The following is a 56719-nucleotide window of genomic DNA, read 5'->3' on the forward strand; positions in this document are numbered from 1 at the left end:
CAGCAGTCACCGGACTGCGGTCATGTCTACACGACGTCGTCCGCCGGCGAGCCAGGGGACAGGTTCACCGTCACGGCGACCTCGGACTGGGTCATCACCTGGGAAGGCGCAGGGCAAAGCGGAACTATCCGGATGGACGGGCTCTCTCAGTCGGTGCAGGTCGCGGTCGGGGAAGCGCAGGTGCTCGTGACCTCGTAAGCGAGCACCGCGACGAAAGTGGGGGAAATGACTAGCACAACGACACGGCCCGACGAGACGACGGGCGAGCGGACCTCACCGCCGGGCGCACCGCCACGGCTGCGACGCCGGCCCGCGATCGCCGCGGTCGGTGCGGTGGTGGCCCTCGCCAGCGCCGGTGGCATTGGGTGGTTGTTCTCCCGGACCGACGACGCGGTTGAGATCATCGTCGCCGCACAGGACGTCGGACGCGGCGAGGTGCTCGAGGCCGGTGACCTGACTACCGCTCGCATCACGCTCGACCCGGCCTTGTCGCCGATCGCGGCGTCGAGGGCTGCTGAGATCGTCGGTCAACGGGTCTCCATTCCGCTCACGGCGGGAGGGCTGGTCACTGAGGCCATGCTCGCGCCCGAGGCCCTGCCGCCCGACGGCATGTCGCTGCTGCCTGTGACGCTTCCGGCCGAGCGCGCCGACGGCCTGGATCTCCAGCCCGGTGACCGGGTCAAGATCGTCGTGACTCCTGAACCCGGTCAGGAGCCCACAGGCATCCCGCCCTTCTCCACGGCCGAGGTCGCGACGGTAGCCCTCAGTGCGGACACCGTCTCGACGGTGGTGACACTCCTGGTGCCCGAGGTCGACGGGCCTGTGCTTGCCGCCCGGCTCGCCGCCGGGAACTTCTACCTCGTTCTGGACTCGCGGGAGCGGTGAATGAGCCATGGCAGTGATCACGCTGTGCTCGGCGTCGGGGTCTCCGGGTGTCACCACGACAGCGGTCGGGCTCGCGATGTGTTGGCCTCGCCCGGTGCTGGTGGTGGAAGCCGACCCGTCCGGGTCCAACGGGCTCCTGGCTGGGATCTTCCGCGGTGCCCGGGAGTATGACGGCGGCCTGCTCGAGCTCGCGTCCTCCCCGCTGGCGGTCTCCGACGCGCTGCGTGATGTCGTGCGGCCGATCGAGACGACGGGAGTGTCCTTCGTGGTGGGCACTCAGACGCACTCGCAAGCGGCCGCGCTGAGCGGGTTGTGGGCGCCGCTGGCCGAGGCGCTGGCTGACCTGGAACGCAGCGGGCAGGACGTCATCGTCGATGCGGGACGGCTGGGTCTGGTCGGCTCCCCCGAGCCGCTGCTGTCGTGGGCGGACCTGACGCTCCTGGTCACCCGGACCACCCTTCCCGCCCTCGCGGGCGCCCGGACATGGGCCGAAGACCTGCGATCGCCGTCGTCCAGCACTTGGCGCGAGTCTGGCCTCCTGCTCGTTGGTGACGGGCCGTACACGAAGCGGGAGGTCGGCAGGGCGCTCACCCTGCCGGTGGTCGCCACGGTCGCCGAGGATGCCGTCGCAGCAGCCGTCTACCACCGGGGCGCGCCTCCCCCGCGGCGCTTCGAGTCCGGCCCGTACGCGCGGTCGCTTCACGCTGCTACGCAGGCCATCACCTCGACCGTGACTCGCTTGCGCGAGCAACGGACCGCTGATCTGACCGGGGACGCGACCTTATGACCACCACCGACTCCACACGCCACACCGCATCCGGCATCGCGGCCCAGGACATCGACTGGCCGCTCGTCGCCCAGCTCCGGGCCCGCGCCTCGAGCCAGCTCTCCGACGCGGTCGGACAGCACGGCACGCTGTCGAAGCGAGCGCAGGAGGAGCTCGGCCGGTCGATCATCCTTGCCCTGCTCGAAGCTGAAGTCGCTGACCGCATCGACTCCGGTCTACCAACATGGAACCTGCTTCAGCAGCAGGCGATCGCACGCGCGGTATTCGACGCCCTGTTCCGCCTCGGCCGGCTCCAGCCGCTCGTCGACCATGACGACGTCGAAAACATCATGATCGACGGGTTCGACAACGTGATCCTGGAGATGTCCGACGGCCGTCGAGTCCAAGGTCCACCGGTAGCGGACTCCAACGGCGAACTGATCGAGTTCCTCTCGTTCCTCGCCTCCCGGTCGGAGGCCAACGCACGAGAGTTCTCCGAGGCGAACCCGACCCTGGACATGCGCCTGGACGGCGGATCCCGGTTGGCGGCGTCGGCCTGGGTGTGCCCGCGCCCTCAGGTCAACATTCGCCGTCACCGATTGGTGGAGGTCTCTCTCGAAGACCTGGTGCTCCTGGGAATGCTGACTCCGTTGGCGTCCTCGTTCCTGATCGCCGCCGTCCGGGCACGCAAATCGATCGTCGTCTCCGGCGCCCAGGGCGCGGGCAAGACGACGCTCGTACGAGCGCTGTGCGCCGAGATCGACGAGTGGGAGCCCATCGGGACGTTCGAGACCGAGCTCGAGCTCTTCCTGCACGAACTGCGTCACCGGCACCACATGGTCCGCTCATGGGAGCACCGCCCCGGCACCGGGGAGATCGGACCGAACGGACGCCGACCGGGTGAGTTCACGCTCGACCAGGCGTTGTCAGCCTCGCACCGCTACAACCTGTCACGGCAAATCGTCGGTGAGGTCCGTGGCTCCGAGGTCTGGCCGATGATCAAGGCGATGGAGTCCGGCACCGGCTCGATCTCCACCACGCACGCCTCGGACGCCGTGGCGGCGATCCGCAAGCTCGTGACCTGCGCGATGGAGGCCGGTCCGCACGTCACCGCCGAGCTGGCCACCACAAAGCTCGCAGCGACAATCGACCTGATCGTCCACGTCGACATGTCCACCACGAGGACCGACGGCCAGACGACCCGCACCCGACGGGTGGCCGAGATCGTCGCCGTCGCCCCCGGCGAGCAGGCCACCGGGTATGCAACCACGCACGTCTTCGCCGCAGGGCCCGACGGCGTCGCCGTGCCCGGCGTCCTGCCCGACGAATACCGAAGGCTGGCCCGGTTCGGGTTCGACCTCACCGGTTACCTCGCAGACCGGCCAGAGGTGACGTGATGCTCCTCGTCATCATTTCCGGCGCCGCCCTGGGCATGGGTCTGGTCGCGGTCGTCGTCGGCCTCACTCCCACGCCGCCAGCGCCACCTCGGCCGTCGGGCAGCGGCACCCGGTTCGCCATGTCGAAGCGGTCGCGCCTGACGCTCTTGGCCGGCCTGGGCGGCGGCCTGCTCGCCTGGCAGATCACCGGCTGGGTGCTCGCCATCGTCGTCGTCCCGGTTGCCGTACTCGGCCTACCCGCCCTGCTGTCGGGGTCGGATGCGAAGACCCAGATCCTCAAATTGGAGGCGATGGCCGAGTGGACCCGCGCCCTGGCCAGCGTGCTCACCGTGGGGATTGGGCTCGAGCAGGCACTGCTCATCTCCGTGCGGTCGGCGCCGGCGGCGATCGAGCCAGAGGTGCGCCGCCTGACCTCCCGGCTTCGCGCCCGGTGGCGCACCGAGGACGCGTTGCGCGCCTTCGCCAACGAGCTGGACGACGCCACCGGCGACCTCATCGCGATGAACCTCGTTCTGGCCGCCCGCAAGCGTGGTACCGGCCTGGCTTCGGTGCTCGAAGCTCTCGCGGAGTCCGTCGCCGAGGACGTACGGGCGCGTCGCCAGATCGAGGCCGACCGAGCCAAGCCCCGGGCGACGGCCCGCTGGGTCACGGCCATCTCCGTCGCCGTGTTCGCGGTGCTCTCACTGACCAGCTCCTACAGCACCGCCTACCGGTCCCCAGTCGGTCAGGTGGTGCTCGTCGTGCTGCTCTCGGCCTACGTCGCAGCGTTGGTCTGGCTCAAGCGCATGGCGGCCGGGGAACCGTGGCCCCGCCTACTCACCCAAGACGGGATCCGCCCATGAGCCCACCGCTGCTCCTCGTCATGGTGCTCGGCGCTCTCGCCGGCGCGAGCCTCGTCCTGCTGTGCACCCAACTCCCACCCGCGCACGTCGAGCTGCACGACGCGTTCGACCGCATGACTCCCGCTCGTCACCGCAAGCTCGCCGACCTGCAGACCCCGGCAGACGCGGGACGCAAGGAGCGGCTCGGAGTGTGGGCGATGCGGGCACTGCCACCGGCGGTGTGGGTGCGCACCCCGGCCCGCGAGCTCGCCCTGCTGCGCATCCCACTGGCGCGGTTCTACGGCGAGAAGCTCCAGTTCGCCGCCCTCGGGCTGCTCATCCCACCCCTGATGAGCACGTTCTTCGCCCTCCTCGGACTGGATCTGCCGTTCGCGATGCCCGCTGTCGCCGCCCCCGCACTGGCAGCGGTCATGTTCTTCATCCCGAACTACAACGCACTCGATGGCGCCAAGAAGGCGCGCGGGGAGTTCCGGCGCGCCATGGCCGCCTACATCGACCTCGTCGCCACCGAACGGCACAACGGCGCGGCCACACGCCAGGCGATGGAGTCCGCAGCCGAGGTCTCGCACAACTGGGTCTTCAGGCGCATCGCCGAAGAGCTGCGCCGGTCGGGGTTCTCCGGCGTCCCGCCGTGGGACGCGCTGCACGCCCTCGCCGATGAGCTCACCCTGCCCGAACTGGCGGACTTCGCCGACATCATGCGCCTGTCCGGTGCGGAGGGTGCCGCAGTCTACGCCAACCTGCGAGCCCGCTCCGCCGCGCTGCGGACGGCGATGCTCAGCGACGAGCTCGCCGTCGCCAACGCGCTCGGGGAGCGCATGACAATCCCCGGCTCACTCGTGGGCGTCATCTTCATGGCCCTCCTCCTCGCCCCTGCCCTGCTGGGCATGTTCACCGGCACCTGACATGCCGCGCACACCTGGAAAACCGTCGGCCGCCGCGCACCTCACATCCAAACCCTGGAAGGACGAAACCATGTCGCACCTCCTCACCGCCCTGACGCTGCTCAAGGCGCACCTGACCATCCCCGACCGTCACCCGGAGCGTGGGTCGGTCACCATCGAGCACGTGCTGTGGGCGGTCGCCGTCATCGCGATCGTCGCCATTGTCGTCGCGGCAATCACGAACTACGTCACGACACAGTCCGGGCGGATCTCAGGGCCATGACTCCTCTACGGCTGGCCACGCATCGGCGCCGTCGGCGGTGGGAGCGGGGCTCGGTGTCGGTCGAGTTGGTGGTCTTGCTGCCGGCGATGTTCGCGATCGTGCTGCTCGGCGTCCAAGGCGCGTTGTACTACCACGCGCACACCGTGGCCATCGCCGCGGCCCAGGAAGGCGCCCGCGCAGCTGGGGCGAAGGACTCCTCCGTTGGCGCTGGCATCGCTGCCGCCACGGACTTCGTCACCGACGTCGGGCAGCACGCGATCACCGAGGTGTCGGTCGGTGGGGAGCGCGGAGACCAAGTCGCTCGCATCACCGTGACCGGCACCGCGGCTTCTATCCTGCCCGGCTTCGCCCCGCAGATCACCGCGCGGGCCGAGGCGCCGGTAGAGACGGTGACGGCACCATGAACCGGTTGCGCAGGGTCATGCACGCGGGCGAGCGGGGGTCAGTCTCGCTCGAGGCGGCGATCGTCGTTCCGGCGTTCATCCTCTTCGTCGGTCTGCTCATCTACGCCGGCCGCACCGCGGTCGCTCTCCAGGGCGTGGAGGCCGTCGCCTACGACGCCGCCCGGTCCGCGTCCATCGCCCGCACCCACCTCGAAGCACAGGAACGGGCCGCGACGGCGGTCGACTACGCGTTGGCGGCACGAGGGCTGCGGTGCGCGAGCTACGACATCGACCTCGACACCTCCGGCCTGGACAAGCCCGTCGGTGTACCGGGCACGGTCACCGCGACCGTCTCCTGCACGATCGACCTGGCAGATCTCGCCGTGCCCGGTGTGCCGGGCCATCGCACGGTCTCGGCGACCATGTCCGCCGTCGTCGACGCCTATCGGGCGGCGCCATGATCCGGCGTCGCGCCGTGTGTGGGTGGCTGGCAGGAGCCGGGCGGGAGGAGCGCGGCTCGATCTCGGTGTGGGCGGCGACATCGGCGATCATCATGATGATCTGCGTCGGGATCGCCCTGGACCTCGGCGCCCAGATCCACGCCCAGCAGCACGCACGCGGCGTCGCCGCGCAAGCCGCCCGCGTCGGTGGCCAACAGCTGGACGCCGCCGCCGTCACCGGCGCCTACCCCTCCCTCGCCGTCGGCCACGCGCGCGTCGCCGCGCAGGCCTACCTCGACGCCTCCGGCGTGGAGGGGACCGTGACTGTCACCGGCGGGGACACCGTGCACGTGTCAGTCACCGACACCTACGACCCGCGCTTTCTCGGGATTATCGGGATCTCAGACCTCACCGTCACCGGAGACGCCACCGCCCAAGTGATTCGCACGTTGGGAGATCGGGAACAATGACGTCGCTTCAGGAACGACTTCTCGGGCTGCTCGCCACTCTCTCCCTGGGCGCATTCGCCGTCGGGTTCCCCGCGCTGCTGACGCTCATCGGTCTGAGCCCCGCCGGCATCGCCGTCCACCCCGTGTGGACGCAGCTGCTCGATGCCGCGGACTGGAACATCGTCTGGGTCGGATTGGGCATCATGGGCTGGGGCGTGTGGGCGGTCCTGGTGTACTGCCTGCTCGTCGAGCTGACCGCTGCGATCCGTAACGTCCACGCGCCCGAGCTGCGCGGGCTGTCCCTGCCCCAGCACATGGCTCGCACCCTGATCGCGTGGGCCGCGCTGCTCTTCGTCACCGCGTCCGCGCCCGCGCCCTTCGCCGCCGCGGCCGCCGGCTCGGAAGTACCGGCCATCGCCGCCGCGGCGCCGCTGCGTTCCGACACGGTCACCCCGCCGGCCGCCCCGGTGGCCGCGACCGTGACCCATACCGGTTTCGCCGGCATTCCCGTTCATGCCCCGGCCGCGCAGCCCGCCGCTCGGACGGGCACGGTCCCGTACACCGTGGTCCGAGGTGACACGCTGTGGAAGATCGCCGAGACGATGCTCGGCGACCCGCTGCGCTACCCGGAGATCGCGGCACTCAACAGGGACGTCCTGGGTGATGAGCCCGACTTCATCACCCCGGGCATGCAGCTCTTCTTGCCCAGTGACGCACGCACGGAGGCCCCGGTCGAGACGACGGGCACCGTCGTCGTTGAGCCCGGCGACACGCTCGCTCAGATCGCGCTCGAGGAGCTCGGCGACGCCGGCCGTTACCCGGAGATCTTCGAAGCGTCCAACGACATCGTGCAGCCCGACGGCGCTCGTCTGACGGACCCCGACCTCATCCGACCCGGTTGGGAACTGACCCTGCCCGGCAGCACGAACGTTGGCGAGGCCGATGCCGCTGCCGTGACCGGGCGACCGCCCTCGGCGGAGCCTCAACCACCTGGGCCCGCGGCCGCCGCGCCGGCGCACATCGCTCCGCCGCCGGCGCCAAAGGCCCAGCCGTCCACACCTGCTCCCAGCGCATCACCACTCATCCCGGCACCGGCGGCGCCGAGTCAGCCGCTCCCCCAGGCACCGCCGCCGGCTCAAGGCGTGGCACCAGAGTCCATGGACGGATTGCTGTGGCCCGCCCTGACCGGGGCGGGCGCCGTGCTCGCGGGCGTCCTACATCTTGTCCTGCGCGGTAACCGTCGCTCACAGCTGCGGTTCCGCACCCCGGGCATGCTCATCGCGCCCGAGCCCGGCGAAGTTGCCCCGGTCGACCGGACGACCCGGGTCGTGGGCGGTCCGGCCGCGCCGCGGCTCCAGGCACTCGACCGGCTGCTGCGGTCCTTGGCCTCCGCCTACGTCGCCCCCTCCCGATACCCGCCGCTGCTCGCCGTCGAGCTCACCGCCGACACCGCGACACTGCACCTGGCCGAGGACGCCACGCCACCCGAACCATGGACCGGTGGCGGCACGCGCTGGACCGTCCAGATCGATGCGGACGTCCCGGACCCGGACACGCTCGCGCCCTACCCCATGCTGGTCTCCGTCGGAGCCGACGACGCGGGCACCATTTGGCTGCTCAACCTCGAACGGTTCGGTGTCCTCAACGTCGTTGGCACGCCCGCGGACGCCCAGCGGTTCGGTCGGCACGTCGCCGCCGAACTCGCCCTGTCACCCTGGTCGACGCTCGTCCAGGTCCACACACTCGGATTCGGTGAGGAGCTGGCCGACCTCGACGAGTTCCGCCTCAGCCCCTACCCCGCCGGCGACACCAGGGCACCGGAAGCCATCACGCGATCAGCGCGCAACTCGCACTCCTACGACCCTGAGGAGCTGCACGTCGTCGTCATCGCCGCCGGTGCCGACGCCGCGCAGGACACGGCCCAGCTCACCGCAGCGATACACGCGCACGAGGCGCGGCCAGGGGTCGCCGTTGTCACCCTCGCCGGCGCCCCCTCACACTCCGTCGCCGTGCTCGAGGTCGACGGCTCCCACCTGCGAGTACCGGCCCTCGGGATCAACCTCCGCGCGCCCGGGCTCACGCAGGCCGAGGCAACGGCCATCGCCGAGATCGTGCGCGTCACCCGCCGGCACACGAACGTGCCCGCACCCGTCGATGAGCAGCTCACCGAGGGGTATGGGGCACTCATCACCGCGACCGGCGCGCTACGCGAGCCGCTGGTCGACGACCGGCCAGCTCCCGACCAACCGGGTGGACCGACATCGCTGCTCCCCGAGCCGGCCACGGCATACACCGAGGTCGCCGCAACAACCGAGGACGACGTCGCCGCCCTCGCCCCACCCGTCCCGAAATCGACGACCGACGCCGTGCTCGCGGCCGACCCGACTCTGGATGAGGACCTCACGCTGTGGCGAATGGGTGACAAGTGCCCGGTGCCGCGGGTCATGCTCCTGGGAAAGCTCCGCGCGACCGCGCACGGCGTCAGCCAGGAGGTCTCCGAGCGCAAGCACCACTACATCGAACTCCTGACCTACCTGTGGTCACACCCGCACGGTGTCACCGCAGCGACCTTGGCCGACGAGTTCGGGTACAAGCGCGAGCGCGCCCGCGTCGAGATCAGCCACCTGCGCAAGTACCTCGGCACCGACCCGCGCACAGGAGAGAGCTACCTGCCCACCGCCCCAGGCACTCGGGAGCGCACCGAGAACGGCTGGAGGGGGTACACGTTGCGCGGCGTGCTGTTCGACGTCGACCTTTTCCGCCGCCTGCGCGTGCGCGGCCAGGCACGCGGTGCGGAGGGGCTGCCTGACCTCGTCACCGCTTTGCACCTGGTGCGCGGTGAGCCGTTCGCGGACCTGCGCGCCGACTCGTGGACGTGGATGTTCGAGGGCGAACGCCTCGACCAGGAGTTCGCCGCGGCAATTATCGACGTCGCCCACCTCGTCGCCACCCGCTCCATGAACGACGGCGACCTGCCAACCGCGCGCCGCGCCGCCGAGATCGCGCTCAGTGCCTCCCCATACGACGAGATCTCCCGCCTCGACCTTGCCAGGGTCGCCGAACTCGAAGGCAACCACGCCGAAGCCGCACAGATCAGGGGCGAAGGCATCTTCAAACGCACCGACGACTATCGCGCCCCGCTCGACCCCGCGGAGCGAACCGAGAAGATCACCGCGGCACCAAGACGCCCGGGCAAACGGTAGGAGGCAGCACAGTGGATCGGACTCGGCAGCTTCGGTGTCACAGCCTCGAATCGGCTGGGCTGGTGATGGCGCGAACCAACCGAAAGGACGATGCGCGGGAACGTCCACGGCGCGCACAGTTGCGAACGGCGCCGGAAGCGACACACGGGACATGCAGATCGAGGACGCCCGATGCTTCATGGCGCACGACGACCACGGTGAGCCCCTCCACCACCTCGAGGCGGTCAAGAGCCCCCTTGCCGGCGGCCGTCTGCGAGCTGCTTGACCTGGGCGAATCCGAGTCCGCACCCGTCGATATCCGCAACGATGCGGCACTATCCGGTGCCGGTGGGGATGGGCGGGCGTGAGCGGTATGAACGCGTTCCAGACCCGGCCCCAGAGTGAGCAGATGTCCACCGCGCGTCGGTTGCTCAAGCGCCGCGCCAGTCACGGTGACGAGCTCGACCTCCGCGACGGCCTCAGAGCCAACGCGGCCTTTTGGACCGTCGAGGGGCTCCACCCGCCCTATCCCCCGATCGGCGACGTCAGCGACCTGCCACTGCCGACCTTGCACGAGATCCGAGCCGCGCTGATTGCCGCCGCCCAGGCGACGAGCAACGTTCACGAGGCCAGCCTGATCGGTCAGGCGGCGGCCGAGCTCAACGGGGACGGGCTGGCATGACCTACCGCGAGCACAGCACCGCCCTCGCCTGGCACCTGGCCACGCTCGTCACCACCAGCTCCTCGCGTCAGCTCGACGCCACCGCGCTCGGCGTCGCGCTCCTGGCCCGGCACGAAACCCTCCGGCTCGTGCAAGAGGCGACAACCGTGGCCACCGGACGAACTCCACCCGCGCCGCACCTGCTCGCCTCGACAGCCGCCCGCACGTTGCTGGAGGACGTGGTCCTAGACCCCGTGCGTGCGTTCGAGCGCGCCATCCTCACCTACCCAGACATCAAGCCCAGCGTCGTCTACACGGCCATCGATCCCGACCATCTCGATGAGGGCGGGCAGACCTGGCGCCTCGCCGCCCGCGCTGCCATCCTCGCGCGCCACGATCTCACAGCCGAGGCCAGCACCTACGCCGGTGACCACCGGTGGGGCCTGGTGGCGGACGCCGCGGCGCTCACGCCACTACTGCAGCGGCTCGACCACCAGCTGATGGACTCCGCTCGCCGGCTCGATCCTGACGCCGGTCCCACTGTCAAGGCTCTGTCCGCGGCCCGGTACAGCCCGGCCGCGCTTGTCGCGAGCGAGGTTGACGCACTCGCCCACGGAGGTCGGCTGCCGAACCTGTCCGTCCTGGCGCTGCCGCCTACCTCGACCCAGCCCGTCCGGGTCGACTCCCCCACCACCCTGCTCGAGGCCCAGCGACGTCTACCCGCCCAACTGCGTGCAACCGACATCTCACCCGCCGTTATCGCGCACACCGCCATCGGCCAGGCCTACCTGCTCGACGTCGCCGCCGGCACCCTCGACGCACACCACTTCGCTCCCGACGCTGCACGCACCGCCCGGCAGCTCGGCGCTGAGCTCGCCGCGCGGATCCGCCCTGAGCCGCGCGACGTCGTCGCGCTTGTGCCCGGTGATACCAGCGCCGTGATGCAGACGCGGGCGATGACCATCTACCTCAGCACCGACCGAAGCGTTGGCAGCGCCGACCTGGTGGCGATGCGTGGCCTGGTCCAGCACGCCCCCACGGTGGTCGACGCGCTCTGCCGCGCCGCCGACCGGCAGCTGACCTCCGGACGCTGGCTGACCTCTGCCGACGACCCCGACCTCCGCTGGGCGCCCTACCGGATCGTGGACGACCCGCCCCGACTCGTCACCGCACTCCGAGCTGTGCGCGAACAGTTCCCCGCTGAACAAGCCACCGCCCGACCCCGTCTCGACTCTGCCCACGCGGTTCTCGCGTCCATGCGGGCCCGCACCCACGACACCCGCCCGAACTCTCCTGCCATTGCGGCCCGTCGGTCACGGCGCGAGGGCCCCACCATCGCCTAAAGGGAGATTTCTACGGAGCCGGCTGTCGGGTCGGCGTTGGTCACGAGGTCCCAGGGGAGGCGGAAGACGCGGCCGGGGGACGCGGGCCAGGGGATCGTGCGGCGGGCGATGACCCGGCCGTCCTGTCGCACGGTCACCCGCGGGACGCGGACGTGCTCGCTCACCCAGGTCTCCAGCCGGCCGCGGGATGGAGCCGGTAGACCCGGCTGGTACAGCCCCGGCGCCACCCAGATGAACGGTGCGGCGCCGACGATCGGCACCGCTCCCCCTTCGGGGAACGCCACCCCGTCGAGGTGCTTCTCGACGGCGCGGGCCACGTGGGCGCCCCCTAGCGCGGCGACGTCGGCGGTGTCGACGGGGTGGACGAGGTTGCCGGCGGCGAAGACGCCGGGGCGGTCGGTCCGGCCGATGGAGTCAACCAGCGGCCCGAGGGTACCCCGGTCGAGCGTGATGCCGCCGCTGCGTGCGAGCTCGTGGTCGGGGATCCAGTCGCCGGTGAAGACCACCGTGTCGCACTCGACCACGCGCCGCACACCGGTACGCAGATCCTCGATCTCCACGCCCGTCACCCGTGTCCGCCCGAGCACCTGCGTCACGCGGCTGCGGGTCGCCACGCTGGCGCGGAACATCGCCCGACCGCCCAGGTTGAAGGCGGCGTAGGACTCGGGTCGGTCGTGCCGGGTGACAAGCAGCTCGGTGCGGCAGCCGGCCTCCTTGAGCGTCATGACGGCGGACCACGAGACGAGCTCGGCACCGACCACCACGGCCCGGGTCCCCACCTCCTGGTGGTGCAGGTGGATCTTGTTCTGCAGCTCGCCGGTGGTGAACACCCCGGCGGGCCGCCCGCCGGGGATCATCCGGGCCGGCCGCGGACGCTCGCGAGCGCCGGTGGCCAGCACGACCACCGAAGCCGAGACGCACTCGCGCCCGCGGGGGCTGGTGATCTCCAGTGAACCGTCCTCACCCCAGGACGTCACCATCGTCCCCGTGAGGAGTGACGCCCCGGCGTCGAGAGCCTCCCTGACCAGCCGCCGGGCGTACCGCGGCCCCGTGGTGAAGGTGCGCTTGTCCCGGATGCCGTACCCCGGGTGGTCGGAGTGGCGCGGGATGCCACCGGCCTCCTGCTCCCGCTCCAGCACGAGCACCCGAGCGGACGTCCGCGAGGCCAGCGTCGCAGCAGCCGTCAGCCCGGCAGGGCCGCCGCCGATGATGGCGACGTCGGTGGTAATGGTCATCGCGATGCCCCCTGGAGGTGCTTGGTGATGCAGGCGTCAACGTTCGCTCCGCAGTAAAAGCCCTGGCAGCGCCCGTTGGTGGCGCGGGTGCGCTTGCTGACGCCGGCGCGGTCGACGGCCGGCACGGTCGAGGTGAGCGCGTCGCGGATCTCCCCGGCGGTCACCCGCTCGCAGAAGCAGACGACCTCGCCGTAGGCCGGGTCCGCGGCGATGAGGTCGCCGCGCTCGAACGGCCGGTGCCCGCACTCGCCGATGTTCGGCATCCGCGGCGGATCCGCCACCACGGCCTTCTCCTCGAGCGCCAGACCCGCCCCGTGCAGCAGACCCGCTACCTCCTCGGCGATCGCCATCGACGACGTCAGCCCGGTGGACCGGATCCCCCCGACCAGCACGTACCGCTGGGCAGACTCCGGGACGATGAGGTAGTCGCCGTGGTCGATGGAGGCCCGCAACCCGGCGTAGGCGGTGGTGACCTCCTCCTCGAAGAGCACCGGCATGAGCTTCTCGCCCTTGGTGCGCAGGAAGTCGAAGCCCTTCTCGGAGGTGCCGGTCGCGGTCTTGTCCTCGAGGTCCTCGGCGGTGGGGCCGAGCATGACGTTGCCGTAGACGGTGGGGCTGACGAGCACGCCCTTGCCGAGCTTGCTCGGCACCGGCAGCACGATCTTGTCCACCAGCGGCCGGGCGAGCTTGTCGAACACCAGCAGCTCACCGCGGCGCGGGGTGACGGTGAAGCGGTCGTGCCCCATGACGCGGTCGAGGACGTCCGCCCCCAGGCCGGCGGCGTTGATCATCCACCGGGTGCGGACCGGCCCCCGAGACGTCTGGAGCGTGGTGGTTCCGTCGTCGTGCACGACGACGTCGCGCACCTCGTGCTCGAGCAGCAGCGTGGCCCCATTCTCGACAGCCTCGGTCGCGTAGGCGATCGACGGCGTCCACGGGCAGATGATCGACTCGTCGGGAACCGACAGCCCGCCGAGCACCCCCGGCCCGAGGTCCGGCACCGCGGCGTAGACCTCCTCCGCGGTCAGCCGCTCGCACCGCTCGTACCCGTTGGCCACCGCCTTCTCCTGCAGCGCGGGAAGGTTGGCGAGCTCCTCCTCAGTCCACGCGACGAGAACGGCGCCGGTGCGCTCCAGCGGGATGCCGGTCTGCGCGGCGTAGTCGGCCAGCAGCTCGTACCCGCGCCGCACCAGCCGGGACTCGGTCGTCCCTGGCTTGGCGTCGAAGCCGGTGTGCAGGATCGCGGTGTTGGCCTTGCTCGTGCCCTGGCCCACGTCGTTGGCGGCGTCGAGCAGGGCGACGTCGAGTTCGTACCGGCTCAGGGCGCGGGCGATGGCGGTGCCGACCACGCCGGCTCCGACGACGGTGACGTCGTAGGTCATCGTCTTCCTCTCAGTCATGCTGACACCACGTCAGCGCGCGACGGCGGGGCTGAAGGCCACCGGGAAGGTGACGTCCTCGGCGTCCGTCCAGGGGTAGAGCGTCCGGGGCAGGCGTTGGAAGTCGAGCCGGTCCAGCGACGCAGCGGCGGAGCCGGGGGTGTCGGTCTCGCAGATCTCCCCGGCGAAGGCGGTGTACCCGGCACGGAAGGAGGTGTTCGCTTTGACGCCCACGAGGTCGTACAGCGTCGGCTCGACGCCGTGCGCGCGAAAGAGCTGCGGGTCGCCGTTGCCGGCCATCCACTCGCACACGACGATGTCCAGCGTGCCCACCCGCAGGACGGCGGTGCGCCCGATCCGGTTGACCATCCCCCGCCCGGCGGGCCCCTCCTGGGTGAAGACGCCGTCGTGGAGGGACCTCACGTAGGCCTCGACCTCCACGCGCACCACCTTGGGGTCGCGCGTGCCGCCGATGGTGAACCGGGCACGGTTGCCGACGCCGACCTCGTGGGCCTGGCGGGCCGCCGTGGAGTCGTTGACGACGACGGCGGCGCGCACCGTGGTCCCCCGCTCCAGGATCCGGGCGGCCACGGCCATGCTGTCGCCCGGCGCACCGGCGTTGCAGGAGTCGGCGGAGTCCACGAGGATCACCGGCTTCGCGGCGTCGGCGCTCTCTGCGCGGTCGATGACGTCGTCGATGCTCATGAGGTTGGTGGTGAACTCGTGGCGCGCGGCGTAGAGCCGGCCGGCGAGCTCACGGGCGTAACTCGCGGCCGTCTCCCGGTCCGTGGCAATCGCGAGCGCCGTGGAGTTGCCCACCGGGATGTCCAGCCACGGCTGCATCTGGTAGAGGGAGAAGTCGAGCAGGGTCCCCTCGGCGACGAGGGATTCCCCGTACTCCATGAGCTCGCGGAACGGCCCGCGGTGGGTGTTGTAGGTGGAGGCCGAGACGATCATCGGGATCGGGGCCCACGCCATGACGGGCTTGACCTCCGCCGTCGCCGCCGCCAGGCCGAGCGTGGCCGTACGGTGCCCGGTCTCGAAGTAGTCCACGTGCGGGTAGGTGTGGTAAGCGCACAGGATGTTCAGGGTCGTGATGAGGTCCTGGGAGATGTACCCGTGCAGGTCGGTGGAGGCGGCGATGACACACCCCTCCCCCACGAGCTCGCGCACCCGGCGGGCGATGAGCGCCTCGGGGTCGTCCACCTCGGTGGTCTGCAGCGCGCCATGGAAGGAGAGGAAGACACCGTCGAGCGGCAGGCTCTCGATGATCTCCCGCTCGAGGTTTTCGAGAAAGTAGTCGAGCACCTCCTGCTCGGCCTTCCCGCCGCTCTGGCAAGACATGGTGGTGCCGTAGACGATCTCCGGCTGCAGCTCGGACTCCTCCAGGGCGGCGATCATGCCGCCGACGGCGCTGGGCGTGCCGCCGAGGGTCTCACGCACCTGCGAGCCCCGCAGGATCCCGTTCTGCTGCCAGAACTCCATCGGTGAGGTCACCGGGGTGAAGGAGTTGCTCTCCTGCCGGAACTCGGCCACAAGGACGCGCATGTGTCTGTCTTTCCTTCGTCGAGAGAGTGTCGGGTGAGGCGGCGGACCGGCCCTAGTAGTCGCCGTTGAGCTCGGTGAAGACCTCCCGCAGCGCGGGGTAGAGCTTGGTGTAGACGGAGAACAGCCGGTCGTAGGAGGCGCAGGCGGCCGGGTCGGGATGGAAGCGGCGCTCGATGCGGACCGCGTCGGCGACGGCGGCGTAGTCCCGCAGCCGCCCGAGGCCCACCATGCCGCAGTAGTACGCCCCCATGGCACCGGTGTGCGTCGGCCCCTCGGGGATCTCGACCGGCACCTGGAGGACGTCGGCCAGCATCTGCATCCACACGTCGCTGGTGGCCCCGCCACCGACCACGCGGATGCTGGGCAGCTCCGGCCCGCCGGCCGCCCGGTACTGCTCGTAGCTCATCCGGTGCGTGTAGCAGATGCTCTCCATGACGGCGCGCACCATGTGGCGGCGGTCGTGGCGGCCGGTGAGGTTGAGGAACAGACCCTTGGCGTTCTTGCCCAGCGGGGGCAGCTCCCCACTGAGCCAGTGCGTGGCCAGCAGGTTCTCCGCGCCGGGCTCGATCTGGGCGACCTCGCGGTTGACCAGATCGTTCACGGCCGGCCCCAGCGACTCCTTCTCCGCGCGGTAGAGCTGCTCCACCGCCCAGTCGTAGGCCAGGCAGCCGGTCTGCAGCGGGTAGGTCTCGCCGTGGAAGTCAGCGCCCATGGTGAAGCGCAGCGGAGCGGACCCAGCAGACCCGCCCGACTCCACGGTGCGCACCAGCCAGGAGGAGCTGCCAAGGTAGATGTGCACGCCGCCGGCCCGGGCGGTGCCGGTCCCGACGGTGATCGCCGGCAGGTCACCGAAGCCGTTGAACACCCGGGTCGCGCTGGTCAGTCCCAGCTCGGCGGCCGCCGCCTCGGTGAGCGTGCCCACCCCGGCGGTCGAGGGCCGTGACGGCGGGAACTTCCCGACGTCGTCGGCAAGCCCCGCGGCCGCGACGGTCCGCTCGTAGCGCTCCTGGGTGACGGCGTCGGGAGCATGGAAGAAGTCGTCGGAGGGCTCGGTGACCAGAGTCCCGGTGGCCCGGTACTTGAAGTAGGTGTTGAGGCCGACGACGTGCCGGGCGCGGTCCCACACCTCCGGCTCGTTCTCCTTGAGCCACATGAGCCGGGGCCAGTACTCCTGCCCGGTGCCCACGAACGTGCCCATCGCCTCGTTGAGGCGCTGGGCCTGCTCGGTAGCCCGGGAGTCCAACCAGATCATCGCCTCGGTGAGCGGGGCGCCGTCAGCGTCGAGCGGGACGATGGCTTTCCAGGTGGCGGCAATGACGAGGCCGGCGACGTCGGCCGGGTCCGCGCCGGCCTGGCCCACGACCGTCCGGGCGGCGCGGGTGATCGCCGCCCAGATCTCGGTGGGAGACTGCTCCGCCCATCCGGCCGCGGGTTGGGACAGCGAGTAGGACTCGCCGACCTCCGCGAGGATGGCGCCGTTCTCGTCGGCGAGGATCGCCTTGAGGGACGTGGTGCCGCAATCGCAGGCCAGGACCAGCTTGCTCATCGTTGCCTTTCTCCTTCTCCCGGTGCCGTCAGCGGCCCGGGGTGGCGGCGCCCTCGGTGGCGGACTCGGCGTGCCCGTGGGCGACGGCGAAGAACTTCTCCACCGCCTCGTCGTCGGAGGTGTCCGGCTTGACGAGGGTGACGATGACGCCGACGACAACGCTGATCGCCACGCCCACCGGGCTGATCAAGTGGTACGGGAAGTCGGCGATCAGTGCCACCGTGACGTAGACGATGCTCGCGGCGAGGCTGAGCAGCGCCGCCAGGGTGGTGAACCGCTTCCAGAAGAGCCCGGCGAGGATCGGGAAGGCGAGCAGCGCGGTGAACACCGAGACGTAGGTGAGCACGAGCAGGATGTTGCCGACGATCGTCAGCGCGAATACCAGGGTGGAGATGCCGAGGACGACGAAGACGCCGCGGCTGAGCCGGACGTAGAACTTGTCGTCGCGCGCCTTGAAGACGTACCGGCCGAGCAGGTCATTGACGACGATGGAGACGGCGGAGTTCCAGATGGCCACCATGGTGCTGATGCCCACGAGCAGCAGGGTGACGAGCAGCAGGCCCTGCAGGACGGGCGGTGCGTAGTCGAGCACCATGCGCGGGAGGGCCTCCTCCGGGGCGTCGAGGTTGGGCATGAGCACGCGGCTGAACATCGTGGCGAGCGCGACCAGCAGGTAGAGTCCGGTGATGAGGAGCGTGTTGATGAGCATGCCCTTGTAGGCGGTGGACTCGTTGCGGGCGGAGAAGACCCGCTGGCCGTACCAGGGGGCGGCGATGTACAGCATGATGTTCTGGAAGCCCCAGGTGAGGATGGCGGCGAAGCCGTAGTTCTCCAAGTCCCAGATCGGCTCGAGGGAGAGGTACTCGGCCTCGAACACCGTGCTCAGCGACTCGAAGCCGCCGGAGTTGCTGTACCCGATGTAGAAGATGATCGGGATGAACACGAGGATCATCGCGTAGGCGACGACGTCGAAGGACAGCGCCGTGATGAACCCCGCCGCGAGAGCGAGGACGAGGGTGAAGATCGTGATGGCGACGACGGTCGTCAGCGGGTCGATGCCCAGCAGCACCGAGACGACGACGGACAAGCCGGCGAGGTAGGTGGCCGGGGCGATCCAAGTGAAGGTCAGGGTGACCACGCTGGCCAGGGCACGCGTCGGCTCGCTGAGCCGACCGGTGAAGCGGCGCTCAAAGAACTCCGCGATCGTCGTGATGTGCAGGCGCCGGTAGGGCTTGGCGACCGTGAAGGCGTAGATGCCGAACACGAAGATGAATATGAGGGACGTGTACCAGATGCCGACGGTGCCGTAGAGATAGGCCACCGAGGCGCCACCGATGAGGGTGGCAGTGTTGAACTCCGCGGCGCCCAGGGTCGCGACGAGCGCGGGCAGACCGGTGCGCCGGCCGTTGAGGTTGTAGTCCTCGTAAGCGTTGACCTTGCGCGCGGCACGCACAGCCACCGCTGTGAGGATCCCCGCGAATAGCAGCAGGATCACGATCTTTTCGGTCATGTCTACCTCTCTGAACACAGCGCCGTCGCAACGTTCGGCGGCAAGGAAGGGAGCTTGCGCGGATCGGGCTCGACCACGCCTGCACGCCTCCTTCTCGACTACGAACGCGGCGGCGGTGGCGCAATGCTCTGCCCGAGCCCGACAGACTATGCCCGTGTTTGCCCGCATCTGCAAGAACATGCCCGCATATCGGAACGCGGGATCTGACGGCGACTTTCATCTTCCGATCAGTAACGTAGGGTGAACGCCCGACAGGACCGGGCAATCTCGGGCACAGGGAGACGGAGATGTTAGCTGCAGTTCGCCGGGCGGAGATCCTGGAGATGCTCCGCCACCGCAGGGCCATCCGCAGCGAGGAGGTCGCCGCGACGCTGGGCGTCTCGGTGGAGACCGTGCGCCGGGACCTCGAGCACCTCGACCACGCCGGTGAGCTCGTGCGCGTCCACGGCGGCGCCGTCCCGGTCCAGGTGGCGGCGGCCTCCGAGCCGCCGTTCGAGGCGCGCACGTCTCTGGCGGCGGCGTCCAAGCAGGCCATTGGGCGGTTAGCGGCCGGCCTCGTCCAGGCTGCACGGACCGTCTTCCTTGACGTCGGCACCACGGCCATGCAGGTCGCCCACTCGATCTCGGGCGACGCCCACGCCACCGTCATCACGCCGTCGTTCCGGGTGGCCGAGATCCTCGTCCAGCACCCGACGATCACCGTCATGGTGCCCGGCGGCATAGTGCGGAACGGCGACCTCGCCATCTCCGGCGCCACCGCCGTGGACTTCCTGCAGGACATCTCCCCCGACGTCGCCCTGCTGGGCTCCGGCGGACTCACCGCCGAACGCGGGCTCACCGACTTCGAGCTCGCTGAGATGCCGCTCAAGCGGGTGGCGCTGCACAACAGCGCCCGCGCCTACGTGCTGGCCGACTCCACCAAGATCGGGGTCGTCGCGCCGTACCGGGTGTGCGGGCTAGCGGAGCTCACCGGCGTCGTCACCGATGCCGAGATCTCCCCGGCGTACCAGGAGAACCTCACCGCGGCCGGCTTGGAGGTCCTCACAGCCGACTAGTCCACACATGAAGCGTGGCATTCCCCTGGCAGGCACTCATTGACAGGCTGGCTACCGTGAAACTCGTGCCCTACCCGTCGCGCCCGATCCTCGATTCGATGGCGCCGTTCAAGCACGACCTCAAGAACGGGTACAACCAGTTCCAGCGAGACCGCTTCGACGCGTTCGTGGCCCAGCAGTACACCGCCGGGCTGTCCCTGCGCCAAGTGGCCGAGCTCACCGGTCGAACGCAGACCGCAGTACGCCGTAGCCTCGACCGATCCGGCGTCCCTCGTCGAGACCGAGGCGCACCGCGCCTCTCAGAAACGCCGAAGCGCCAGTAGTTGCTCGCGCAGCCGGCAACTTCCAGCTGGCTGCTGCCGGCCAGGCGACTCGCCCTTGCGGCTCTAGTGGCTCAGCCCACGTGTGCCGTGGGGGCCGCGCGTCCATTGCATGAGCGGTAACGGGCCCGTGACCAACACTCTCGCCGGCGTGCGCTCCGCGACGCCTTCAGGATCCCTGCTCGCCGGTGGTGCCGTCCGCCAAAACTGCACCGTCGACGCCGAGCACCCGGTTGAATGTCGAGCTTTTCCCCGTACGCACCCTGACCTGCGCTGATACCCGCGCTCAAGGTGCGTACGGGGTGCGTACGGGGTGCGTACGGGGTGGGTGCCCCGTACGTTCCCGGCAACCCACCGGGGTCAACGTGGGTCGCATGGACCCCGCTACCGCTTCGGTGCGTTGGACGCCGGCGACGATCGCGATGGCGTCATCGGCGCCATCGCTCGAGCTCGCCGCGCTGGCGTACGCGCAGGCGGGTGTGCCGGTATTCCCGTGCCTGCCCGAGGGGAAAGCACCGTTGACGCAGCGCGGCTTCCACGACGCGTCGCGCGATTCGCGGCAGGTGGGGGTGTGGTGGCGGCGGTGGCCGGAGGCGAATATCGGGCTGTCGACGGGTGCGGCCTCCGGGGTCGACGTCGTGGATATCGACATGCACGACGGCGAGGGCGGGTTCGCCGGCTTCGAGCGAGCCCGGCACGCGGGCCTGGGTGCGTCATGGGCATGGCTCGTGCGAACGCCGTCGGGCGGGGTCCACGCCTACTACCCACACGGGCCCCAGCAGCGGTCCTGGGCGTTGGCGACGGCGCACCTCGACTTCCGTGGCGACGGCGGGTACGTCATCGCCCCACCGTCGCGGGTGTGCACCGCGTCGGGTGTAGTGCGCGAGTACGAGCTGATGGTCGTCGCCCACCGCGTCCCTGCCCCGGTTGATGCGACCGCCCTCCGGAAGTTGCTCGCTCCACCGCAGCGCGAGCACCCGCTCACGGCCGTACCGGTCGCGGGCAGCGCGCCCGAGCGGCTGGCCCAGTGGGTGGCAACCCGGCCGGAGGGCGGGCGCAACGGCGGACTGTTCTGGGCGGCGTGCCGGATGGTCGAGGACGGCTTCGATCACGCCTCGGTGCTCGGTCTACTCGGTGAGGCGGCCAGGTGTGCCGGCCTGGGCGAGCGGGAGGTCGCCGCCACGATCCGTTCCGCCTTTCGCCGGACCAATCGAGGAGAACCGAAGGGCTCGCGCCGCCTGAGTCACGCCCATGCAGTGTCCCGATCAAGCAGAGAGGCGATGTCCCGGTGAACGCGCACGACGACATGCAGCTCGACGAACCCCATCCCCCGCGCCCCCTTCCGGACGTGCACCCGCAGCACTCGCAGTTCGCACTTCACGGCGACCCATCACGCGCTGGCGTCCGCGGCCAGGGAGTGGCGCCGACGCCCAATGCGGAGACCGCGCCCGGTCCGGCTAAGCGAGAGGTGGCATGGGTGCTGCCGTCGGACCTGCCGATGGTCTTCCTCGTCCCCGCGCTGGGCAACGTCGTCGACCGCACGCTGAGCGCACAGTCGAACGTCACACGGCCCGTGGTCCGTGCCCCGGCCGCCGCAGTGCGGACGACGTCGCGGCGAATGCGTGCGCGCCGGGCGGCATCCCGCGTGAAGGGCCTAGGCCAATGAGCACGCCGCCGCGTTTCACTCATGCAAGCGGGCTGCGGCGCCTGCTCATTGAGCTGCACCGCTGCCCGGACGGGTGGAGCGGGCCGGAGGCGCAGGCACTACTCGCCTACTGCACGGAGCGATACCGCACCCTGGCGCGCAAGTACGGACAGAGCGGCGAGGACGCGGCTACGGCCGCGTACGAGGCACTGACCGCGACCGCGACCCGTTGGGCCCGCGACCCGTGGGGCGTGGTGACTACGGCCGTGCAGCGAACGTTGCAGGCCGAGCAGCGCGCGCACGGCCTGCTGTGCGGAGCCGAGCGGGCACGGCACCTCATGCACGCCCCGGTCCACGACGTGACGCGGTTCGCCGACAACGAACTGGTTGAGCGGGACCCCGCCTTCCAGGTCACCGGCGTCGCCGACGAGGACGCCACAGCGACCAGCGGCGTGACGGCGCGGTTCGTGCCGACGGACGAGGCGCTGGCCGAGGCGGCGAGAATCTTCGTCGCGTGCGGGTGGCCTGCGGACGTCGCACGCGGTGCCCTGGAACTCGTCTGTTCGCGTCTCATCGAGGCCGGGCACCGCCGTCGGGCCTTCGAGTACCTGCGCCGGCACCCGGAGGCATGGGCGCACCTGGACCTGAGCCAGGAGCAATGGACGCGCGTGCTGACCGTTGTCCTCGGCACACAGCATCCCGACCTCGCCGCCACCGATCTTGGCCGCGGGCTGCTGTGGCGGCTGTTCGTCGGGCAGCGCCGCGAGGAGATCTCCTGCGACCCGGCCGTGACCAGGGCACTGGCCACCGCCGCGCCACTGTCCTTGGAGGCGCGTCATGCCTGAGTCCAGGGAGTACCTCGGTGCGGAGCGGCTGGTCGAGTCGATCACGGTCGGCATCCGCCACCGGTCCGAGCTGGGTGACCTGGGCCCGCTCATGGCGTCCATTGAGAAGGTTGGGCTGTTGCAGCCGATCACCGTCACCCCCGACGGAGTGCTCGTGTGCGGTCGCCGCCGGCTGGAAGCCATCACGAGGCTCGGCTGGCGAAGCGTGAAGGTGTGGGTCCGGGCCGGGATCTCCGACAACCTCTCCGGACTCCTGGCTCAGCAGGACGAGAACGTGCTGCACAAGCCGCTGACCCCAACCGAGGCCGCCGGGCTGTACCGCGAGCTGAAGGCCGTGCTCGCCGAGGACGCCCGCCGCCGTCAGGAGGCGACGCGATTCGGCAGTAACGGCGACCGTGGGGAAGACAGCGGTGGTGATGACTCATCACCACCGCGCGGTGACGCCTCACGCACCCGCTTCCGAGCAGCCCAGATGGTGACCGGTACCCCGTCGTTCCAACGCATGGAACGCATCGGGAAGATCCAGGAGGTCGTCGACGACGAGTCCTACCCGCTGGAGGTCCGCCGCCTCGCCGAGGCCGAGCTGGACAAGATCAACGCCGGCGCCCCAGTGGCCCCCTCCTACGAGGCCGTCCTGGAGGCGCTCGCGTCCCGGTCGGGTCCGCGCACACCGTCCAGCGAGCCCGAGGTCGACGTGGAGCCGACACCGGAGGACACGACGGAGCTGGGCACCGAGGCGGTAGCCCGCGCCAGGGCCGGGCGCAGCCGCCGCATCGCGCTCCTCTCGGCGCACCGCACCCCGACCGAACCGGTCAAGCGCTCCGTCCGGGCCCTGGTCATGACCTGGGCCGACCTGGACGGCTGGACGGGGCACTACGACCCGGCCGACGTCGCGGCAAAGCTCACCGACGCCGAGTGGACGATGCTCGAGCGGGTGCTGGTCGAGTCCACCGGCTTCTTCGACGCGGTGCGCGCCAGCCGCACAGGCGCGGCGTAAGGAGGCCGGTCATGCTCACCTTTCCGTGGCCCACCGCCCACCCCCACCGCAGGGCGCGCATCGCGCTCGGCACCCTGCTGCTCCTGGCCGTGGCCGCGGTCACCGGCTACGGACTGCTCGCCACCCGCAACGCCGAACCCGCCGGACAGGCGCACCTCACCGCGGCGTCGAACCCGCCGGACCCGGCGACCGCGGCCATGTCCCCGGCGTTAGCGCCGACCGGGTCGGCGCCGATCCTCGCGACCGCCGACCCGGTCGCCTTTGCCACCACCGTGGCCCGCGCACTGTTCGACTGGGACACGACCGGCCAGCACACCCTTGCCGAGCACGAGGGCCGGCTCCTCGCTGTCGCCGACCCGAGCGGCGTCGAGTCGCCGGGACTGGTCGCCGACCTGGAGGCCTACCTGCCCTCCGTGCAGACGTGGGACTTCCTGACCCAGTACGAGACCCGGCAGTGGATCGAGGTCACCGACGCCCGGGTGCCGGGTCAGTGGCGCGAGACAGTCACCGCCGCTGAGGGTGCCCTCGCGCCGGGAACGACGGCGGTGACGGTGACCGGGGTGCGGCACCGGGCCGGGACATGGGAAGGGCGTGAGGTCGCCGAAGAGTTCGACGTCGCATTCACCGCGATCGTCGTGTGCGGACCGACCTACCCCCAGTGCTACCTGCTGCGCCTGTCCCGGCTCGATGAGCCGCTGCGATGAGGAAGGGCGGATCGATGAAGCGTCTACTCGTCTTCGGTGCGGTGATCGCGGTCCTCGCCGTCGCGATCGGCGTGCTGCCACTGCTCGCCCTCACCATGCCCCCCGGTGCCCCGTCCTCGTGCCTGAAGGCCGGCCGCGTCGTGCATGTTCCCGAGGAGCTCGCCGCGACCACCGGCGACGGAACGGGCGTGGCGCTGGACCACGCGCAGCTCACGCACGCCGCGACGATCATCACCATCGGCGCCCGGATCGACGGCGTCGGACGGAAGGGCCTGCTCGTCGCGCTCATGGCCGGGCTGACCGAGTCGAGACTGCGCATGTACGCGAACACCGGCGCCTACCCGGACTCGGCACGCTACCCGCACGACGCGGACGGCTCCGACCACGACTCCCTGGGCATCTTCCAGATGCGCCCAGCCGCCGGGTGGGGCACTGTCGCCGAACTTATGGACCCCGCCTACCAGGCGCGAGCGTTCTTCGGTGGCCCCACCGGACCCAACGCCGGCTCCCCGCGCGGGCTGCTCGACATCGTCGGCTGGGCCTCACTCCCCAAGGGCGCCGCCGCCCAGGCCGTGGAAGTCTCCGCCCACCCCGACCGGTATGCCACGTGGGAACCGGTCGCCGAGACGATCCTCACCGCCCTCACCGCCCCCGCCAGCCCCGCACCTGGGACGTCCTCGCCAACCGTCGGCAGCACGCTCCCGACGGCGACCACGACCGTCTTCCCGCTGCCCGCCGGGACGTGGACACGCACCAGCAGCTACGGGATGCGCCTGAACCCAGTGCTGCAGATCTGGCAGGTACACACCGGCGTCGACCTGGCCGCACCAACCGGCACACCGGTGCTCGCCACGGCCGCCGGTCGGGTCGAGTTCGCCGGCTACCGCACCGGCCGGGGCAACCAGGTGGTCGTGGAGCACTTGGTCGGCGGGCAGGTGGTGGCGTCGTCCTACGGGCACCTGCGCGACGGTGGAATCCACGTCGCCACCGGTGACCTCGTCTCCGCCGGGCAGCAGATCGGCGGGGTCGGCTCGACCGGCAACTCCACCGGACCGCACCTGCATTTCGAGATCCGCCCCGGCGGCGCCGGCAACACCGGGGTCGACCCGCACGGCTGGCTGAGCTCGGCCGCCGAGGTCACCGCGGCGGACGTCGACCCGCTAGGACCGTGCCCGGTGGTGACCCCGTGACCGCCGTCGCGCCGAACTTCGGCGCCGTAACCGCTTCGGGCGAGCTCGCCAGGGTCATCGGCGCGCTCCTGACGATCACGCTCGTCATCGCGGTCGGTGCGCTCGTGGTCTGCGCGGTCACGTGGGCGCTGACCGCCTCCACGGGGCACTGGCACACCGCGATGCGAGCCCGCACCGGCGTGTGGGTTGCCCTGGGCGCCGCAGCCCTCGCCGGGGCCGCGCTCGCCTGCACGAACTACTTCCTCGGCGTCGGCGCCAACTTGTGAAACCCGGTGCCTCGATCAGGCCACCAAAGAGACGGAGAACTGCCATGGACCTCAACGACGTCGGCGCCATCCTGGCGCAGATCAACATCGACCCGAACACCGACGGACTACCCGGCATCGCACAGCTGCGCACCGTCGTCGGTGCCGTCATGACCGTGGGTCTGATCCTCGCCGTCCTCGCGCTGATCGTCTCAGCGATCGTGTGGGCGATGGGCGCCAACTCCGCCAACCCGCACCTCGCCGGCCGCGGAAAGAGTGGCGTACTCATCGCCCTCGGCGCCGCCATCCTGTGCGGCGGTGCGGTCACCCTCGTGAACTTCTTCTGGAACGTCGGACAGGCGGTGTGACATGGGCGTGTGCGACCTGCCGGTCCTGGGCACCGTCTGCGACACGGTCGGCGAGGGGGCCGCCGCCGCGATCATCAGCCCGTTCCAGATGCTCGCCGACGCCACCGTCGCCGCCGCCGCATGGACCATCGACATCATGTGGGCGGCGTTCGAGACCACGACGTTCGTCGACATCACCAGCGGCCACTTCACCGCGATCTACAACATCATCTTCGGCATCTCGGTCTTCGTGATGCTGATCTTCTTCCTCTTCCAGCTCATCGGCGCCACGATCCGCCGCGAACCGGCCGCCCTGTCCCGCGCCATCGTCGGGTCCGGCAAGGGCATCCTCGGCTCATTCATCGCGCTCGGTCTGCTGGCTACGGCGTTGGAGATCACCGACCGCCTGTGCCTGGGGCTGATGAACGCCGCCGGGACCAACGTCGAGGAGATGGGCGGGCGCATCTCTGCGCTCACCGCCGGTCTAGCGCTCTCGGGTGCGGGCGGGCCGGCCATGCCGGTCCTGGTCGTCATCGCCCTGGCGGGCTTGCTGATCGCGGCGTCGTTCATCGTGTGGATCTCACTCCTGGTGCGCAAGTCCTTGCTGCTGGTCGCGGTCGTGCTCGCGCCCATCGCGTTCGCCGGTGCGACCTGGGACGCCACCCGCGGGTGGGCCACTCGGTGGGGCGCGTTCGTGCTGGCACTGATCGCCTCCAAGCTCGTCGTCGTGGTGGTGTTCCTCCTTGCCACTGCTCAGGTCGCAGCCCCGATCTCAGCCGACCTCCAGTCCTTCGCCGACCCAATGGCGGGGATCGTGCTGATGATGGTTGCGGGGTTCGCGCCCTACCTGACGTACAAGTTCATCTCTTTTATGGGCTTTGACATGCACCACGCCATGTCCGCCGAACAGGAGACCAAGCACGCCCTGAACCGCCCCACCCCCGTGCCGCATCGCGCCGCGCCCCGGCGGTCCCCGGCCAAAGTCCTTGATAGTCAGCCATCCCCGAGCGGGCGCGGAGCCGGCACGTCGGCCTCCCCTGGCGGCAGCGGATCTCCAGGCGCTCACATGTCGGGCCCCACGGCCGCCGCCCGAGGCGGCTCGGGAGCCTCGAGCGGCGCCACCGACGCCGGGGCAGGCGCTTCTGGTGGCGCGAGCGCTACCGGTGGCGCTGCCGGCAGTGCCGGTGCCGGTGCGGCGGGCGGTGCCGGTGCCAGTTCGGCGGGCGGTGCCGGTGCCAGTGCGACGGGCGGCGCCGGTGCCGGTGCGGCGACCGGTGGCGTGGCGGCTGGCGCCGTCATCGTCGCGGAGGCGGCCAAGGCCGGCCCGAGGGCCGGACGATCCGTTGCGGGCCATGTGGCCGATTACGACGCCGGCGCTCGAGGAGAACGCTCATGACCGCCCCTCGCGATGATGCCGGGCTCGAGCCGGTCACGTTCTCCCGGCTGTCCACGCGTGGGGTGCTGCTCGGCATGTCCATCGGGCAGCTGGCAGTGGTGGCCGTGGCGGCAGCGACGTTCGTTGCCACGCTCTACCTCGGCGGGGATGCGGTGCTCTACGCGGTTCCCGTCGTCGGTGTGTGCGCGGGCCTCGTCTGGGTCAAGGTCGCCGGCCGCCCACTCGTGCAGTGGTTGCCGCTCCTCGCCCGGTGGCAGCAGCGTGCCACGACCGGCCAGCTCGACTACCGGGCACGCATCGGCAAACCGCGCCCTGCCGGGACACTCGCTCTCCCGGGCGACGCTGCCCGGATGCGGCAGTGGATCGACGCCGAGACCGGCAGCGTCTACGTCCACGACCCGCACGCCAACACCCTCGCCGCCGTCCTGGAGGTCTCACACTCCGCGTTCGTCCTGCTCGACCCCGCCGAGCAGAACCGGCGCACCACCGGCTGGTCCCGTGTGCTCGCCACAGCGTGCCGATCCGGGCGCATCGGGTACCTGCAGGTCCTCGAACGCACACTGCCCGACTCCGGCAAAGGGCTCGGTGACTGGTGGACCACCCACGGCCACGACGACGGCTCCTTCGCCGCGACCACCTACGCCGACCTCATCGCTCGCGCCGGCCCTGCCGGCGAACGGCACGCCACCACGATCTCCATCGCCCTCGACCTCACCGCCGCCGCCCGCGCGATCCGAGCCGCCGGAGGTGGCACGCGTGGGGCCATCGCCGTTCTGCATCAAGAGGTCGACACGCTCACCACAGCACTGCGCGCCGCCGACCTCGCACCCTCCGTTCCGCTCGGCCCCGGCGAGCTGGCGCTGGTGCTGCGCTCGGCCTACGACCCCGTCGTCGCCGCGGCCCTCGAACGCCACGGGGCTCTCGGTCGAGAGCTCGCCACCGCCGGCCCCGTCTCCGTGACCGAGACCTGGGGGCACCTGCGCTCGGACTCCGCCCACCACGCCGTGCTGTGGATCTCCGAATGGCCCCGCTCCCTGGTCTACCCCGACTTCCTGCACCCCCTGTTGCTCGCCTCGGGCGTGCGGCGCACCTTCTCCATCCTGTTCACGCCCGTACGCGCCGACGTCGCCGCACGTGACATCCGTAAGAAGAAGACCGAGCACATCTCCGACGCGGCCCAACGCGCCCGCATGGGCCAGATCGAAGACGCGACACAGTCGGCCGAATACGCCGACGTCCTCCAGCAGGAGAACGACCTCACCGCCGGGCACGGCATCCTGCGCGCCGTCGGCCTCGTCTCCGTCAGCGCCCTCGACCGGGACGAGCTCGAACGCGCCGTCGCCGCCATCGAACAAGCTGCGATCCAGGCTTCATGCGAAACCCGGCGACTGTGGGGCCAGCAGGCCCAAGCGTTCACCGCTGCTGCGCTCCCGCTATGCCGCACGGTCTAGCAGGGCCCACGGGGTAGCGGAAACGCGCTCGAGCTCGCGGTTGCTGGGTTATCGCCGGGTCACTGCTGAGGCCCATACCCAAGCGAAGCCTTCGCGGCCGTGGTCGTCGATGTAGCGAATCCACACCGCCTTCTGCGTCCATGCCAGAGCGATGGCATCGACGCGCGAGTGGCCACGGCGGGTGTGGATCCAGGCCGAAACCTCCAGAGGTTCGTCCGTCCGACGTACTGGTTCTCCATACTGTGCCGGCTCCAAGGTGGCGGCCTGTTCGCTCAGTGGCACCTGCTCGATCGCCATGCGGCCAGGTTACGCCGATATCGAACATCTGTTCCACTCTGCCGGTTTTTCGGATGAGTTCAGCGGGTCGTGGGCCGCCCAGCCGCACGGCCTGACTTGTCGCCAGTGTCGTTGGTCGACGTCTCGTCGGAGATTCTGCGCGCGCAGCCACGGGTCCTGCCGCTGGACATGCGCCTTGAAGTCGGTGCGTTCAGCGCGCCACGTGCCGTGACGCCGCCTTGGATGGCGGGACTGTTGGGTGGACCAAGCGCGATCGCGAGCTGCTCGAGAGATCGCGCGCTCCTCGAAGAGGCCATCGAAGACTGATGCAACGGGACGCCTCCCGTCGCGGGTCCCTGAGACGGTCGCGCGCACCGGCCAGCAGCCGCCGTCCCGGTGGAGGCCCCGCACCTGCCCGGTAAACGCACCGCTCCCAGGAGGTCCATCATGGCGGACTACGATCGCCCCGTGCCCTCGGCCGACGAGGCCGCCGAGCACCTGCGCGCATTGGCGCACGCCACGAGCCACTTCCAAGATCCTGGTGAGACGTACTGGGTCCTCGGTGACCTGGGCGCGATCGCCAGCCGCCTCCGGGAGGCACTGGTCAACGTCGCCTCCGCGCACATGAACCACCGCGACCTCGCGCACACGGACGATGGCAGCCAGCTCGAGGGCCGACAGCACGCGTACGAGGCAGCGATGGCTCTGCGGCGGGCGTCGGTCCTACTGGAGGACGTAGGCCGTCACGTCGACGACGCGCAGTCCCACTCCGGGCGGATCGCCTGGCACGAGGCCACCACGGCCGGTGAGCGCGAGGGCCCCGAGCGAGAACCTCGGGCCACGGTCACGCACCGTGGCACCAAGCGCGCTGGTCGTTCCCGGCCAGGCCCGACCTTGTGAGTGGGAGATCGTCATGTCCCGTGTTCGAGCACCCAAGGTCGGGGCAATCGGCGTGAACGGCGAGCGTCTGCACACCGCGGTCCTCATCGCACCGAACGGGGAACGGCGCCGTCTGCGCAAAGCCCGCCGCCGCGCCGCGGCCAAGATCGCAGCCGGCGACCGCGCCGCCCGCAAGTCCGCCGGCCAGGCCCGCCGCATAGCTGAGGCGGCCGAGCGCCGGGCAACCGTGATCCTGCCCAAGGCGGGCGAGCCTGGGCCCGCGACTCTGCGCACGCCGAGCCGGTTCCGCCTGCCCAAGCACCAGGACACCTCAGCGACCTGGGGCCGCGCCTACCCGTTCCTCGCCGAGGGCGGCCTGGGCGCCGACGGCATGTTCGTCGGTCAAGACCTCTACTCCGGTTCCGCGTTCGTCTACGACCCGTGGGTGTTGTACGCGCGCGGCCTTATCACCGCACCCAACGTCGTCGTCGCCGGCATCGTGGGCTCTGGCAAGTCCTCCCTCGCGAAGTCACTGTGCACCCGGTCCATCCCGTTCGGGCGACGCGTCTACGTAGCCTGCGACCCGAAGGGCGAATGGACACCCGTCGCGCACGCCGTCGGCGGCCAGGCCATCACGCTCGGCCACGGGCAACGCACGAGACTCAACCCCCTTGACGCAGGCCACCGCCGCACCGATCTCGACGACACGGAGTGGACCGCTCAACTCGCGGCGCGCCGCCGTGACCTTCTCGGCGCCCTCGCCGAGGCGGTACTCGACCGGCGCCTGACCCCGCTCGAGCACACCGCGATCGACATCGCACTGGAAGGCGTGGTCCGCACGGCCGACGTGCCAATCCTGCCCATGGTCGTCGACCGGCTCATGGCCCCAGACCGACGCGACGACATCGACGGGCGCCTGGCCGACGATGGCCGGCTGCCCGGGCACGCACTGCGACGCCTAGTCGCCGGAGACCTGGCCGGCATGTTCGACGGCCCCTCGACCGTGAGATTCGACCCGACCCTGCCGATGGTCACTCTCGACCTGTCCGCCGTCGCGGAGAACGACACGGCGATCTCCCTGCTCATGACCTGCGCCTCGGCGTGGATGGAGTCGGCGCTGCTCGACCCCACCGGCGGGCAGCGCTGGGTCGTCTACGACGAGGCCTGGCGGCTCATGTCCCACCCGGCGCTACTACGGCGCATGGACGCCCAGTGGCGCCTGGCCCGCTGGTTCGGGATCGCGAACATGCTCATCTTCCACAAGCTCTCGGACCTGGAGAACGTCGGCAACGCTGGCTCCGCCATGCGGGCGCTCGCCAACTCCCTCCTGGCAAACGCGGAGACGCGAGTGATCTACCGACAGGAATCCGACCAGCTCGGCGCCACCGCCGCAGCCCTCGGGCTGACCCGCACCGAACGCGCACTCCTTCCCACACTCGATACCGGCCAAGGCCTGTGGCGCATCCGCGAACGATCCTTCGTCGTACAGCACCAGCTCCACCCCGCCGAAGCCCAGCTCTTCGACACCTCCGCCCGCCTCGCCGGTGGTGTTGACGGCCTCCACAGTGCCCCGTGACTCCTGGTCGGCGGCCAGCCCCGACCTCGTGGCCGATACCGCGATCTGGCGGGCTCCTCCGGTTCTGTCGAGGCGGCCTACGCTCCCGCGGACGCCGTAACCGGATCGGCGAGCGGAACTCCTACGGCAACGACCTCGCCCTCCAAAGGCTGAGCCAAGCGCAGCCCATCGCCGCAAGGCGAATCGCCGGTGCGGGCTCCCTGCTGCGTGGGTAGAGCGGCTACGAGCCGGTGTTCATGTCGATGACTTCACGATGACCGATCGGCGAGCCGATCTCGACGTCAACGTGCGAAGCGAAGGCCATGGCAATGCAGTCAACCGACGCCATGGACTCGAGAGTCCCTACCCTCACGCCGACCTGGACCTCGCTCTCGCTCTCCTCGACCTCGACGGTCGCGCCGAAGCACTCAGCGGTGCCGGCACTGAAGCGAAGGCGCAGGACACCATCGTCAAGCTCCGCCCAGCCGCTGAGCCTCACCGGCTCGGCGGCTGCCAACGGCTCGCCGGTAGGCAGCTCGTTGTCCGACTCCGCGCTGTTCGAGGCGAGAAAGCGCGGTGCTGCTGTCTCGTTCGGGTTGGGGATGTCACCACCACCGCAACCCGCCGCGAGAGTCACGGCAGCCACAACGGCTATGAGACGTAGGGGTTTCACAAGTTCTCTCCATCCTCGCTCTCGTTGTGCACCATGGTGGAGACGGCAGTGTCGAAGACGAGACGCGGTGGATGTGTCGGGGCGGCGGAACTGTCAAGTTCTTGTTGCGGTCGTTGCGCGATTTCCGCATTCTTGAGTGGGAAAAGAAGGGAAGCCACCGGTGGCCGAGAGACCCAAAAACTACACTTGGCTATTCATGTTGCTGCTAGGGGGCGCCTTGGGTGTCCTTGGCGTCGGGATGCTTATGGACCCAGGTGGGGGCTCACCACCCCCTCAGTGGCCGTTTGGTACCACTGCTTTGGGGATCTCTTGTGTCGTCATATCAATTGCGCTGCTCTGCGGAGCGCTCTGGCAGCGCCGGAAACGATAGGCGATCCTTCACCGGGTCGGCAACGCACTTGGGGGCGGCACCGTGCTCCGCGGCGCTCGGCCGGCGGCCGGCGGGCGGCGGGCGGCGGGCGGCGGGCGGCGGCGTCAGGATCGATCATCCGTGGCCGCCTATGGGCGCTGTCCCATCCGCATGGCTACTCTGCAACGGTGAGGAACATGAAACCGTGGTCGCGACAGTTCGCCTGGTTCGCCCTGATCACTGCGGCGCTGGCGATCCTCCTCGGCCTGTTCAATATGGCCGCCAACACCGCGCATCTCGGCTCTTGGCTGCCTCTGCTCCTGCTCATGCCGTGGCCGCTCTACCTGGCGATATGGAGCCTGCGAGCTCGATCTCAAGACTGACGACGTTCAGCGCTTCGAGGACTCCGCTAGCATCACCTCCCACCAGACGACGGCGGGTGAGGTTGTTGAGTGAGGAGGCGAGTTGGACCGGGATCCGGACCCGCAGAGGCCTCCGACCGTAGCAATCCTGATCTTCATTGGAACGCAGGCTGCCTTGGCGGTAATGGGCGGCATTTGGTCAACTTTCGGATCGAACACCGACGGTGGCGTGGTCTACCTCACCGGCGGTCTGGCAGGGGCGATGGCTGGCCTCACATACTTGGCCCTACGAGGCTCTGCGCTAGCCACCGCCGTCAGATGGACACTTGTTTTGTTGGCATCCGGTGTCGGCGCAGGCGTTGGGTATCTTATCGCTCAGGCTCTAATCAGCTAACTGACCGAGGTCGCGGTGCTTGGGTCCTATCCAGATCGGACAAGCGACGGATGCCTGAGTGTCACAGTCCCAAGCCTGCGCTTGGCTAACGCCACTCCCGCAGAGCGATCTCCTCGTGGCACCAGCCCGACGCTGCTGCCTTGCCATGGAGTCACGGATGTTAGCAGTGGGCTCTGGCCACTCCTCAGCAGCAGTACCCGAGCGTTCGCGTCACCCATCTTGCCGACAGAAGTCGACGTACTCCCACCCCGTTGGTAGCGTGAAACAGGCCACAGCGCCCACTTTGGATCGCCCACAACACTGTCGGGAGGGCCGACATGAGGACGAACTCGACCAGGACGCGCCGAGGGTTCGCGATCACAGCGAGCCTCACGCTTGCCGGCGCTCCACTCGCCGCGGCCGCGCCCGCACTGGCCGGTCCGAGCATCCCTGAAGATGTCTTGCGGGCTGGTATTGCGGTTGACCGCGAGTTCCGTGAACGGGTCGACCGAGAGCTGCCGGGGGTTTTCAAGCCCGAACAGCCAGGCCTGGCACCCCTCTCGTTCTTCGGTCAGACGAGTTGCGGCGCGCTCGTTTATGCGCTCGACCCAGACGCGGAGAACTGGAACGAAGTCCTCGGTGGGCTGTATCAAGGTGGCGTCATCCGGGTTCGTCAGAATCTGATCGAGATGTGGGCCGAGGAGATCGGGCCTGCCAACGCAGAAGTGTTCGTCGACATCTCCATCGACACGTACTGCCCGACTCTCATCTAGGGGATCGAGCTGGCCGACCGGGGGACTGGAAGAGGTCACGCAGCCGGGGGCTGTCCCGCGTGTGAATTGTCTGCTGGGAGAGACTTCCCTGATGGGACGGAGTGTCGCGGGCAGTCGCCAGTCCGCCTGTGAGAGTCTCGCGGCCCGCCACTTCTCCGCTCAGCGATTTTTCCGAGCGCGGAATGCTTGGAAGAACATACCGATCCCGGCGATAACGCCAATGAACCCGAAAGCGGTCGGGCCGAGGGGTAGCAGTGCGCCCCGCCCTGCAGCGGGCATCATGAAGGCTGCCACACCACTGGCGACGAAAACCAATCCGGCGGCGATGAAGGCCATCCAGGCATTCTCCGGCTGTTTCTTGGGCACTACTTCCCCTCCTATCGGCGACAGGCGAACGGTCGAAAACTCTCGATGACGCCCCGTATCCGAGGGCATTCGCAGCCCCAGCGCTGCGGCCCATGTCCCTACTGCCAGGTAGTCCGGAGCCCGACCGTAGCAATATTCAGTAGTGCCCGCTGCGCGGGCGCGTGCGCACAGGCTCGGAGTCGGAGCCGGCGCTCATGCTGTTCACGGAGGGTGCGTCTGCCGAGTCACCGGAACCCGTCCCGGTTGAGGAACCGTCATCGGTGAGCCGCCACGCTGGCCTGCGAGGACACTCGCTCTCGACCAGAGGGTTCCGCAAGGCCCGTCCGGTCGGGTTCCCGGTGATGGGGGCCTATGTGAGCCGCTAACAGGGTGCCAGGAGAACGCTGTAGGCGGCCCGCCCACGCAGAGGCGTCCTGGGCCGCCGTCACCTCGTCGGAGGAATGCAAGGCGGCGATCGCACACCTAGCCAGCGAGCACTGCCTGGAGGGTGTGGGAGATGGGACGCTGGACCCAAGCGGACGCTGAGGCCGCGGCCGCGGCGCGCGACGCGAAGCTCGAGGAGGCGCACAAGCGCCTCGCCACCGCGGTCGACGCGATGGCCAGCGGTGACGGCTTCCGACGGGCAATCGAGTTTGCGGCGCGGTTCCGCACCCGCTCGTTCAACAACACGCTGTTGATCATGCTCCAGCACGCCGAGGCACACCGTGCAGGGCGGGTGCCGTCACCGGAACCGGCATTCGTCGCCGGATATCAGCAGTGGCAGCACTTGGGCCGGCAGGTGATGAAGGGCCAGTCCGGTTACGTGATCGTGGCTCCGGTCACCGCGAAGTACGCCACCGACAACCCCGCGGGCGGGCCGTGGCGCTTGCTCGCCCGCGGTGAGCGGGCCGCTCCGGACGAGGTTGTGCGCGAGCGTCTCAGGGGCACTAAGCCCGTCTACGTGTGGGACGTGACCCAGACCGAGGGTGATCCGATCCCGCAACAGCCGATGCCACAGCTCCTGCGTGGCGCGGCACCCGAGGGGCTGTGGGACGGGTTGGCCGCACAGGTGGTCGGCGACGGGTACGCGCTGCTCCGAGCTCCGACGGCGGCCGGCATTGCGGGGGCGAACGGCCTGACCGACTATCTGGCGAGGACCGTGACCGTTCGCGGCGATATGGACGACGCCGCACAGGTCAAGACGCTGGCGCACGAGCTGGGGCATGTACGACTCCACTCCCCCGATGCGGCCGACGCGCGCGCGCACCGCGGCATTGTCGAGGTTGAGGCCGAGGCGGTCGCCCTGATGATCGGTGCCGCTCACGGCCTGGACACCTCGGAGTACTCGGTGCCGTACGTGACGTCGTGGGCCGGCTCGGTGCCGGACAGGACCGTGTTCGACGTGGTCACGGCCACGGCGGAACGCGCCCGCAAGGCCGCGGCCGCGATCCTCGACGCGCTGGAAACCCACCAGATCAGCAACGGTGAGCCGCCCGGAATGGCCGCTCCCCACGCCCAGCGTGCCGCGCGTGAGCGCGAGACATCCCGGCCTGCCAGACGGCGCGGGCCCAGCACACGATCGACGGTGGTGACCCGGTGAACCGTAACGACCCACAGACCGAGCTGGCCAAGGTACGCATCGACTACCAGCCGGACTGGGTCCCGGCGGTGACGGTGGCCGGCGAGCCGTACGAGCTGCCCGAGGCCCCGGTGCCGATCAATGTGCGCGACCCGCGGGACGTGGGCCGGCTGGTCGCGCTCGAGCTCGGGCAGGCCGTGCACGTGCTCGCGGTCAACCCCGAGGGCGGGGTATACACCCAGATCTGCGAGCCCGAGCCGTTCCCCAGCGCCCGCCCGGTCGTGGGCGCGGGCCCGGTTCCACGGTCGGAGGCCGTGCCCCTTGTCGAGGTCCCGTTTGGGATCGTCGGTCAGGGATTTCTGCCCGGTGAGCAGGTGTGCATCGCCGTCGTCGTCGCTGCGCGTGACGCCGACGCCGACGGTCGGGCCGCCCTGCCACTGCCAACTCCTCTCCTCGAGCGCCTCCCCTCGACGCTCGTGCTGCTCGGCCGCACCTCGGGCACCGTGGTGATCCACGACCCCGCTGCGGATGTGCTCGCGGGCGGTGTGGCGTGAGCGTCCCGTCCTCCCCCCGCGGCGGTGACGAGCTGACGAACCTCGGGCTCATCATGCTCCTCGCCGCGGTCGCGGGCGCCGTCCTTCTGCGGGTGGCCGGCACGGCCGCCGCATACATCACCGGCATCGACCCACCGACGTCAGGCCTCGCGGCGGGGATCAGGGTGCTCGGCTCCCCCCAGAACCCCGGCTCCGCCCTTGACGCACCCGGATTGAACCCGGTCGTGTACTGGGCGGTGGTCGGGGTCCTGCTCATCGGCCTCGGCGCGGCGGCCCGGGGGGTGTGGCACCTGTCCCGCCGTGACACGACCCGGGTCTCGCGTGATCCGCACCGGCTCGTCGGAACCGCCACCCGCCGGGATGTCGACAAGGTGGCATCCACCAGGGCTTTGCTCGCCCGCTCTGGAACGCTGCGACCCTCGCATCCGAACCCCGCCCCGTCCGACGTCGGCTACCTGCTCGGTTCCTCCGCGGGGAGGGAGGTGTGGGCCTCGGTGGAAGACTCCGTCCTCGTGCTCGGCCCGCCCCGCTCCGGGAAGGGCCTGCACCTGGTCGTCAACGCGATCCTCGACGCGCCGGGGGCCGTCATCACCACCTCCACCCGCCCAGACAACCTCACCGCCACCATGACGGCACGACAACGGCGCGGCCCGGTCGCCGTCTTCGATCCCCAGCACCTGGCCGAAGGACTACCGACAGGGCTGCGCTGGTCACCGGTGCGCGGGTGCGAGAACCCGCTCACGGCGATGATCCGCGCCACCGGGTTCAGCTCGGCCACCGGGCTGTCCACCGGCGGGGTCGAGTCCGGCGGGTTCTGGGAGGGCAAGACCCGCACCGCCCTGCAAGCCCTCCTGCACGCCGCCGCCCTGGGGCACTGCTCGCCACGTGACCTGTTCGCCTGGTCCCTGTCCCCCTCGGCCGCAGCCGACGCCGTCGCCATCTTGTCCTCCCAGCCCCACGCAGCACCCGGGTGGGCCGAGTCGCTGGAATCGACCATCCACTCCGACCCCCGCACCCGGGACTCGATCTGGATGGGCGTCTCCTTGGCACTGACGTGCCTGGCGGACCCGCGCGTCATGGACGCCGTCTCCCCCGGGCCCGGTGAGTCGTTCGACCCCGCCACATTCCTGCGCGACAACGGCACGATGTACCTGCTGTCCACCGGAGCCGGTGCCTCTGCGTCCTGGTCGCTCGTCGCCGCGTTCCTCGAGGACCTCGTCGAGACCGCCCGGACGCTAGCCGCCGCCTCACCAGGTGCCCGGCTGGACCCTCCACTGCTCCTCGCGCTCGACGAGATCGGCAACCTCTCCCCCTTGCCGTCCCTTCCCGTGCTCATGGCCGAAGGCGGCGGCACCGGGATCACCACCATGCCCGTCCTGCAGTCCCTGTCCCAAGCCCGCGCCAGGTGGGGTGACCACAACGCCGGAGCGATCTGGGACGCTTCCATCGTCAAAGTCGTCCTCGGCGGAGCCTCAGTCGCAAAGGACCTTCAGGACGTCTCCGCCCTCCTCGGTGAACGCGATGAGATCACCCACTCCACCTCCACCGGCGACCACGGTTCCCGCTCCGTCCAACGATCCGTGCGCCGCGTCCCGGTCATGCCACCCGAGGCCATCCGGATGCTGCCCTTCGGCACGGCCCTGGTGCTCCTGCGCTCCGCTCCCCCACTCGTCACCGATCTCCGCGCGTGGACCATGCGCCCGGACGCCAGAGAGCTCGTCGCCGAGCGGGCTGCGATCGAACTGACCCTGCGTCGGGCCTAGCGTCAGCGGTGGAGAGCGTCGAGCAGAGAGGCGATGGCGAGTCGATCGTCACCGGGGCGACGGACGATCTTTCCTCGGCGGCTCTCGAAGGCGTCGAGCGTGACAATCACCAACGTGATCCCGTGCTGAGGGATGAGCTCGCGGCGACGCTCGTCCTGCAGCGCCCGTTGCAGCCCGCGATGCACACCAGAGACGGTCAGCCGCTCCGGCTTATCGAAGAAGACCACCGCTTCGTCGTGCTGGCGCTCGTGGTACTCCACGACGAGGTCGAAGCCGGACCAGTACGCATCGACGGGTAGAGCGACCTGGCGCGCCGTCTTGGGCGACGCATCTCCCAGCAGCCAGGGGAAGCGGTGCTGGCGAAGCCCCCGTCACGCCGAGCACTGCATCACACAGGTCGATCACATAGTGCTCATCGCTGCATGCTCGTGAGGCCACGACTCCACGTGAGGAGGGGCCGTGTCGAACGTCGCGCACCTGCTTGTTGACGCGGTCGCTCGGACAGAGGGCGCCGCCCGACATGAGGACCGGTGCATGATGACCATCCCCGTGCAGCAGTCCCTGGCAGGGTTCATCGCCAGCGACGCGGACGTGTCGTTTACCGACGCCGGCACCACTCGAGTCCACTTCCGTGCCGGCGTTGAGCACTGGCGCCGGGAGCAGGACGGGACCTTCACCAAGCTCGACAACTCGTTCCACGACCTCCTGATCTTCGGCAAGACCGCCGAACGGGCCGCGGCACGGTTCCGCAAGGGCGACCAGTTCATCGCCCACGGTTACGTCGACACCCGATCCGCCGAGCCGCCCGCCCGGCCTGTCGAGCGCGAGGTGTTCGTCGCCCGCAAGATCGGGCACGACCTCGCCCGGACGGCCTACGACGTGGACCGCACCCCCGCCACCGCACGGCAAGATGCTCAGCATCTCGAGCAGGCCGCGGTCGGTGCGACGTCCCCGCAGAGCCGCGACGCACAGCGCGCGCCGACGACACCGCCACCGGGTGCGACGCATCCGAGCGCGCTGCGCCCCGGCACCTCGCCTGCCCCGGGGATGGGGTTGTGATCATGGAGGGCGAGGTGCCCTGGGAGTTCGATACCGAGCCGCTCGACGGGCCTGGAGTGACCGTCCCTGAGGGGCCGCTCGCGGTATTCGAGGCCGGGCTCACCGATGGCCTCGACCGCCTCGGCGGCTCGGGTGTTCGGGACGGCCCGGTCGAGCCCGTCGACTGGCCGACGCTGACCGCGGCCGAGGCCGAGGCGCAGTGGCGGGCGTTGGACCAGTTCGTCAGCTGGCTGCGCACTACCTACGGGCTGCCACCGACCGTGGTCCCGCCACTGTGGCACCGCCATCCCGAGCTGGTGGAGGAGCTCTCCGCCCTCCACACCCACCGGCTGGCGTGCTACGAACCCGGCAGCTCCGGCTCAGGACCGCTCGCCTGGCACGCCGATTTCGCCGACGCCCGCGAACGCCTGCGCGAGTGGGTCGCCACCTCCGGCACCCGCCTAGACCGCGACCGGCCTACCCGCGCCACCTCCTGGCCCGGCGAGCCCGCCGTGGCCCCGGCCGAGGAGAAGTCCATCACCGACCGGCAGGCCGACTTCGCGGCATTCGTCGCCGCCGACCTCGACTCCCGCCGCGCCACCAGGGCAGGCGCCGCGGCCCGCACCGGCGAGCAAAGGCGAGGTGTGTGATGACCGGGGCCCCCTACCGCGACGACGCGAACGACCCGCACGCCCTGCGCCTGGAAGCTGACCACCTCGCACTCCAGGACCACAGCACGACCTCCGCCCAGCCCGCGCACCGCATTATCGCGACCCACCTGTGGACCATGCTCCGCGATCTGGGCTTTACCGAGGGCCGGGTGCTGGCCCTCGGTGACGACGCCGCGACCTTCATCGGGCTGCCGCACACCGACGGCTCCTCGCCCGCGTCCGTGGTCGCGGACATCACCGATACCCACACCCCGAGCACTCAGTTCCTGGTGCAGCTGCGGCCCCCGAAGGCGCACGACAGGTTCGACGTCGTGATGGCGTCCCTGCCCTACAACGACGTGCGTCTCCAACACCCCGGGCACGTCATCGTACGGCGCACCGTCCAAGCCCAGCTCGCCCTCACTCTGGCAACACTCACCCGCTCCGGCGGGTACACAATCCTCCTCGCCTCCCACGACCTGATGGACCAACCGTTCCCCGAAGCGCGCCGCCACCTGCACCTGGTCGCCGACCTGCTCGGCGCGGTCCGCCTCCCGGCCGGCGCCCACCGCAGGCTCCCCGGCCTGGACTCGCCCACCGACCTGCTTGTCCTAAGGCACCGGCCCGACGGTCAAAGCACACGGTCGCAGGACTTCGAGAACACCACCACCATCCACGTCGATGACCGCGACGTGGAGATCAACACCTACTTCGAGAACAACATCGGCCAGGTCCTCGGCACGGTCGGCGCCGACCCCCTAGCCTGGGGACCCGCCGCCGTCACCGTCTCCAGCACACCCGACCGACTCGACCGCGACCTGGCGCAAGCGCTCAGCAACGTCACTGCCGAAGCACTCCGCGCCGGTCTGGCCGACACGCCAGACACCACCCATCGTGGACCCCAGCGGCCGCCTTTCGGCGAGATCGTCCGCCCGGGCGACCGCCCGGCGCCGGCCACCCCGCCACGCCCTCACCTCCGCCACGTCCACGGCCACACCGGGCTCGACCGATGACCGTCGAGGACACGCGACAAGGTTCCGCCGGGTGCGGGGGCCTCCTCTACGTCCTGCGTGCGACCTTCCTTCAGCGCCCGGGCTGGGCACCGGCCCCCGACGAGAATCCCGACCCGTAGAGGAGATGTGCAACATGCGGTCCTCAAAGACCACCACTGTCCGGAACACTGTGGTTTCAGCCAACCTCGTCTCGTTGGCAGTCGCCGCCGAACACATCGGCGTCCACCCGAAGACGCTGCGCCGGCGCATTGCCGATGGCACTCTCACCGGGTATCGCATTGGCCGGATGGTCCGGGTCGACCTCGACGAGGTCGACCGGTGCCTGATAACGACCATCACCACGACGCGGACCGTTGCCTGAGAGTGGGCGACACTGGTCGTTGCGGGATTCCTGTGGGCCTACGGACGCGGCCCGTAGGCCCATGCGGCCATCGGGCTCCGGCATCGGTCCTGGCCACGTGCCGCGTCACCGGCCGTCATTTGGCCATCGGAGCCCGACGCCGTGGGCCTACGCCTGTCGAAACTGTGGGCCTCCGGACGAGCCGTGGAGCTCACTCGGATCGTTTCTCACCGGTGGCGTTCGGTTGGGAGTTCTTCCTGCCATGAGGCGCGTGCGCCTTCTTCTTCGGCGCCGTCAGGTCGATCGGCACCAAGATGAAGTCATCCAGCGCGTCGGCGATGTGAGCGTCGCGCGCCGCGGCGGCCGTCTGGTACTTCATGGCCGCGTTGGGTGTGGTGTGCCCCAGTCGCGCCTGCAGCTCCGCGATCGTCGCCCCGGTGCGTGCCGCCTGCGTCGCTGCGGTCGCACGTAGGTCGTGGATGCGCAGGTCCGGCCGGCCGATCGCCCGTCGCGCCTCATCCCACACCTGGTGAAGCACTGACTGAGAGATCGGCGTGCCCACGTGGGAAGGGAAGACCAGCCCGTCGGGACCGGCCTGGGAGAACGTGACCATGTGTGTCGCGAGGACGTTCGTCACCGAGGCCGGCAGGTGAACGATCCGCGCACCCGCCTCGGTCTTGACCGCCCGCACGACCTTGCCCTGGCCGCGCAGGTTCTGAATCTGCTCATCGACGACGACCCTGCGGCCGACGAGGTCGATGTTTCGGCGACGGAGGTTGCGGAACTCTCCGGATCGCAGGCCCGACCAGGCCGCCAGGAGAATCATGGCCCGATACCGCTCGTCGAGGTGAAGCAGCGCCTCGGCGATCTGCTCAGGGGTGGCGATGGTCTTCTTCGACCTGCGCGGCGCCTCGGAGGCACCACGGATCGTGCACGGGTTGTGGTCCACGAGCCGGTCGCGCACCGCGGCGTTGAAGACCGAGGACAGCAACCCGTATGCGCGCGCGGTCATCGTCTTGCCGGTCTGGCGCTGCAGCCTCGTGTACCAGGAGGTGATGTCGCGGGCGGAGATCGCCCTCAGCGACTTCCTGCCGAGCTCGTCGTTGGCGAGGAACCGCTCCACGTAGCTCTCATACTCCTCGCGGGTGCGAGGGGCGAGACTGCGAACGCTCAGGTTGGCCGCGATGTACTCGTTAAGGGTCACCGTGACACGCGCCACCCGCTGGTCGGGCGGGAGCCACTCCCCACGTGCGATGAGCGCCTCCTCCGAGCGCAACCATGCCTCGGCGTCGATCTTGGTCGTGAAGGTCTGGTGGTACCGGGCTTCGTCCGGCCCGAAGTACCGCGCCCGCCATCCGGTCGTCTTGCCGGTCCTCGCGTTCTTGCGACGTTCGGTGTTGCCGAACCCTCGCCTGCTTCCTGTTGCCATCGGCTTCTCGCCTCCCACGGGCTAGGTGTCTGTCGATCACCAGTCCGTGGGCCTCTGGTGGGCCTCCAGGAGGCCCACAGGGGGCATTCGGGTCCTCTCGTGTCCATCTGGTGCGGACACAAGAAGGGCCCCTGACCTGCGCTTTCGCTGGTCAGGGGCCTCTTCGATGTGGTGGGCGATACTGGGATCGAACCAGTGACCTCTTCCGTGTCAGGGAAGCGCGCTACCGCTGCGCCAATCGCCCTTTCGGGTACTGCTACCGAGGTGGCGACGGGATTCGAACCCGTGTGTACGGCTTTGCAGGCCGCTGCCTCGCCTCTCGGCCACGCCACCCTGAGGCTTGTACTGCCCCACCGGGGGGTGGTACCTCGAGCGGATGACGGGACTCGAACCCGCGACCCTCACCTTGGCAAGGTGATGCTCTACCAACTGAGCCACATCCGCGTTGCTGCCGGGCTTCCCCGGCGGCGTTGCCAACATTAGCCCAGGGATGGACCGCTCGTCCAACTCGCCTACTAGCGTGGCGCGGGTGACCTCAGCAGCCCCGCCCGGGCACCTCCCGGAGCCCCGCGCGGACTTCCCCGGCGTGCGCGCCCGCGGCCTCGTCGAGTGCGCTGACCTGCGTAGACACCCGGACGCCCTGGCCTCCGGGTGGTGGGCGGTGGTGGCCGACTTCGAGGGCCGCATCACCGGTTGGCGCTTCGCCGACGTGACCCCCGACGTCCACGATGTGACAAGGACCACGGACCGTTCTGGACCGGCCGACGCCGCTGCCTGGGAGGGCCCCGCCCCCGCGTCCTGGCGCAGCTCCCTGGACGAGGCGGGGTACGTCGCGGCGGTCCGCCGGGTGCGGGAGGCGGTCCGCGAGGGGGAGGTCTACCAGGCCAACATCTGCCGGGTGCTGTCCGCGCCGCTGGGCTCGGCGGCGGCCGAGCCGGACGCGACCGCACTCGCCGCGGTCCTGGCCGCCGGCAACCCCGCCCCCCACGCCGGGACGGTCCACGTCCCGCTCGGGGCGGCCGAGCGCCCGGTGTGGGTGGTCAGCGCCTCCCCCGAGCTCTTCCTGTCCGTCCAGGACGGGCGGGTGCTCTCCGGCCCGATCAAGGGCACCGCCACCCGGGCGGAGGACCTGGGGGCGAAGGACCGCGCGGAGAACGTCATGATCACCGACCTCGTGCGCAACGACCTCCAGCGGGTCTGTCTCCCCGGCACGGTGGAGGTCCTCGACCTGTGCGCCGTGGAGCACCACCCCGGGCTCGTCCACCTCGTCTCGCGGGTGGGCGGCACCCTGCGCGACCCGCTCGACGCCGTCGGCTGGGCGGCCCTGCTCGGCGCCACCCTGCCACCCGCCTCCGTGAGCGGCGCCCCGAAGTCGAGCGCCCTGCGGCTCATCGCCGAGCTCGAGCCGCAGGCACGGGGCCCGTACTGCGGGGCGGTCGGGTGGGTCGACGCGGACGCGGGCCGGGCCGAGCTCGCCGTCGGGATCCGCACCTTCTGGTGGACCGCGCCCGCCGGCACCGGCGCGGGCACTCTTCGCTTCGGCACGGGCGCGGGCATCACGTGGGGCAGCGACCCGCAGGCCGAGTGGGAGGAGACCGAGCTCAAGGCGTCCCGCCTCGTGTCCCTCGCCTCGGCGCCGCCCCGCTGACCTGCCCCGCCCCCTACCTCCACACGCGACTCGCTGCGGTCGCTGAGACCCCCGTGGTGGCACGCTGTGCCCATGAGCACTCTCGTGTGGTTCGACGGTGAGGTCCGGCCCGCCGAGGAGCCCGTCGTCACGGCCCTGGACCGGGGCCTCACGGTGGGCGACGGCGTCTTCGACACCTGCGTCGTCGTCTCCGGACGGCCGTTCGCGCTACGGCGCCACGTCGCCCGCCTCGTCCGCTCGGCCACCACCGCCGGGCTGCCCGTCCCGCCCGCGGACGTCGTCACGAGCGCCGCCCTCGACCTGGCCGCACGGCTCGAGGGCGGGAGCGGGCGGCTGCGAGTGACATGGACCGCCGGGCCCCTGCCGGCCGGGGCGGCGCGCGCCGACGCGAGCCCGACCCTCCTCCTCACCGCCTCCGCCGAACCCGTCCCCCACCCGGGCGCGGACGGACCGCGCCCGCGCACCGCCGTCGTCGTCGTGCCGTGGGTGCGCAACGAGCGGTCCCCCCTCGTCGGGGTGAAGTCCACCTCCTATGGGGAGAATGTCCTCGCCCTCGAGCACGCCCGCCGGCGGGGCGGGACGGAGGCGGTCCTCGCCAACACGCGGGAGGAGCTGTGCGAGGGGGCGGCGTCCAACGTCTTCCTCGAGGCCGACGGCGAGCTGCTCACGCCGCCGCTCGCCTCCGGCTGCCTGGCGGGCGTCACCCGCGAGCTCGTCCTCGAGTGGGCGCAGCAGGCCGGCCTGCCCGTGCGCGAGGCGGTCGTGCCGATGGCCCACTTCCTCGCGGCGGAGCACGCCGCCGTGACGTCCGCCACGCGCGGCATCGTCCCCGTGGACAGCATCGACGGCCGCGAGATCACGCCGGGGCCCGTGACGCTGCGGGTCCAGGAGCTCTACGCCGCCCGGGCCGCGGACGACCTCGACCCGTGAGCGGTTTGGGGACGCGCCCGCCCGTGGGCTAACATCGTCCAGCGCGGGCGATTGGCTCAGTGGTAGAGCGCCTCGTTCACACCGAGGAGGTCACTGGTTCGAACCCAGTATCGCCCACCAGCGCAGCAGGGCCCCTGACCCGTGGTCAGGGGCCCTGCTCGTCTCCCGGCTCAGGCCGAGAGGTCGAGGACGTAGCGGTCCCCGCGCCTCTTGAAGCCCACCTGCTCGTAGTACGGCTCTGCGGTGTCGGGAGCGGAGGCCACCGCCCGGTAGCCGCGCTCCGCGAGGACCCCGCTGCGCCGGAACACGAAGCGGCCCGGGGAGAGGTCGCGGAAGCGCTCGGTGACGTAGTCCAGCTCGATCTGTGCCACGCCGTCCTCGTCGTGGACGACGACGCACCCGACCACCTCGTCCCCCGACATGATGACGAAGGCCTCCGCGTCCGCCGTCGGCGCGGTGAACCCGGGGTGGAAGCGGGCCACGTCGTCGCGGTGCCGCTCGACGAGCTGCGCGAGGAGCGGTCCGTGGGCCGGCACGTCGGCCACCGAGTACGACGCCGGGTCCTCCCGGCCCCGCAGCAGGCGTGTGAGGTTGATCACCTGGACGACGGCGAGGACGACGTTGAGGGCGACCACGGGCCACACCCCGAGCACCCCGTTGTAGAGCACCTGGACGAGGCAGCCGACGAGGTTGTACACGCGCAGACGCAGGATTCGCTGCTGCATCATCGACCAGACGACGATGCCCGAGCCGACCCAGCCGACCACCTCCAGCGCCACCTGCCAGCCCGGCGACAGATCGAGCACGTGTCCTCCCTCGGACGTCGTCTCCGCATGGCGGGCCGAATCGGCCCAGCGGTGAGAACCTATCGCTCATGCAGCCTTGGCCTGGACGTCCTTACCCCCTGGGTGCCACTTTCGACGGCACCGGTACCAACTTTGCGCTCTTCTCCTCCGTCGCGGAACGGGTCGAGCTGTGCCTCCTCGACGAGGCCGGCAACGAGGAGCGGATCGAGCTCACCGAGGTCGACGGTCACGTCTGGCACGGGTACCTGCGCGCCGCCCAGCCGGGTCAGCGCTACGGGTACCGCGTGCACGGGCCCTACGACCCGGAGAACGGGCACCGCTGTGACCCGTCCAAGCTCCTCCTCGACCCGTACGCCAAGGCGATCGACGGGCAGATCTCTACCGACCCCTCCCTGTACTCCTACCAGTTCGAGGACCCCACCCAGCGCAACACCGACGACTCCGCGCCGCACACGATGGTGTCGGTCGTCATCAACCCGTTCTTCGACTGGGAGTTCGACCGTCCGCCCGCCCACGAGTACCACGACTCGGTCATCTACGAGGCCCACGTCAAGGGCCTCACCGAGCTCCACCCGGAGGTCCCGGAGGAGCTGCGCGGTACCTACGCCGGCATCGCCCACCCGGCCGTCATCGACCACCTCACGGCCCTGGGGGTCACCGCCCTCGAGCTCATGCCGGTGCACCAGTTCGTCAACGACCCCCACCTGCAGGAGAAGGGGCTGACCAACTACTGGGGCTACAACACCATCGGCTTCTTCGCGCCGCAGAACACCTACAGCTCCCTCGGTGGGGCGGGGCAGCAGGTGCAGGACTTCAAGACGATGGTCAAGGCGCTGCACGAGGCCAACATCGAGGTCATCCTCGACGTCGTCTACAACCACACGGCCGAGGGCAACCACCTGGGCCCCACCCTGTCGTTCAAGGGCATCGACAACGCCTCGTACTACCGGCTCGTCGAGGACGACAAGGCGCACTACTTCGACACGACCGGCACGGGCAACTCGCTGCTCATGCGCTCCCCGCACACGCTCCAGATGATCATGGACTCGCTGCGGTACTGGATCACCGAGATGCACGTCGACGGCTTCCGCTTCGACCTCGCCTCGACGCTCGCGCGCGAGCTCCACGCCGTGGACCGCCTCTCGTCCTTCTTCGACATCATCCAGCAGGACCCGGTCATCTCCCAGGTCAAGCTCATCGCCGAGCCGTGGGACCTCGGCGAGGGCGGTTACCAGGTCGGTGGGTTCCCCCCGCTGTGGACGGAGTGGAACGGGCGCTACCGCGACACCGTCCGCGACTACTGGCGCGGCGAGCCGGCGACCCTCGCGGAGTTCGCCAGCCGCATCACCGGCTCGGCCGACCTCTACGAGCACTCCGGCCGCCGGCCGATGGCCTCGATTAACTTCGTCACCGCCCACGACGGCTTCACCATGCGCGACCTCGTCTCCTACAACGAGAAGCACAACGAGGCCAACGGCGAGGACAACAACGACGGCGAGGAGCACAACCGCTCGTGGAACAGCGGCGCGGAGGGTGAGACCGAGGATCCCGAGGTCCGCGCGCTGCGCCTGCGCCGGCACCGCAACTTCCTCGCCACGCTCCTGTTCTCCCAGGGCGTGCCGATGATCGCCCACGGTGACGAGCTCGGCCGCACGCAGCAGGGCAACAACAACGTCTACTGCCAGGACAACGAGCTGGCGTGGGTGGACTGGAACCTCGGCGACGAGCAGGTGCACCTCCTGGACTTCGCCCAGCGGATGGTCCACTTCCGCATGGCCCATCCCGTGCTGCGCCGTCGCCGGTTCTTCGCCGGCGACCCCGGCCACGGCGGCCAGTCCGAGGTGGGCGAGATCGCCTGGCTCAAGCCATCGGCCGAGCCGATGGAGGACGAGGACTGGGACCAGTCCCACGCCCGGTCGATCTCGATCTTCTACAACGGTGACGCGATCCCCGAGCCGGACGCCCGTGGCGAGCGGGTGTCCGACGACAACCTCCTCGTCATGCTCAACGCGGCCGCCGAGCCCGTCACGTTCACCATCCCCGACGAGGGGTTCGGGGCGGTGTGGCGCATGGCGATCAACACCGACCCGACGCACACGGAGAACGGGGACTACCACCCCGGGGACACCCTCGAGGTGCTGCCCCACAACACCGTCATCCTCGTGTGCCCGCGCGAGGAGGAGGCGTGAGCAGCCCTCAGCCCACCGCCGCCTCCCGCCACCTGCCCTCGCCGGGCCACCGCCTGCCGGTGAGCACCTACCGGCTCCAGCTGGGACCGGACCTCGGCTTCGCCGACGCCGAGGCGCTCGTGCCCTACCTCGCCGGTCTCGGTGTCACGGACCTGTACCTGTCCCCCGTCCTCGAGGCGGCGCCGGGGTCGACGCACGGCTACGACGTCGTCGACCACAGCCGCATCTCGGCCGTCATGGGCGGCCGAGAAGGCCTCGAGCGCCTGTGCACGACGGCGCACGCGGCGGGGCTGGGAGTCGTCGTCGACGTCGTGCCCAACCACATGGCCGTCCCGACGCCCACGTGGCACAACCGGGCGCTGTGGTCTGTCCTCAAGGACGGGCCGGACTCCCCCTACGCGGGGTGGTTCGACGTCGACCTCGGGTCCGAGCGGCCCGGGATCCTCATGCCCGTGCTCGGCGAGCGGGTCGGGGCCGCCCTGGCCGGGGGTGAGCTGCGCGTGGAGCAGATGGTCGTGCCGAGCGAGCCCGAGCTCGGCGCGCAGCCGGTGCTGCGGTACTACGAGCACACCTTCCCCGTGCGGCCGAGCACCGAGCACCTGCCGCTGGCCGAGCTGCTCGAGCGGCAGTTCTACCGGCTGTCCTACTGGCGGGTGGCCGACGAGGAGCTCAACTACCGCCGCTTCTTCGACGTCGACACCCTCGCCGCGCTGCGCGTCGAGGACCCCGACGTCTTCGACGCGAGCCACGCCCTGCTCCTCGACCTCATGCGCTCCGGTCACATCGACGCCCTGCGCATCGACCACCCCGACGGCCTGGCCGACCCGCGCGGCTACTTCGAGCGGCTCGACGAGGCCACCGGCGGTGCCTGGGTCGTGGCCGAGAAGATCCTCGAGGGCGAGGAGACCCTCGCCCCGGACTGGCCCGCGGCCGGCACCACCGGGTACGACGCCGCCTGGCGGATCAACTCCGTCCTGACCGACCCCTCCGGCTCCGGCGCGCTGGGCACCGCGATGTCCGAGATCGCCGGCGACTCCCGCGGCGAGTTGGCCGACATGATCACCGCCGCCAAGCGGCAGATCATCGGCACCTCGCTGTACGCCGAGGTCCACCGCCTCGCGACGATCCTGCGCGAGCTGTGCGACGACGACGTGCGTCTGCGGGACCACACCTACCGGTCCCTCGAGGACTGCGTCGTCGAGCTCCTCGTCGCGTTCGACCGCTACCGCGCCTACGTCGTGCCCGGCGAGCCCGCGCCGCAGATGAGCGAGCGCGTGGTGCGCGAGGCCGCCGAGGAGGCCCGCGCCCGGCTGGACGAGGACCGCCACGAGACGCTGGACGTCGTCGTCGACCTCGTCCTGGGGCACGAGGTCGGCAGCGCCGGCCGGACCCAGGACGCCCGCCGCGCCGAGCTCATCGTCCGCTTCCAGCAGACCTGCGGCGCGGTCATGGCCAAGGGCGTGGAGGACACCGCGTACTACCGGTGGACGCACCTGGTGAGCCTGTGCGAGGTGGGCGGCTCCCCCCGCCGCTTCGGCATCAGCGTCGACGAGCTCCACGCGTGGGTCGCCCAGACCATCACCGCGCACCCGGCGACGATGACCGCGGGCAGCACCCACGACACCAAGCGCGGGGAGGACGTGCGCGCCCGCATCGGCGTGCTCTCGGAGTACGCCGAGGAGTGGCTGGTGCTCGTGCGCCGGCTGCGCGAGGCGACGGCGGACATCCGTCCCGCGGACCTCGACGGACGCGCCGAGAACCTCCTGTGGCAGGTGCTCGTCGGGACGTGGACCGACTCCGACCCGATGACCGCCGAGCGCCTGCGCGGCTACCTCGTCAAGGCGGTGCGCGAGCAGAAGTCCTGGACGACGTGGACCGACCCGGACACCGTCCGCGAGGGCGCCCTGCTCGACTACGCGGCCGCCCTCCTGGAGCACCCGGCCGTCGTCGAGGCCCTCACCGAGTGGGAGCGGACGACGGCGCAGGCCGTGCGCGCCGCCGTGCTCGGCACGAAGCTGCTCCAGCTCACCGTGCTGGGTGTCGCCGACGTCTACCAGGGCACCGAGGTGACCCGCACGTCGCTCGTCGACCCGGACAACCGGCGCCCGGTGGACTTCACCGAGCTCGCCCGGCAGCTCGACCGTCTCGACGACGGCGCCACGCCCAGCACGCTGGACGAGGTCAAGCTCGCGCTCACCGCCCGGGCGCTGCGCCTGCGTCGCCGGGAGGCCGCCGCCTTCGTCGGAGCCTCCTCGCAGTACCTGCCGCTGCCCTCGTCGACCGGCCACGCCATCGCCTTCGCGCGCGGCGACGACTCCGGCCCGCGGGCCGTCACGGTCGTCACCCGCCTCGCCCGCGGGCTCGACGCCCTCGGCGGTTTCGGTGAGCACACCGTCGTCCTGCCCGAGGGGCGGTGGCGCGACGTCCTCACCGGACGCGAGGTGCCCGGAGGCTCGTGCCGTCTCGCCGACCTCCTCGACCCTCACCCCGTCGCACTGCTGGAGAGAGCCGATGACTGAGCCGCTCACCGTCTGGGCCCCCGCCGCCCGGTCCGTCGCGATCAGCCTCCCGGCCGGTCCGGAGGACGACGCCGCGCGTCTCCCGCTCGAGGCCCGCGAGGACGGCTGGTGGGTGACGGCGGAGCCGCTCACCCCCGGGACGGACTACCTCATCCACCTCGACGACGGGCCGGGCCTGCCCGACCCCCGCAGCGCGTGGCAGCCCCACGACGTCCACGGCCCCTCCCGCGTCTTCGACCCCTCGGCGCACGAGTGGCGGGACGGGCACTGGAAGGGCCGCTCGAGCCTGGGCGCGGTCATCTACGAGCTGCACGTCGGCACCTTCACCCCCGAGGGCACCCTCGACGCCGCCATCGGGCGGCTCGACCACCTCGCCGGGCTCGGCGTCGACATGGTCGAGCTCATGCCCGTCGCGGCCTTCCCCGGGCAGCACGGCTGGGGCTACGACGGCGTCGCGCTGTACGCCGTCCACCACCCCTACGGCGGGCCCGAGGCGCTGCAGCGCTTCGTCGACGCCGCCCACGCCCGCGGCCTGGCCGTGTGCCTCGACGTCGTCTACAACCACCTCGGGCCGTCGGGGAACTACCTCGGGTCCTTCGGGCCGTACTTCACCGACCGCCACGAGACGCCCTGGGGCGCCGCGGTCAACCTCGACGGCCCCGACGCCGGACCGGTGCGGCAGTTCGTCGTGGAGAACGCGCTGCGCTGGCTGCGTGACTTCCACGTCGACGCCCTGCGCCTGGACGCGGTCCACGCCCTCATCGACGACTCCGAGCGGCACGTGCTCGCGGAGCTGTCCGACGCCGTCGCCGAGCTCGAGCGGGAGGTGGGACGTCCCCTGTCCCTCATCGCCGAGTCCGACCTCAACGACGCCCGCATGGTCACCCCCACCGCCGAGGGCGGGCTGGGGATGACGGCGCAGTGGGACGACGACGTGCACCACGCCCTGCACGCCCGCCTCACCGGTGAGCGGCACGGCTACTACGTGAGCTTCGGGAGCACCGAGACGCTGCGGACGGCGCTCGCCGAGACCTTCGTCCACGCCGGCACGTACTCGGAGTTCCGCGGCAAGGTCTGGGGCGCGCCCGTCCCGGCAGAGGTCGACACGCGACGGTTCGTCGTCTTCACCCAGAACCACGACCAGGTGGGCAACCGCGCCATCGGTGACCGCCCCAGCCGCGTGCTCGACGACGGCCGGCTCGCGGTCTCGGCCGCGATCGCGATCCTCGGGCCCTACACGCCGATGCTCTTCATGGGTGAGGAGTGGGGCGCCACCACCCCGTTCCAGTACTTCACCGACCACGCCGAGCCCGAGCTCGCCGAGGCGATCCGCCAGGGCCGCCGTGAGGAGTTCGGCTCCCACGGCTGGGAGGAGGTCTACGGCGGGGACGTCGAGGTGCCCGACCCGCAGGCACCCGCCACCGTCGAGGCGAGCCGCCTGGACTGGTCCGAGCCCGGCCAGGAGCGACACGCGCGGCTCCTCGCCTTCTACCGTGAGCTCATCGCGCTGCGGCACGCCGAGACCGACCTCGCCAGCGGCGTGCGCGTCGACACCGGGGTGACGACGTGCGAGGACGGCGGCTGGATCGGGATGTACCGCGGCTCGATCGCCATCATCGCCAACCTCGAGGAGGAGCCGCGCGACGTCCGCGTGCGAGGCCAGGTCCGCGAGATCGTCCTGTCCTGGACGGGCGAGGCGACCGCCGACGGCGAGACGCTGCGGCTCCCCGGCCACGACGTCGTCGTCCTCCGCGTCTGAGGCCCCGCCCCCGCCCGCCCGCCCCCGCCCCTTTCCGCCGGGGCGCACATATGGTCGTCTGGACGCACCTCCGGACGACTCCGGCCGGACCGATGTGCGTCCCGGAGGACCGAGACACCTGGAGGACCAGTGACGCAGACCGTCGTCATCCTGACCGAGGACACCCTGCTCGACACCGATGTGGCACAGATCGTCGAGCACTACGCGGAGCGAGACGTGCGCTTCGAGGTGCTCGTCCCGGCGGACACCGACCACCACGTCCTCCGGGAGGTCGTCAACGACCTCGGTCTGCTCGACCTGCGCCGGCTCTGGCACGACATCACCAACCCGGACCCGGACGACCGTCAGGCTCGGACGGAGGCCGCCGAGGCGCTCCGGCTCTCCCTCGCGCTGCTCGAGGCCGCCGGGGCGACGGCGGACGGTGTGGTTGTCGCCGACGACCCGCTGCCAGCCCTCAGCCAAGCCGTGGCCAACCACAGGGCCTTCGAGGTGATCGTCGTGACGACCCCCAAGCTCCTCGACGACACCCTCCGCCGCGACTGGGCGAGCCGAGCCCGCGAGGCGCTGGGAGTCCCGGTGCTCCACCTCTACACGGGCAGCAGCATCGTCGGCTGACCCGTCCCCGTCCGGGGGCGCGAGGTCAGGCGGTGAAGCGCACGCGCACGAGTCGCTCGGACTCCTCCCAGAGCCTGCGGGCATCGTCCATGTTCGCCATCGGGCCCCACTGCGGCAGCAGCGCGGGCGGACCGCTCAGCGTGCGACGCGGCCCGTAGAACTGGTCACCCGCTGACGCCGGGTCCGTCGCCGCCACCACGGCGGGAAGAGCTGCGGACTCGGCGGTCCCGGCGATGCCGAGGCGTGAGAGAAGTCGGATCGCACGACGCCCGCCGGTCTCTCGCTCCCGCCCCATGCCCGGCTGCGCGGCGAGGAGGTTCGTGGGTGAGACGCCCGGGTGAGCCACGTTGCTGGAGATCCCCCACCCTGCGGCCCTGCTCCGCGCGTCGAGCTCGCGGGCGAAGAGCGCGACGGCGATCTTGGACTGGCGGTAGGCCCTCATGGCGTCATAGCCGGTCTCCCAGTTCAGGTCCGCCCAGTTCATCTCCCCACTCCTCGCCGCGATGCTCGTCTGGTGGGTGACCCTTGCCCCGCCCTCCCTGAGTAGCGGCAGCAGCCCCAGGGTGAGCGCGAAGTGACCGAGGTGGTTGGTGCCGAGCTGGAGCTCGAACCCGTCCGCCGTGATCTGGCGCTCCGGCGGCGTCATGACGCCCGCGTTGTTGACGAGGATGTCGATCGGGCGCCCCTCCGAGCTGAGCCGGTCCACCAGCCCGGCCACGGACTCGAGGGACGACAGGTCCAGGGCGCGTGTCGTGACCGTGGCGCCCGGGACCTGTCCGCGGATGCGGGCCGCTGCGGCATCACCCTTGATCGCCGATCGCACGGGCATGACGACCTCGGCGCCTGCCCTGGCCAGACAGGTGGCGATGACCTGCCCGATGCCGTCGCTGGCGCCCGTGACCACCGCGATCGAGCCGCTGAGGTCGGGGACCGATGTACCGGAGCTGTGTGCCATGAGCCGTCCTTCGTTCGTCGGTGCGCCGGCCTCGGACCGGCGTGCGGGCACCATCCTGCGATCTCGCCGTCCGGCGTTTCAGGGCCGGCGTATCCACTGACCGGGAGTCCACCCCTGGGGGACCTCGCGATGCCGGCCGGCCGCCACGAGGGGTGGATCGACAGGGCCTGGCTGTCGCGCGCGTGCCGCGGTAGAAACGACACCCGAGGGGTCGGGGACGAGGAGGACACACGATGATCGACCGCGCGGGACTGGCGACGTTCCTCCGACGCAGGCGGGAGTCGCTCCAGCCCGAGGACGTCGGGCTGCCACGTGGCCCGCGGAGGAGGACCGACGGGCTGCGGCGCGAGGAGGTGGCTGCGCTGTGCCACATGTCGACCGACTACTACGCCCGCCTCGAGCGGGGGACGGGTCCCCAGCCCTCGGAGCAGATGATCGCGGCGATGGCACAGGGCCTGCACCTGTCGTTGGACGAGCGCGACCACATGTTCCGGCTGTCCGGTCACCAGCCACCTCCACGCGCAGCGACGAGCGACCACATCGGCCCGGGCCTGCTCCGGGTCCTCGACCGGCTCCAGGACACGCCGGCCGAGATCATCACCGAGCTCGGTGAGACGCTCCGGCAGTCCCCGATGGGGGTTGCCCTCACCGGTGACGCCAGCCGGCACTCCGGCCCGGAGCGCAGCATCGGGTACCGGTGGTTCACCGACCCCGCGGCGGCGGAGGCGTACCCGCCGGAGGAGCGCTCGGTGCTCTCACGCGTGTACGTGGCCGGACTTCGGGAGGTGGCCACACTCCGCGGGCCCGGCTCGAGGGCCGAGCACCTCGTCGACCTCCTTCGTGGGCGGAGCGCGGAGTTCCACGACCTCTGGGAGAGGCACGAGGTCGGCCTCCGGCCGCCGGAGGTCAAGCGGTTCGCGCATCCGTTGGTCGGGGCGCTGGAGCTCAGCTGTCAGACACTCCTCGACCCCGACCAGTCGCACCGCCTGCTCGTCTACACCGCTCAGCCCGGCAGCGACAGCCACGCCAGGCTCCGGCTCCTGTCGGTCGTCGGCGGAGCTGCCAGCCGTTGACCACTGCCTGAGGAGCTGCGCCCGGGACGCGGCAGGCCGCGCTGTCGCGGTCCGGTCAGGGGCGGAGGCGGGACCTCACCCGGCCCAGCGCTGCCGTGGCGTGACGCTTCGCGGTCAGGGCCTGGACGAGCGCGGTGTACGCGCGGCGGTGGAGCGGCATGTCCCATGCCGGGGAGACCTCGGTGATCTCCTTCTCGAACTTCGTCTTGAACTGCGTGAGACCCGAGAGCCCCGGGAAGCGCTCGGAGCCGGCGCCGGCGAGGTCGTAGGAGCGCACGCCCTCGGCGAGCAGCGTACGGATGACCTCCCAGTGGAGGAGGTCGGCGGCGTAGGCGCCGCGCGCCTCGGAGTTGGAGGCGCCCACCGAGTAGAGGGCCGCGCCGTCGTTGACGAGGACCAGCGCCCAGGCCAGCGCCCGGCCGTCGCGCCGGGTGACGAACACCCGGGCGTGCTCGGGCCCGAGGGTTGCGAGCATGTCGAGGTAGCGCCGGGCCGGGTGAGGGCCGAAGCCCTCACGCTCGCCGGTCTCGACGAAGACGTCGTACAGCTCGGCGAAGGCCGCCTCGTCCAGGCCGGTCTCCTCGCCCACGGTGAGCGACTCGTCCTTGAGCGCCTTGCGGATGGCGCGTCGGCCCTGCTGCTTCATCGCGGCGAAGACCTCGTCCTCGCTGCGGTCGAGGTTGACGACCACCGTCCGGTCGTAGGTGATGCCCTGCATGACCGGGCGCAGGTCCGGCGCCTCGTGCCGCGCGTGGAGGCGGACGAACACGAGCCGCGGGTCGACCCGACGCAGCCGCTCCCCCAGCTCGTGGCGCAGCGCCGCCTCCCGCTCCGGCGTCGGCTCCACGAGCCACACCGGACCGTTCTTCGCCCACAGGTACCGGAACCCTCCCGGACCACGGACCTCGGCGAGCGTGACGACGGCGGCCGTGACGCCGTCGTCGTCGTCGAAGGCGAGCCGGCCCCAGTGGGAGCGGCCGGGGACGACGGCGTCGAAGGCGGCCCAGACGGGCGCCTGCTCCACGGGCAGCGGGGTGCCGGCGGCCAGGGCGGTGTAGGTGGTGTCGTCGACGGGGCGCAGGGTCACGCGGTCTCCTCCTCGCGGCTGATGGCACGGCGCGCAGCAGGCACCGCGCGACGGGCCGCCGCGACGGCGCTGCGCTTGGCGGCCAGCGCCTTCGTCAGCGCGGTGTAGGTCAGGGGGCGGACGGGGACGTCCCAGGCGGGGGCGACCTCCGTGGGCTCGGGGTTGAACTTCGTCTTCATCGTCGTCAGCGCCTCGAGGGACGGGGCCAGCTCCGAGCCGATGCCCATGAAGTCGAAGCTCCGCGCCCCCTCGTCGCGCA

At 70.6% G+C, this 56719-nt stretch carries 56 protein-coding genes and 4 tRNA genes (2 of these 60 only partly in view); 44 read left to right on the forward strand and 16 right to left on the reverse strand.

Annotation, left to right across the window (positions count from 1 at the left end):
- From GD632_RS09035 to GD632_RS09095, 13 genes are all read left to right on the forward strand, one after another.
- A protein-coding gene (locus tag GD632_RS09035; protein WP_152191165.1) for a hypothetical protein crosses the window boundary here: on the forward strand, positions 1–198 show its 3' portion. 702 nt of this gene lie to the left of the window's left edge; only the last 198 of its 900 coding nucleotides appear in the window; the start codon falls outside the window, past its left edge; its stop codon occupies positions 196–198.
- 138 nt (positions 199–336) lie between these two features.
- Positions 337–885: an SAF domain-containing protein gene (locus GD632_RS09040; RefSeq protein WP_193311420.1), complete on the forward strand. Its 549-nt coding sequence runs from the start codon at positions 337–339 to the stop codon at positions 883–885.
- Positions 886–892: 7 nt separating this feature from the next.
- A complete protein-coding gene (locus GD632_RS09045; protein ID WP_152191169.1) occupies positions 893–1672 on the forward strand; it encodes a ParA family protein in 780 nt (259 codons plus the stop codon).
- On the forward strand, positions 1669–3048 hold the full coding sequence (locus GD632_RS09050) for a CpaF family protein (RefSeq protein ID WP_152191172.1): 1380 nt from the start codon (positions 1669–1671) through the stop codon (positions 3046–3048). Before GD632_RS09045 ends, GD632_RS09050 begins: the two co-directional genes overlap by 4 nt.
- Complete coding sequence (locus GD632_RS09055) at positions 3048–3890, forward strand: type II secretion system F family protein (RefSeq protein WP_152191174.1); 843 nt, start codon at positions 3048–3050, stop codon at positions 3888–3890. Before GD632_RS09050 ends, GD632_RS09055 begins: the two co-directional genes overlap by 1 nt.
- Complete coding sequence (locus GD632_RS09060) at positions 3887–4795, forward strand: type II secretion system F family protein (RefSeq protein ID WP_152191176.1); 909 nt, start codon at positions 3887–3889, stop codon at positions 4793–4795. The genes GD632_RS09055 and GD632_RS09060 overlap by 4 nt, the downstream gene beginning before the upstream one ends.
- A gap of 70 nt (positions 4796–4865) precedes the next feature.
- Positions 4866–5057, forward strand: coding sequence for a hypothetical protein (locus tag GD632_RS09065; RefSeq protein WP_152191179.1), 192 nt, complete (start codon positions 4866–4868; stop codon positions 5055–5057).
- Between the two features lie 53 nt (positions 5058–5110).
- Positions 5111–5461 (forward strand): TadE/TadG family type IV pilus assembly protein, encoded by a 351-nt coding sequence (locus GD632_RS09070; protein ID WP_264371884.1) that lies wholly within the window; start codon positions 5111–5113, stop codon positions 5459–5461.
- Positions 5458–5901, forward strand: a complete 444-nt coding sequence (locus tag GD632_RS09075) for a TadE/TadG family type IV pilus assembly protein (protein ID WP_152191185.1) — start codon at positions 5458–5460, stop codon at positions 5899–5901. Before GD632_RS09070 ends, GD632_RS09075 begins: the two co-directional genes overlap by 4 nt.
- A complete protein-coding gene (locus GD632_RS09080) occupies positions 5898–6350 on the forward strand; it encodes a TadE/TadG family type IV pilus assembly protein (protein WP_152191187.1) in 453 nt (150 codons plus the stop codon). Before GD632_RS09075 ends, GD632_RS09080 begins: the two co-directional genes overlap by 4 nt.
- Complete coding sequence (locus GD632_RS09085) at positions 6347–9532, forward strand: LysM peptidoglycan-binding domain-containing protein (RefSeq protein WP_152191190.1); 3186 nt, start codon at positions 6347–6349, stop codon at positions 9530–9532. The genes GD632_RS09080 and GD632_RS09085 overlap by 4 nt, the downstream gene beginning before the upstream one ends.
- Before the next feature lie 343 nt (positions 9533–9875).
- The gene (locus tag GD632_RS09090; protein WP_152191193.1) at positions 9876–10193 is read left to right on the forward strand and encodes a hypothetical protein; all 318 of its coding nucleotides are present in this window, start codon (positions 9876–9878) and stop codon (positions 10191–10193) included.
- Positions 10190–11515, forward strand: a complete 1326-nt coding sequence (locus GD632_RS09095; protein ID WP_152191195.1) for a hypothetical protein — start codon at positions 10190–10192, stop codon at positions 11513–11515. Before GD632_RS09090 ends, GD632_RS09095 begins: the two co-directional genes overlap by 4 nt.
- On the opposite strand, the gene GD632_RS09100 is transcribed toward GD632_RS09095, so the two are convergent.
- The 5 genes from GD632_RS09100 to GD632_RS09120 are packed head-to-tail and all read right to left on the reverse strand — an operon-like array spanning position 11512 to position 18733.
- Complete coding sequence (locus GD632_RS09100) at positions 11512–12750, reverse strand: NAD(P)/FAD-dependent oxidoreductase (RefSeq protein WP_152191198.1); 1239 nt, start codon at positions 12748–12750, stop codon at positions 11512–11514. The genes GD632_RS09095 and GD632_RS09100 overlap by 4 nt on opposite strands.
- Positions 12747–14150 carry an NAD(P)/FAD-dependent oxidoreductase gene (locus GD632_RS09105; RefSeq protein ID WP_226924770.1) on the reverse strand — a complete coding sequence of 468 codons (1404 nt, stop codon included), beginning with the start codon at positions 14148–14150 and terminating at the stop codon, positions 12747–12749. Before GD632_RS09105 ends, GD632_RS09100 begins: the two co-directional genes overlap by 4 nt.
- A gap of 12 nt (positions 14151–14162) precedes the next feature.
- Positions 14163–15677 carry a M81 family metallopeptidase gene (locus tag GD632_RS09110; RefSeq protein WP_152191200.1) on the reverse strand — a complete coding sequence of 505 codons (1515 nt, stop codon included), beginning with the start codon at positions 15675–15677 and terminating at the stop codon, positions 14163–14165.
- Between the two features lie 52 nt (positions 15678–15729).
- Positions 15730–17223: a xylulokinase gene (locus tag GD632_RS09115; protein ID WP_152191203.1), complete on the reverse strand. Its 1494-nt coding sequence runs from the start codon at positions 17221–17223 to the stop codon at positions 15730–15732.
- 28 nt (positions 17224–17251) lie between these two features.
- A complete protein-coding gene (locus GD632_RS09120; protein WP_193311421.1) occupies positions 17252–18733 on the reverse strand; it encodes a sodium:solute symporter family protein in 1482 nt (493 codons plus the stop codon).
- A gap of 287 nt (positions 18734–19020) precedes the next feature.
- Between GD632_RS09120 and GD632_RS09125 the strand changes: the two genes are divergently transcribed.
- The 11 genes from GD632_RS09125 (at position 19021) to GD632_RS09175 (ending at position 28928) form a co-directional block, all read left to right on the forward strand.
- Positions 19021–19788, forward strand: a complete 768-nt coding sequence (locus GD632_RS09125) for a DeoR/GlpR family DNA-binding transcription regulator (protein ID WP_152191208.1) — start codon at positions 19021–19023, stop codon at positions 19786–19788.
- 56 nt (positions 19789–19844) lie between these two features.
- Complete coding sequence (locus GD632_RS09130) at positions 19845–20111, forward strand: helix-turn-helix domain-containing protein (RefSeq protein ID WP_152191211.1); 267 nt, start codon at positions 19845–19847, stop codon at positions 20109–20111.
- Positions 20112–20482: 371 nt separating this feature from the next.
- Entirely contained in the window at positions 20483–21400 is a 918-nt protein-coding gene (locus tag GD632_RS09135; protein ID WP_152191214.1) for a bifunctional DNA primase/polymerase, read from the forward strand.
- Between the two features lie 370 nt (positions 21401–21770).
- Positions 21771–22598: a serine/arginine repetitive matrix protein 2 gene (locus GD632_RS09140; protein ID WP_152191217.1), complete on the forward strand. Its 828-nt coding sequence runs from the start codon at positions 21771–21773 to the stop codon at positions 22596–22598.
- Positions 22591–23595, forward strand: a complete 1005-nt coding sequence (locus tag GD632_RS09145; RefSeq protein WP_152191220.1) for a ParB N-terminal domain-containing protein — start codon at positions 22591–22593, stop codon at positions 23593–23595. The genes GD632_RS09140 and GD632_RS09145 overlap by 8 nt, the downstream gene beginning before the upstream one ends.
- Positions 23596–23606: 11 nt before the next feature.
- Positions 23607–24299 (forward strand): cell wall protein, encoded by a 693-nt coding sequence (locus tag GD632_RS09150; protein ID WP_152191223.1) that lies wholly within the window; start codon positions 23607–23609, stop codon positions 24297–24299.
- A 14-nt stretch (positions 24300–24313) separates the two neighbouring features.
- Positions 24314–25489 (forward strand): M23 family metallopeptidase, encoded by a 1176-nt coding sequence (locus tag GD632_RS09155; protein WP_152191226.1) that lies wholly within the window; start codon positions 24314–24316, stop codon positions 25487–25489.
- On the forward strand, positions 25486–25755 hold the full coding sequence (locus GD632_RS09160) for a DUF6112 family protein (RefSeq protein WP_152191228.1): 270 nt from the start codon (positions 25486–25488) through the stop codon (positions 25753–25755). Before GD632_RS09155 ends, GD632_RS09160 begins: the two co-directional genes overlap by 4 nt.
- A 44-nt stretch (positions 25756–25799) precedes the next feature.
- Positions 25800–26102: a DUF6112 family protein gene (locus GD632_RS09165; protein ID WP_152191231.1), complete on the forward strand. Its 303-nt coding sequence runs from the start codon at positions 25800–25802 to the stop codon at positions 26100–26102.
- Between the two features lies 1 nt (position 26103).
- Positions 26104–27477 (forward strand): conjugal transfer protein TrbL, encoded by a 1374-nt coding sequence (locus GD632_RS09170; protein ID WP_152191234.1) that lies wholly within the window; start codon positions 26104–26106, stop codon positions 27475–27477.
- Positions 27474–28928: an SCO6880 family protein gene (locus tag GD632_RS09175; RefSeq protein WP_152191236.1), complete on the forward strand. Its 1455-nt coding sequence runs from the start codon at positions 27474–27476 to the stop codon at positions 28926–28928. Before GD632_RS09170 ends, GD632_RS09175 begins: the two co-directional genes overlap by 4 nt.
- 48 nt (positions 28929–28976) lie before the next feature.
- On the opposite strand, the gene GD632_RS09180 is transcribed toward GD632_RS09175, so the two are convergent.
- Positions 28977–29225, reverse strand: coding sequence for a hypothetical protein (locus GD632_RS09180; RefSeq protein ID WP_152191239.1), 249 nt, complete (start codon positions 29223–29225; stop codon positions 28977–28979).
- Positions 29226–29651: 426 nt separating this feature from the next.
- Between GD632_RS09180 and GD632_RS09185 the strand changes: the two genes are divergently transcribed.
- Both GD632_RS09185 and GD632_RS09190 read left to right on the forward strand, forming a co-directional pair.
- A complete protein-coding gene (locus GD632_RS09185) occupies positions 29652–30104 on the forward strand; it encodes a hypothetical protein (protein ID WP_152191241.1) in 453 nt (150 codons plus the stop codon).
- 13 nt (positions 30105–30117) lie between these two features.
- The gene (locus GD632_RS09190) at positions 30118–31659 is read left to right on the forward strand and encodes a VirB4 family type IV secretion system protein (protein WP_152191364.1); all 1542 of its coding nucleotides are present in this window, start codon (positions 30118–30120) and stop codon (positions 31657–31659) included.
- A gap of 220 nt (positions 31660–31879) precedes the next feature.
- On the opposite strand, the gene GD632_RS09195 is transcribed toward GD632_RS09190, so the two are convergent.
- The gene (locus tag GD632_RS09195; RefSeq protein ID WP_152191243.1) at positions 31880–32284 is read right to left on the reverse strand and encodes a hypothetical protein; all 405 of its coding nucleotides are present in this window, start codon (positions 32282–32284) and stop codon (positions 31880–31882) included.
- Between the two features lie 564 nt (positions 32285–32848).
- Between GD632_RS09195 and GD632_RS09200 the strand changes: the two genes are divergently transcribed.
- Positions 32849–33043 carry a hypothetical protein gene (locus GD632_RS09200; protein ID WP_152191246.1) on the forward strand — a complete coding sequence of 65 codons (195 nt, stop codon included), beginning with the start codon at positions 32849–32851 and terminating at the stop codon, positions 33041–33043.
- A gap of 690 nt (positions 33044–33733) precedes the next feature.
- Positions 33734–34168, forward strand: a complete 435-nt coding sequence (locus GD632_RS09205) for a hypothetical protein (protein ID WP_152191248.1) — start codon at positions 33734–33736, stop codon at positions 34166–34168.
- 159 nt (positions 34169–34327) lie between these two features.
- On the opposite strand, the gene GD632_RS15985 is transcribed toward GD632_RS09205, so the two are convergent.
- On the reverse strand, positions 34328–34504 hold the full coding sequence (locus GD632_RS15985) for a hypothetical protein (RefSeq protein ID WP_193311422.1): 177 nt from the start codon (positions 34502–34504) through the stop codon (positions 34328–34330).
- Positions 34505–35030: 526 nt separating this feature from the next.
- Between GD632_RS15985 and GD632_RS09210 the strand changes: the two genes are divergently transcribed.
- The 8 genes from GD632_RS09210 (at position 35031) to GD632_RS09250 (ending at position 41471) form a co-directional block, all read left to right on the forward strand.
- Entirely contained in the window at positions 35031–36113 is a 1083-nt protein-coding gene (locus GD632_RS09210) for an ArdC-like ssDNA-binding domain-containing protein (RefSeq protein WP_152191250.1), read from the forward strand.
- Positions 36110–36646, forward strand: coding sequence for a hypothetical protein (locus tag GD632_RS09215; RefSeq protein ID WP_152191253.1), 537 nt, complete (start codon positions 36110–36112; stop codon positions 36644–36646). Before GD632_RS09210 ends, GD632_RS09215 begins: the two co-directional genes overlap by 4 nt.
- A 53-nt stretch (positions 36647–36699) precedes the next feature.
- A complete protein-coding gene (locus GD632_RS09220) occupies positions 36700–38409 on the forward strand; it encodes a type IV secretory system conjugative DNA transfer family protein (RefSeq protein ID WP_152191366.1) in 1710 nt (569 codons plus the stop codon).
- Positions 38410–38417: 8 nt separating this feature from the next.
- A complete protein-coding gene (locus GD632_RS15990; protein ID WP_193311423.1) occupies positions 38418–38708 on the forward strand; it encodes a hypothetical protein in 291 nt (96 codons plus the stop codon).
- A gap of 160 nt (positions 38709–38868) precedes the next feature.
- Entirely contained in the window at positions 38869–39468 is a 600-nt protein-coding gene (locus GD632_RS09230; protein ID WP_152191256.1) for a single-stranded DNA-binding protein, read from the forward strand.
- A gap of 56 nt (positions 39469–39524) precedes the next feature.
- A complete protein-coding gene (locus GD632_RS09235; RefSeq protein WP_152191259.1) occupies positions 39525–40097 on the forward strand; it encodes a hypothetical protein in 573 nt (190 codons plus the stop codon).
- Positions 40097–41110, forward strand: a complete 1014-nt coding sequence (locus GD632_RS15995) for a hypothetical protein (protein WP_193311424.1) — start codon at positions 40097–40099, stop codon at positions 41108–41110. Before GD632_RS09235 ends, GD632_RS15995 begins: the two co-directional genes overlap by 1 nt.
- Positions 41111–41243: 133 nt before the next feature.
- On the forward strand, positions 41244–41471 hold the full coding sequence (locus GD632_RS09250; RefSeq protein ID WP_152191271.1) for a helix-turn-helix domain-containing protein: 228 nt from the start codon (positions 41244–41246) through the stop codon (positions 41469–41471).
- A gap of 190 nt (positions 41472–41661) precedes the next feature.
- On the opposite strand, the gene GD632_RS09255 is transcribed toward GD632_RS09250, so the two are convergent.
- The 4 genes from GD632_RS09255 to GD632_RS09270 form a co-directional block, all read right to left on the reverse strand.
- The gene (locus GD632_RS09255) at positions 41662–42879 is read right to left on the reverse strand and encodes a tyrosine-type recombinase/integrase (protein ID WP_152191273.1); all 1218 of its coding nucleotides are present in this window, start codon (positions 42877–42879) and stop codon (positions 41662–41664) included.
- Positions 42880–43048: 169 nt separating this feature from the next.
- Positions 43049–43123: transfer RNA gene (locus GD632_RS09260), tRNA-Val, on the reverse strand.
- A gap of 18 nt (positions 43124–43141) precedes the next feature.
- A tRNA-Cys gene (locus GD632_RS09265) sits at positions 43142–43212 on the reverse strand.
- A 38-nt stretch (positions 43213–43250) separates the two neighbouring features.
- Positions 43251–43323 (reverse strand) — tRNA-Gly (locus tag GD632_RS09270).
- A gap of 85 nt (positions 43324–43408) precedes the next feature.
- Here GD632_RS09270 and GD632_RS09275 point away from each other — a divergent pair.
- From GD632_RS09275 to GD632_RS09285, 3 genes are all read left to right on the forward strand, one after another.
- On the forward strand, positions 43409–44527 hold the full coding sequence (locus GD632_RS09275) for a chorismate-binding protein (RefSeq protein WP_405002530.1): 1119 nt from the start codon (positions 43409–43411) through the stop codon (positions 44525–44527).
- A 72-nt stretch (positions 44528–44599) separates the two neighbouring features.
- On the forward strand, positions 44600–45457 hold the full coding sequence (locus GD632_RS09280; protein WP_152191286.1) for an aminotransferase class IV: 858 nt from the start codon (positions 44600–44602) through the stop codon (positions 45455–45457).
- Positions 45458–45502: 45 nt separating this feature from the next.
- Positions 45503–45577, forward strand: a tRNA-Val gene (locus GD632_RS09285).
- A gap of 50 nt (positions 45578–45627) precedes the next feature.
- Here the strand turns inward: GD632_RS09285 and GD632_RS09290 are convergent.
- Entirely contained in the window at positions 45628–46185 is a 558-nt protein-coding gene (locus GD632_RS09290; RefSeq protein WP_452176650.1) for a hypothetical protein, read from the reverse strand.
- A gap of 146 nt (positions 46186–46331) precedes the next feature.
- Between GD632_RS09290 and glgX the strand changes: the two genes are divergently transcribed.
- The 4 genes from glgX (at position 46332) to GD632_RS09310 (ending at position 53345) form a co-directional block, all read left to right on the forward strand.
- Positions 46332–48452 carry a glycogen debranching protein GlgX gene (glgX, locus tag GD632_RS09295; RefSeq protein WP_152191289.1) on the forward strand — a complete coding sequence of 707 codons (2121 nt, stop codon included), beginning with the start codon at positions 46332–46334 and terminating at the stop codon, positions 48450–48452.
- Positions 48449–50971: a malto-oligosyltrehalose synthase gene (gene treY / locus GD632_RS09300; RefSeq protein WP_152191291.1), complete on the forward strand. Its 2523-nt coding sequence runs from the start codon at positions 48449–48451 to the stop codon at positions 50969–50971. The genes glgX and treY overlap by 4 nt, the downstream gene beginning before the upstream one ends.
- Positions 50964–52730, forward strand: coding sequence for a malto-oligosyltrehalose trehalohydrolase (gene treZ / locus GD632_RS09305; protein ID WP_152191294.1), 1767 nt, complete (start codon positions 50964–50966; stop codon positions 52728–52730). The genes treY and treZ overlap by 8 nt, the downstream gene beginning before the upstream one ends.
- 129 nt (positions 52731–52859) lie before the next feature.
- On the forward strand, positions 52860–53345 hold the full coding sequence (locus GD632_RS09310) for a hypothetical protein (protein WP_152191296.1): 486 nt from the start codon (positions 52860–52862) through the stop codon (positions 53343–53345).
- 25 nt (positions 53346–53370) lie between these two features.
- Here the strand turns inward: GD632_RS09310 and GD632_RS09315 are convergent, their stop codons facing one another.
- Entirely contained in the window at positions 53371–54300 is a 930-nt protein-coding gene (locus tag GD632_RS09315) for an SDR family oxidoreductase (RefSeq protein WP_152191298.1), read from the reverse strand.
- Positions 54301–54533: 233 nt separating this feature from the next.
- Here GD632_RS09315 and GD632_RS09320 point away from each other — a divergent pair, with 233 nt between their 5' ends.
- Positions 54534–55373: a helix-turn-helix transcriptional regulator gene (locus GD632_RS09320; protein ID WP_152191301.1), complete on the forward strand. Its 840-nt coding sequence runs from the start codon at positions 54534–54536 to the stop codon at positions 55371–55373.
- Between the two features lie 55 nt (positions 55374–55428).
- Here GD632_RS09320 and GD632_RS09325 read toward each other — a convergent pair whose 3' ends face one another.
- Entirely contained in the window at positions 55429–56460 is a 1032-nt protein-coding gene (locus tag GD632_RS09325; protein WP_152191303.1) for a lipid II:glycine glycyltransferase FemX, read from the reverse strand.
- A protein-coding gene (locus tag GD632_RS09330) for a lipid II:glycine glycyltransferase FemX (protein WP_226924772.1) crosses the window boundary here: on the reverse strand, positions 56457–56719 show its final stretch. 799 nt of this gene lie beyond the right edge of the window; only the last 263 of its 1062 coding nucleotides appear in the window; the start codon falls outside the window, past its right edge — the gene reads right to left on this strand; the stop codon is at positions 56457–56459. The genes GD632_RS09325 and GD632_RS09330 overlap by 4 nt, the downstream gene beginning before the upstream one ends.

Source organism: Georgenia satyanarayanai, assembly GCF_009193135.1.
Lineage (GTDB): Bacteria > Actinomycetota > Actinomycetes > Actinomycetales > Actinomycetaceae > Oceanitalea > Oceanitalea satyanarayanai.

Coding starts and splice junctions, on each gene's coding strand:
- GD632_RS09050 (WP_152191172.1), top strand. CDS start 1,669: ATGACCACCACCGACTCCACACGCCACACCGCATCCGGCATCGCGGCC.
- GD632_RS09155 (WP_152191226.1), top strand. CDS start 24,314: ATGAAGCGTCTACTCGTCTTCGGTGCGGTGATCGCGGTCCTCGCCGTC.
- GD632_RS09250 (WP_152191271.1), top strand. CDS start 41,244: ATGCGGTCCTCAAAGACCACCACTGTCCGGAACACTGTGGTTTCAGCC.
- GD632_RS09320 (WP_152191301.1), top strand. CDS start 54,534: ATGATCGACCGCGCGGGACTGGCGACGTTCCTCCGACGCAGGCGGGAG.
- GD632_RS09205 (WP_152191248.1), top strand. CDS start 33,734: ATGAGGACGAACTCGACCAGGACGCGCCGAGGGTTCGCGATCACAGCG.
- GD632_RS09210 (WP_152191250.1), top strand. CDS start 35,031: ATGGGACGCTGGACCCAAGCGGACGCTGAGGCCGCGGCCGCGGCGCGC.
- GD632_RS09045 (WP_152191169.1), top strand. CDS start 893: ATGGCAGTGATCACGCTGTGCTCGGCGTCGGGGTCTCCGGGTGTCACC.
- GD632_RS09185 (WP_152191241.1), top strand. CDS start 29,652: ATGGCGGACTACGATCGCCCCGTGCCCTCGGCCGACGAGGCCGCCGAG.
- GD632_RS09170 (WP_152191234.1), top strand. CDS start 26,104: ATGGGCGTGTGCGACCTGCCGGTCCTGGGCACCGTCTGCGACACGGTC.
- GD632_RS09075 (WP_152191185.1), top strand. CDS start 5,458: ATGAACCGGTTGCGCAGGGTCATGCACGCGGGCGAGCGGGGGTCAGTC.
- GD632_RS09145 (WP_152191220.1), top strand. CDS start 22,591: ATGCCTGAGTCCAGGGAGTACCTCGGTGCGGAGCGGCTGGTCGAGTCG.
- GD632_RS09180 (WP_152191239.1), bottom strand. CDS start 29,225: ATGGCGATCGAGCAGGTGCCACTGAGCGAACAGGCCGCCACCTTGGAG.
- GD632_RS09220 (WP_152191366.1), top strand. CDS start 36,700: ATGCTCCTCGCCGCGGTCGCGGGCGCCGTCCTTCTGCGGGTGGCCGGC.
- GD632_RS09080 (WP_152191187.1), top strand. CDS start 5,898: ATGATCCGGCGTCGCGCCGTGTGTGGGTGGCTGGCAGGAGCCGGGCGG.
- glgX (WP_152191289.1), top strand. CDS start 46,332: ATGCAGCCTTGGCCTGGACGTCCTTACCCCCTGGGTGCCACTTTCGAC.
- GD632_RS09290 (WP_452176650.1), bottom strand. CDS start 46,185: ATGATGCAGCAGCGAATCCTGCGTCTGCGCGTGTACAACCTCGTCGGC.
- GD632_RS09140 (WP_152191217.1), top strand. CDS start 21,771: ATGAGCACGCCGCCGCGTTTCACTCATGCAAGCGGGCTGCGGCGCCTG.
- GD632_RS09255 (WP_152191273.1), bottom strand. CDS start 42,879: ATGGCAACAGGAAGCAGGCGAGGGTTCGGCAACACCGAACGTCGCAAG.
- GD632_RS09115 (WP_152191203.1), bottom strand. CDS start 17,223: ATGAGCAAGCTGGTCCTGGCCTGCGATTGCGGCACCACGTCCCTCAAG.
- GD632_RS09095 (WP_152191195.1), top strand. CDS start 10,190: ATGACCTACCGCGAGCACAGCACCGCCCTCGCCTGGCACCTGGCCACG.
- GD632_RS09315 (WP_152191298.1), bottom strand. CDS start 54,300: ATGGCACACAGCTCCGGTACATCGGTCCCCGACCTCAGCGGCTCGATC.
- GD632_RS09165 (WP_152191231.1), top strand. CDS start 25,800: ATGGACCTCAACGACGTCGGCGCCATCCTGGCGCAGATCAACATCGAC.
- GD632_RS09065 (WP_152191179.1), top strand. CDS start 4,866: ATGTCGCACCTCCTCACCGCCCTGACGCTGCTCAAGGCGCACCTGACC.
- GD632_RS09175 (WP_152191236.1), top strand. CDS start 27,474: ATGACCGCCCCTCGCGATGATGCCGGGCTCGAGCCGGTCACGTTCTCC.
- GD632_RS09125 (WP_152191208.1), top strand. CDS start 19,021: ATGTTAGCTGCAGTTCGCCGGGCGGAGATCCTGGAGATGCTCCGCCAC.
- GD632_RS15995 (WP_193311424.1), top strand. CDS start 40,097: ATGACCGGGGCCCCCTACCGCGACGACGCGAACGACCCGCACGCCCTG.
- GD632_RS09110 (WP_152191200.1), bottom strand. CDS start 15,677: ATGCGCGTCCTTGTGGCCGAGTTCCGGCAGGAGAGCAACTCCTTCACC.
- GD632_RS09135 (WP_152191214.1), top strand. CDS start 20,483: ATGGACCCCGCTACCGCTTCGGTGCGTTGGACGCCGGCGACGATCGCG.
- GD632_RS09060 (WP_152191176.1), top strand. CDS start 3,887: ATGAGCCCACCGCTGCTCCTCGTCATGGTGCTCGGCGCTCTCGCCGGC.
- GD632_RS09055 (WP_152191174.1), top strand. CDS start 3,048: ATGCTCCTCGTCATCATTTCCGGCGCCGCCCTGGGCATGGGTCTGGTC.
- GD632_RS09100 (WP_152191198.1), bottom strand. CDS start 12,750: ATGACCATTACCACCGACGTCGCCATCATCGGCGGCGGCCCTGCCGGG.
- GD632_RS09105 (WP_226924770.1), bottom strand. CDS start 14,150: ATGACTGAGAGGAAGACGATGACCTACGACGTCACCGTCGTCGGAGCC.
- GD632_RS15985 (WP_193311422.1), bottom strand. CDS start 34,504: ATGGCCTTCATCGCCGCCGGATTGGTTTTCGTCGCCAGTGGTGTGGCA.
- GD632_RS09190 (WP_152191364.1), top strand. CDS start 30,118: ATGTCCCGTGTTCGAGCACCCAAGGTCGGGGCAATCGGCGTGAACGGC.
- GD632_RS09150 (WP_152191223.1), top strand. CDS start 23,607: ATGCTCACCTTTCCGTGGCCCACCGCCCACCCCCACCGCAGGGCGCGC.
- GD632_RS09120 (WP_193311421.1), bottom strand. CDS start 18,733: ATGACCGAAAAGATCGTGATCCTGCTGCTATTCGCGGGGATCCTCACA.
- treZ (WP_152191294.1), top strand. CDS start 50,964: ATGACTGAGCCGCTCACCGTCTGGGCCCCCGCCGCCCGGTCCGTCGCG.
- GD632_RS09085 (WP_152191190.1), top strand. CDS start 6,347: ATGACGTCGCTTCAGGAACGACTTCTCGGGCTGCTCGCCACTCTCTCC.
- GD632_RS09280 (WP_152191286.1), top strand. CDS start 44,600: ATGAGCACTCTCGTGTGGTTCGACGGTGAGGTCCGGCCCGCCGAGGAG.